This window comes from Spirosoma humi (genome assembly GCF_054776575.1).
This window is the reverse complement of the sequence record NZ_BAAHBR010000008.1, coordinates 632,310-689,980: the sequence shown is the minus strand read 5'-3', so window position 1 is coordinate 689,980 and position 57,671 is coordinate 632,310. Positions and strand designations below refer to the sequence as shown.

The window sequence follows — 57,671 nt, the reverse complement described above, 5'->3', positions numbered from 1 at the left end:
CGATACGGTTGATGACGAGGACGTAACCGACCGCTATTACAATCTGTACACGCAGTTAGCGGGTTAACACTCAAGGCCGTTGCCCAACATTGGCAAGGAATCTGTTTATTAAAATTTATTAAAATGGAGTCCTGCAAACGACTCAGTAAAAAGCCGGAGATTTCCGGCTTTTTACGTTTACTTTACCCGCGAAATAAAGTAGCTGCTGGCGTCTTTCATTTCTTCTCTAGTTCAATACATAAACGCACCGGCGTTCCGGCGATAACAAAAGTATGTGTGGTATTGTGGCTTATGTAGGATACCGCGAAGCGTGTCCATTGGTACTAAAAGGGCTGAAACGGCTCGAATATCGGGGTTACGACAGCGCGGGCATAGCATTGACAAATGCCCACGGCTTAACCGTATTTAAGAAAAAAGGGAAAGTGGCCGCTTTGGAGCAGGAATTAGCGGGCAAAGACGTTCATTCCACCATTGGCATGGGACACACCCGCTGGGCTACACACGGCGAACCTAACGATGTGAACGCCCACCCGCACTTTTCTTTCCATCGGAAACTGGCCATTATTCATAATGGCATTATCGAGAACTATGCCGCCATCAAGCAGGCGTTGCTCAAAAAAGGGCATACCTTCAGCAGTGAAACCGATACGGAAGTATTGGGGCAGTTTATTGAAGACATCTGGGAAAACAATGTCGGACCGTCGCACGGGGGCACACTCGAAGAAGCCGTCCGGCTGGCCTTGCAGGAGGTTGTGGGTGCTTACGCCATCGTAATCATGAACGAAGCCGACCCAACCCAGTTGATAGCGGCCCGCAAAGGCTCCCCGCTGGTTATTGGTGTTGGCGAGAACGAGTTTTTTCTGGCATCGGACGCCACGCCCATCGTTGAATACACCAAAGACGTTATTTACCTCAACGATTACGAAGTCGCCGTTATCCGAAATGGTGAATTGACCGTTGTCACGCTTGACAACACCACCACAACGCCGTATGTGCACAAAGTAGAGCTGGAGCTGGAAGCCATCGAAAAAGGCGGCTTCGACCATTTTATGCTCAAGGAAATTTTTGAGCAGCCCCGCTCCATTGCCGACTCCATGCGTGGCCGGGTCAAAGCCGAGGATGGTACACTCCAGCTAGGCGGTTTGCGTGATTATCTGGACAAACTGGCCAAGTCTAAGCGGATCGTCATTATTGGCTGTGGTACGTCCTGGCATGCCGGGTTAGTGGCCGAATACATTTTTGAGGAATTAGCCCGCATTCCGGTCGAGGTGGAATATGCCTCCGAGTTTCGGTACCGCAACCCGATCATTAAGGAAGGCGATATTGTCATTGCCATTTCACAATCGGGTGAAACCGCCGATACCCTGGCTGCCATTGAACTGGCCAAATCGAAGGGGGCCACGATTTTTGGGGTTTGTAATGTTGTGGGGTCGTCTATTGCGCGGGCAACTCATGCGGGAGCCTTTACCCACGCCGGACCCGAAATTGGCGTAGCCAGCACAAAGGCGTTTACGGCACAGGTAACCGTGCTTACCCTGATGGCCCTGGCTGCGGCAAAGCGCAAAGGCACAATTTCCGACTCGCTGTTCCGGCAGTTGCTGGCGGAGCTGGAAAGCATTCCGGCGAAGGTTGAGCGGGTGTTACAGGCCGCCGATAAGATTAAGGAAATTGCCTACATTTTCACCTACGCCCGGAACTTCATTTACCTGGGCCGGGGCCTGAACTTCCCCGTTGCGCTGGAGGGTGCGCTGAAGCTCAAAGAAATCAGTTACATACACGCCGAAGGCTACCCAGCCGCCGAAATGAAGCACGGCCCCATCGCGCTTATTGACGAAGATATGCCCGTGGTGGTCATTGCGACGAAAGACAGCTCCTACGAAAAAGTAGTGTCGAATATTCAGGAGGTGAAAGCCCGCAAAGGCCGCGTCATTGCCATCACGACCGAGGGCGATACGCACCTGCCCGGCATGGTCGATTTCACGATTGACATTCCGAAAGTCCACGAGATTCTGGTGCCGCTGGTATCGGTGGTTCCGTTGCAGTTGCTGGCCTACGACATTGCCGTGATGCGCGGGCGCAATGTTGACCAGCCCCGGAATCTGGCTAAATCTGTAACAGTCGAATAAGTCGTTCAAACCCACGAATCCGTTTAACCTACCATGAAGAAAACAGCCTTACTTTTCGGATTACTTTGCCTGACCATTGACGCTACGAACGCCCAAACCTTCAGAGGCCTCGACAAGACGCCGATGGATATGGCTTATTATCCGGACGACTATGCCCACGACCGGAAATTTGCCCCCGCCAAAATTGGGACCGACAAGGCTATGGTCCGGATCACGTACAACCGGCCGGCAAAAAATGGCCGGGAGATCTTTGGCAAATTGGTTCCTTACGACAAAGTGTGGCGGGCGGGTGCAAACGAAGCACCCGAGATCAAATTTTACCAGAACGTTACAATCGGCGGCAAAAAAATACCAGCTGGCAGCTACGCCCTGTTGACAATCCCAACCGAAAAAGACTGGACAATCATCATCAGCTCCGACGTTGATCAGTGGGGTGCTTACAGCTATAACCCGGCCCTGGATGTAGCGCGGGTAACGGTGCCGGTGCAGAAGGCCGAGACCCCACTTGAAAATTTCTCGATCCAATTTGCGAAGAAAGACGCCAAAACGACCACGATGTACATGGGCTGGGACACAACCGTTGTAGCGGTCCCTATTTCATGGTAGCAGATCAGCTGGCGAATGTGTAAAGTATGATTCTTGACCGTGGAGTCGGTTACTTATAACCGACTGGTGAGGTTTCTCAAAACTGAATGGTTCATATAGTTCGGTTTTGAGAAACCTCACCAGTCAGATTTAAGAATCTGACTTCACATTACTGATTAAAGTCAATTGGTAACCCGTTTGTATTTTTCGACAATTACCCGGTCGATGCCAAGTTTTTCAAGCTTTTCAACGCCTTTCTGGGTCAATGTGTCGTTGGCAATGTTGACCACAAAGTTGAACGTGTTGCCTTCCCACTGTTTATCCGTAAAGTAATCCAGATGTTCGGTGTAGAGGCTATCCGCTAACGTGTACTTCCCTCCCCCACCGCTGAATTCATTCGAGGAGGAATCTTTACCCGGCCTGAGTTTATGATTCAGGAATGAGAAATGATCTGCATTAATGATTTTGATCATTTTATGCGTCGGATCGAAGGTAGAAAACGACGTATCTTTTTCCGTAGTTGTGGCCGAAACCAGCTCCCAGGTTCCGACGATTGGGCTGGATGAATCTTTTGACTGGCACCCACATAACACAGTTAGTACGGCAATCAGAATGGGTAAAGATTTACAATTCATCGTTTATTTCCTGGTCAATTTGAGTTAAGTGAATGGCTTCGGTAGTATGTATTTTGTCATGGCGTTGTCATTATCCAGTTGGCTTAATTACACAAAGCTCAACCGCTGTTCTTCCCTGACTGCCAAACTGAACATATCATCCTGAAGAGAAAGAGTCTATCGCCAGAAAATTACCCCACCTCAGGCCAATTCCATCAACTACTTATACTAAATATTGCTTCGCGTAAAGGACAAACACAAAATAGCCACCCCCAATAATAAGCAGTGGTGCCGCAATAGCTAACAAAATGATGGCCCATTGGAAGGCCCCAAAATAGGTTAGGACGAGTGCATCTTCCGGATTGTTGGTCGGGTAAACAATCGTCGCTTTATCGCCCACTGCCCAATCAGGTGGAGAGCTGGCAATACTGTATTCGTAATGGATTTCTTTACCTGTAACGGTAGTGAATTTAAAAATGGGTCTGTACGTGGACCTTCCTTTTTTGCCTCTCTCCTTCTGCAGTTCATCAACGGTGGCTATGGTACGGTTTCCCGTCTTAATCAGATCCATGGATGTGGAAAAAAGATACAGGGAGCCCAGAAGACAGGCAACACCAAGTAGACATGTAATAAAGTACCCCATTTGATTCTTATTTAAGCCTTGTTTGAACATGGCTATCTGTGTGCTACGTACGCAAGCCAGTTTAAGCAGTCCGGATGACCAACTTTCTAACGCTGGCTGTTTGGTGAAACTACTTGTCAGCCCCTTCCCGGATACCCCTCAGACATCTGCGGGTAGAGCTGGTCAGGCCACCAGCCATTCGGCCTCTCCTGTTGGCTTACTTAGCTCTAAAATAGGGTTTTTGCCTGCTCAACTACATTTGCACTTATCAAACGGTCGACGTGATACGTCTGCAGCTAAGTGGAAATCCATCCTACTTTTCTGCGCCAGGCCTCATATTCCGCCCGCTCCAGTTGCCTTTCTTCTGCCGTTGGCTGTTTTTTCTGTTCAACGCTCAATTGAGCTGTCAATTCGCTTAACCGTTCCTCAATGGTGTTTAAGCCAAACGTCCGGCGACGTTGATTCACGTGGTCGATTGAATCGTCAAGCGAATAAGGTATAAGTTGGCCTGATCGTCATGGACAAACTGAGTACCGTAAGATTGGGGACGATTCTCATACATGGCAATTCGGTCTGACAGAAATGCCAAACTCACAGGGTCGATCGTCCTTGTCTTTTTCTGCTCGTTCATTAACGCAAGAGCGCTTTTCATGAGCGAAGGTAAACTGATGGCATGTTGAACAATTAACCAGGCTGCCTGACTGGCATCCTCGCCAACTTGTTCCTGAGCTGGCCAACCAATCTGAGCCATTATTTCCTGAAGTCGCCGGGCGTTATCGAGATGCACCGTTTCCATTTCCGGGTTATATCCACTAAACAGCTTTCCTTCTGTGATAAGTTGCTGCCTAATGCGAAGGTCATACGCTCGACGTTCGATCAACTCGTGTGCAATATCAGGATACAACATCTGAATCAGATTGAACGGATACGTTTATCCTATTTATCGTCATGGAAATCATGAACAGGGTAATGTCAATCAACAATGAAACAATGTACCCCATAAAATTCGATGGGCTTTGGTCTAATCGCTGCCTACCCTAAACTGCCCATTAGGGGGCGTACCCTTTGTCAAACGGAGTCGGCTCCAACTTGACTTACTCAGGCGTTCGGCGTGTAAGCCGAAGCTCCCCGACGGACTGACCGATGGCTCCGGGACGCGCCCCCATCTAGCTTAGAACACGCATAAATAGCTGAAACATGAAATACTTTTCATGTTTATTTCTGTTTCATGAGTTCTTCTATTTTTTGCTTACCCTCTGATAAAGATTTTTCAAGTAACGAGATGTCTTTGAGGAGAACCAAACCAGCTGCTTTATAAGGAGCGTTGATATTTCGGTCCGCAGTGATAAACCATTGGGCTTTGTTATCTTCGATGAAGTACCCCACTTTAAATTTGTCTTTTGTGGCAAAGTAATTTGCTTTATAAAAAGCTTTCTCATTCACTGCTTCTGCGAAACCTGGTTTTAGGACCGCAACAGCTTTAATCATTTCTAACAAATCAGTATACTCAATAAACCAATTCATGCTGGAAAGCTGCCGCTCCTTTTGAAGTGAATAATAAAACTTAGTATCAGTGGCAATGGTTGCTTTTCTAACTTTTGCCTCCATCACTCCACTAAGGCCCATATTTATTTCTGGTAATTTGTAGTCGGTAACTAATATCATTTCACCGGTTCTGGACAAGAATCTCTCCAAACTGGAAATATTATTATCATTAGTTACTGACTGATCCTGCGAAAAACCTGTTGTACATAAAAACAAGGTGAAATAAATTGCACAAAAAGCAGTTTTCATTCTTGCTATTTACTATTGTTAGAAACTACCAAATTCATTAAAAAAGTCAATCTGTTTAGGCGTTCACCCTGTCAACCGGAAGTGGGCAATGGAAGCCCAAAACCTGCCTGCTGAGACGTGCAATCTGTCGACCGAAACCGGAAATGAAAGCACATTTTGGACGCGCACCCAACGACCATGAGGATTGATGGATGAGAACGCTACGTTGCTGAACAACAAGAACTTGCAACCTTTACACCCTCATTTGGTTGGGCTGCAAACCCGCCTTCGGGACGTTCGTCCTGTCTCGCAAGACCTAACTAAATATTCGCTTCAAAGTAGTGAAGCAAGTCAGCTGTGTCTTTCGTGTTTGGGTTATGCAGTCGTAATGGCTCTATAACCATAGGGTATTCATCTATGAAATTTAAATTATTTATTTCTAGCAGTGAATACCCCTGCATAATATTCAAGAATACTTCCTTATCAACGCCCCAGAACTGGACATACTTTGCTTTTTTAATGAATACCTCCAGCAGAATCTCTTTACTGTGAAATATAATACCGAACTCTAAGTAGCCATCCTGAGTTAGCTCCGTTTCGAAACCATCAATCTTGTTAAGTATGACAAATTTATCTTGGTACTCACTATATGTCGGCTCGTTATCAATATGCCCAAAGATGAAACTAATTTCCTCTGGGAAAGTCAATAATAAGCTTTTGAACAACAGCCATAATCTAGAATTGTCAATGTTGATCTCACTATAAAAGGTATATGGCAATTCGTTAGTCGGGTTAAGTTGAATGGTGTACCCTTCTATGATTCTGGCTGTCTTTCTTAATTCTATTCTTTTTATGATATCTGCATTCTTTGGTATCTCGTCAAGTCGTGCAGTGCGAATAGTCACAGGAAGTTGTAATTCTGTCATAGTATTGTTTGACTTTTTCGGGCGTTTTCCTTGTCAAGCATAACCCGCCTAACGAGTCAGAGTCCGCTTTGTTGGGGCGTTCGTGCTGTCCTAAGCAACCCAGAAATGGAGACTCAAAGCATACCTATTTGAGACGCGCAGCTTGTCGACCGAAACCCGCAAACACGCTACTACTTCTTGCTCATCACCCAACGACTATAGGGGCTGATGGTGAACGAGTCAGCTCATTTCACTATGTTGCTCCGCCCTTCACACCCATGTTTGGTTGGGCTGTAAACTTTCCTTCGGGGCGAGCGGCCTGTCACCGGAGACTTGCCCTACTCGTACATAGTTGCCCCTTTCAAAATATCACCAAACAGACGCCAACTTGGCACATCCGCATTCAAGCCTAACTGTAAATTGTCGTAGTAACCTTGAATGTCTTCAGTATAGCGGCTCATTGCTTCTAAAAAATCTGCTAAGTTCACATTCTTCCAAGACTCAGGGTTTGCCTGTAAATCTTGGACTAAGAGTTGCAAAAACTCTGCGAAAGAATGTCTGTCTGTAATCTCGGAATTCAGCATACTTCTTCATTTGTCACCAATGTACGCCTGTCGCTAGGAAGGCGCCTTAACCACTTTTAGGCTATCCAAATGTGGCGTTCGCGTTGTCGCACGAAGCAACCACGTTGTAATTAACTCACTACTCCCCCGGATGGTACGTTCGCTCCACGTGCTGCTTCACGTCTTCGGGGTAAAACAGCACGTCTTTGAACTTGCCCACCGTGTAGAGCGGGGCCTGGTCGGTGAAGTGCTTCGTGCCGGGTTTGCTGCTCTGTCCACCCGTAACCACCGAACGGGCTTTTACGCGCTTGCCAAACTCAACGACAGCGACAAAGCTGTTTCCCACACTCCCGTATCGTTTTTTGGTGCCGGGATACGTCTTTGCGGCAAAAGCGGCCAGTGATCCCCAGGCCGAGGACGTGAAGGCCACCGGGAGGCTGGGCTTCTGATCGTCGTAGGTTTCCTGAATCTTGCCGGTCAGGCGCTGGTACCGATTGATGTCGCCCCAGGGCGTTTTCCAGGTGCCGAAGTCGCGGGTTAGCTCGGTCAGCACTTCCGACAAAGCCGTTACTTTTTCCTGCGGTGTGGTGCTGCTGAGGGTGAAGGCCGTTAGACTCAGGTTGTCGAATCGCTGGTCGCCAGCGGCACGGCTACGAGCCAGGCGCTGGATTCGTTCACCCCAGTAAATAGCCAGCGTCTGGCCAATCGACGTGGCTCCATAGGCTTTGTCCCACGCTTTCAGCACCTGAATGGCTTCGGTCAGGTCTTTAGTCTGGTTTCTGGTATCGCCGGAAACCGTCTGATAGGCGGTCAACAAAGCCGGAAGCAACTCATCGAAAGCGGCAAGATGTGGGTCGTTGGCGGCCGCGATCAGCGTGTCGAGCGTGAACATCCTCTTCTGGCTCAGTACCCGGGCGGCATTGATGCCCCGGTAGTTCTGCGCATCGGGAGCCATGTACGTCGGGTATTTGCCCTTATCGGGGCTGCTGCTCCCCGACACAGTGAAGGGCGTTGCATTGCAGTTCTGAATCCAGCCAGTAGCCGGGTTACGCACCTGCACAATCTCATCGACCGGGTGTAATCCTTTCCAGTCGGTTTCGGGGTTGCTCCCATCAACGGGTTGCTCCCAATCGAACTTCGGGTCGCGTTTGGGCATAAAGTTGCCATGCCAGTACGCAATGGTCCCGTTCTTATCGGCAAAAATGGTGTTGTTAGAGGCATTGCCGTTGAGCTTCATCACCTGTTTGAAGCTATCGTAGCCTGTTGCTTTGGTGCGTAGATACGATTGCGACAGCGCGTTCAACGGTGTATTCATCATGTCGATGGCAATCCATTTCCCATCTTTTTCCCCCGCTATGGGACCGTGCTGCGTAAAGTACATGGTGAATTCCTTGTACTGCATGCCCGACGCCGTCTTGTAGGGAATCCTGACGTTCTGGGTACGCACCGGCTTCAATTCACTACCGTGTTTGTAATACAGGGTATTCCCTTTTTTCTCGATCGTTTCCAGATACTCGTCCATCGAATCGGCGTAACTGGTTGTATGCATCCAGCCACAGTTTTCATTGAAGCCCTGATAGATGAAAAACTGCCCCCACGTAACGGCTCCGTAGGCATTCAACCCCGCCTGACTAACCATGTGCACCTCCGACCGGAAGTAAAACGATGTGTGCGGGTTGATCAGCAGCAGCGCATTCTTCGTGGCACTTTTGGCAGGCGCAATCGCAAACCCATTCGACCCGACAGATTCACGTTCGTAGTGATCGCTCTGATTGATCCAGGAAGTTGACTTTCGCTGTTCGTAAAACGCTTTCAGCCGTTCCGTCGAGACAACACTAATGTTGCCGCCAATACTGCCTTCGCTGAACATAAGCGGCATCCAGGGTTGAAAGCGTTTGAGCAATTTTGGTTTTACGTCCGGATGCGTGTAGAGGTAATAATTGGTGCCATCGGCAAAGGCGTCAAGCAGTTTCTTCATCCAGAGCGGACTTTTCCTGTAGATGGCAATGGCCTGCGTCGAGTCCAGAAACAGGCGCGCCCGTAAATCCTGGTACAACGCCGACTCGCCTTCCACTTCCGCCAATCGGCCAATTGACGTAATGTAGTTTTCTTCCACCCGCTCGAAATCATCTTCACATTGGGTGAACAGGAGCCCGAAAATAACATCAGCATCGGTTTTGCCGTAAATGTGGGGAACACCCCAGGTATCTCGTGTGATCGTTACCTGCCTGGCCTGCTGCTGCCACCTGGCGATGTCGGCTTTCGTGACCGATTGGGCTTGTAGTAGGGGACAAATCAACAGGACAAGTAAACTCAGCATAAAGCCAATTGGCTGTACTACAGAACGACGCATAAGTTGGTAATATAAGGTCTGAGATTGGGGGCGTACTTCTTTTTAAATTTGTGTTTTTGCCATGCTGACGCAGAGAGCATCTTAATGCTTAACCTTCAGGATGCCTCCTGCGTCAGCATGGCAAAAATGAAACCGGCACAATGTTCACGAATCAGTTCTACTGGCCAAGGGCAACGAACCGTTTGGGGGCTGCCCGATGGTGGGTTTCCTGCTCATAGCCGTACACTAACCGAATAAGTGTTGGTTCGTCGAATATCCGGCCCAGAAACTGAATCCCGGCGGGCAGATCGCCGGTGGTGTAGCCCATGGGAACCGTAAACGCAGGCTGGCCCGTACTGGGAGCAATCAATTGGCTGTTGTCACCTTTGTATCCTTTGGCATCGCCAACCAGCGCGGGCGGGTAGTTCCAGCTTGGGTAAACCAGCGCATCGACGTTGAGCCGGTTCATTTCGGCTTCAATGGCATTCCGGTAAGCAATTCGAAGCGGGTCGGTAAACGCATCACCACAGGAAATTTCCGGATGATTGGCCCGACCAGAATGCGTATTCTGATTCACCAGCCGATCCCGAACAAGGTCCGAATAGCCGCCAACGCGAATAATATCGTCCAGCGTTTTCAGCGTATCCCGCTTCACAAACGTACGAAGGTACGTTTCTACATCGGCTTTAAATTCCGAGCACCACTGGTTGGCGCGTAAAGAATCAAAATGGGAAATTGTCACGTCTACGATTTGAGCACCGGCACGCGTCATATCGGCCAGCGCCTTATCGAAGAGTTGTTTGATTTCCGGGTGAATATTCTTATCGACAAGCTGACGCATGACACCGATCCGTGCGCCTTTCAAGCCATCTTTTCGTAAAAACTGCATGTAGTTTTTGGGCACTTTCCCCTGACTATTTTTGGTAATCGGATCTTTGGGGTCATACCCCGCCGTCACCTCCAGCAGCCGCACCGCATCTTCTACCGTCCGGCACATCGGTCCACCCACGTCATTCCGGGTATAGAGCGGAATAATACCGTACCGGCTCACCAGCCCCAGCGACATCCGAAAGCCAACCAGCGCATTGTGCGACGACGGCCCCCGAATGGAATTGCCCGTATCCGATCCCAGACCCACCGCGCCTAAATTAGCGGCTACCGCAGCGGCCGTTCCCCCGCTCGATCCGGCGGGGACATACGCTAGGTTGTAAGGGTTAAGGGTTTCGCCTGCCATCGAACTCTGCGAATGCATAGGTGTGAACGCCCATTCGGCCATGTTTGCTTTAGCCAGCACGATTGCGCCCGCTTCCCGCAACTCCCGAACCTGATCGGCATCTTCGGTTGGCACAAACCCTTTCAACGCAATCGAGCCGCCCGTTGTTTGCAGGCCTTTTGTATTAAAATTGTCTTTCACAACAACCGGAATGCCGTGTAAGGGTCGCAGCTTACCGGTTTTCTTAAATTCAGCATCCAGAGCACGGGCCGTAGCGATGGCTTCCGGGTTTACCAGAATAATCGAGTTAAGTTTCGTTGGCTGGTCATAGGTTTGAATACGCTCCAAATATGCTTTCACCAGCTGCTCACTCGTCAGTGAACCATTTCGGAATGCCTTATGAATGTTGCTTATCGTCGTTTCAACTAACTCAAATTTTGACGCAGGCCCCGTTTTTGCTTTTGGCTGAGCCTGTACCGGGAATAACCAGCCCGACTGGAGTAACCATACAAAAATCGAGACAGACAAGCTCAACGTAAAACGAATACGTGATGGCATAGTAGTTATGAGGAAGTGTACTTATATGGCAAAATTAGTATTTCCTGATAGGAATAAGCATACACACAGACAAGTAAGCATTAATTATATTGGTAATACCACAACCAGCGGAATAATAGTGTATAGCCATCCAAGCTGTCGATTAATCTATTTTTTCACCCCCGGGCAACCCTTTTGCCAAACCCGGCATTTCTGTCACTGAAACAAATCGAAATTATGTCAAAGCAGCTCGTCGAACAATGCCAGCAAGGTAATGCCTTTGCCCAGAAACGGCTGTTCGATCAGTTTGCGAACCGGTTGTTTCGGGTCAGTCTGCGCTACGTGCGGCATGAGCCCGAAGCCGAAGAAGTGCTGATGAATGGATTTCTCAAGGCCTTCCGGGGTATCGGTGATTTCTCCTACCGCGACGACAGCGGGCTGGAGGCCTGGCTCCGGCGCATTGTCGTCAACGAAGCGCTGCAATTTCTGCGCGCCAACCGACGATTGCCACTTTTCCGGGCCGACGAAGAAACGGAACACCAGCCCGACCCCGACCCGTTGCCCGATGCGGGACTGGACGCCGAACGGATCTATGCCCTCATCCGGGAGCTACCAACGGGATACCGCACCGTGTTCAACCTCTATGCCATTGAAGGCTATACCCACCGCGAGATTGCCGACCAGTTGCGCATCTCCGAAAACACCTCGAAATCACAATTGAGCAAAGCCCGTGCGCTGTTACAGACCTGGTTAACCAAACATGGCTATGAAGCAGAAAACCGACGAATCTCCTGACCAGTGGGTGCGGCAGACCCTCAGCCAGTTGCCCGACGCTCCCCCGCCGGACTCGTCTTTTGATAAGGATGAGTTATGGGCAAAACTGCGCCCTGAACTTCAATCTGTTTCTGCGCCCCGCTCGCCAACCAGGTTAGTGTGGTGGATGGCGGCAGCTTGTATTGGAGCGCTGATGGTTGGCTGGGGCTGGTTATCCCATCAATCAGCCCCGGAATCCACCGTTGCCGTTGTCCACAGAAAGAAGCCTGAAACTCGCGTAGCGCGCCAACGACCTTTCGGCTCAACGCGTGCGAATGAAGCCGACACGTCGAAAGATGCGTTCTCAGCCGCAGCGCGTTCGCACATTGCTCTGCATACGCAGCACCCTCAGCCAGTAAGATCAGACGTTCGCGTAACACCGCCTGTATCGACTTCAGCAGCCTCACCCTCGTCGACGCCCGACGACGTATCAACCTTGACCGAAACGCCCGCCGTTGTTGACAAACTTCCGGCTTTACCCAAACAGAAACTAGCCGAAACCAGACCCAAACGACGGTTTCAGGTCGTTCACGAAAACGAGCTTCGGGCTGAAGAAGAAACCCGGCCAAAACTCTACTGCCCCGACCGTTTTGTTCGGTTGAGCAGCGGGCAGGACGAAGAACCCCGGCCAGAAGCAAGCCGTCCGGCCTTGATCATGTCTTTAACGAATAAACCAAACCAATAACCATGCGTCTATTTTGTCTGATTACTGTGCTCCTATTGAGCATAGTCGGGATCGCTATGTCTCAGTCATCCACTCCCCGCCTAACCGAGTTGAGCGCCAAACAGACGTTTGCGGGCTTTAGTCACATTGAAATTGATTTAGGTCAGCGCAACACATTGATCGTTGGGTTCAACAGGTATGTACAAGTGCAGGCCCACAAAAACATCGACTCGGCATTACGCCTTTTTGTGGCGAACTACCTGACGGTAGAAGACACGAGCCAAAATCCTACCCAAGCCACCCATGCGCTGTTTCGGCTCGGCGAAACAGATCGCGCCCTGGCGCTTCGCTATACGCCCCAGCAAACAATGAACTTCCGGTTTCGGGACGACGACAAGCCCGTTGAAGTAAAGACTCAACAGGATACGCTCCAGATCGTCTGGACGTCATCAGCGGCACAGACCACGCTCACTGATTTCAGTGTCTATCTATTGGTCAACAGCCTACATGATATTGAGCGCTTGCTTCGTGCGGGCGGTGTCAATCAAAAGCTGCAAAAAGCCCTCGAAGCCGTACAACAGTACAAAGGTCATAACCTGACCAGCCCCAGACTGGCTTACACCCTGATCCAGGGAGAAGACGGGAAAAGTAAACTAGTGCAGCCGGGGCTGATCGGCAGTCCGTTCCTCAACATACAGCCTAGCATAGGCGTGGGGCTGATTCGTAACCAATGGGTACCCTCGTTCAATTTATTCGTCAGCTTGATACCCAACCGATTTCAGCGACTGGGGTATGGCATCGGCTACACGTCTACTTTCTTTTTCACTCAATCAACTACCGATGGTAGTTTTCAAGCCGTTCGAAATGATTTCCTGAGCGCAGGTATCACCATACACAGCCGAAAAAAGAACAGTCAATCCACAACGTTCGGGCGGGAAGTGGCTTCGTTTTATGTGGGCATACCGGTCCGGCACAGGGGGCCTTACTTCGAGGCAAACACCATCCGTTTGGGCGGCACAGTGTATACAAATGGCCTGCTTAAAGTGCAGCCTGAGATTTACATGAGTGGCTTTTTCAAGAAAGTATATCCCGGCTTGCGGCTGGTTGCCGGGTTCTGATTTTGTTTGCGTTAGTCCTTTGTTGTCAGCGGGTTATTACGTACATTTACTTCCCCAATTTACAACAAACAACCATACTAATGAGCCGGGTTCTGGCGTAAAAATCATGGCCCGGCAACTCAATCTGCATGAAAAAAGGACGCTCAAATCCGAGTCAACTCCAAATTGATTTTCTGGCGGCTTTCCGTCAAATGCTGATCAGTCTTGGTAATTCAGAAAACTTACCCGTCAACGAAAGTCTGTTTATGCGGATGACGGACCAGTGGGAGAATACGCGCGCCATGCCCGCGGATCTGTTGTTTACCAAAAGCCCAATCGAAGCCATCGTTTTCCGGCTCCAGAAAGCTGACCTGGAGGGCGAAACCAGCCGCCTGCGCTTTCCATCAGAACTCATTGCGGGTGAGATTCGTGGGGAGAGAGGTCTGACCGGCTTCTCTGCCAAGTTTCGGGAGCAGGGTTGGATTATTTTACCGGCGGAGTTGTCGGCTATGTACAAAAATCTGTTTCTGAATATTCTGGCCGCTTCTATCGGGCTCGAATACCTTTATCCCGTTCGTAAAGACTTATTGGCCGAAGCCGAACGTGTTGCACTGGCCGCTATGTTGCCCGAGTCAGAAGTGCGTAAATTCTTCGGCCTTCGTTTGTCGCGTTTCCCCGACAGCTTCCGCAGCGAGGTGGCCAATTATTTCAACTTACCTTTCGATTACGTCCTGAAACGTGCCAACCATCTGGGCATGGTATCGGAGCAGGTTATTGAAGAGTCGCGCAACACGGCACAACCAATACGATCGTCGGTATTACGCCGTCCGCAAAGTAGCCGGGCTGCTTAACCGTTCGTTGTTACTGTCATCACTGAGGCCGTTTGGATACATATGTATCCAAACGGTTTTTTTATGACCGGCCTTCTAAACGTGTTTACTGAACAGCCAATAAGCAGGCAACAAAACACCAAACCTATTATCTATCAATGACTTACCTACCCTCTACCTGTAGTATATCACGCTACTCGAGTATGACTACTTACCACTCTTATAGATAACGCGTACCCCATTTTATCTTATTGCTACATAGTTTATCACTTAAGTAAGAATATCAACTGAAGTTGGCTTAATGGCAAATTAATATTTGGAAGTCCCGTTAATAACTCACTGTTTTGCATAACCTATTAATTCAATAGACTATAAGTACTAATAGTCTATCTACAACCGGGAGAATAGGGAGAATGTAAAACATAAATACGGTATTGCGACGCCACTCGAATAGACTAAGACAAAGCCTTACTTCGTGATGCGCTACCTAGCTACCATTAAACACAATGACCACGACTGTCCTTAGTATGAAACAATTTTTAACGTCAACTTTTTTTCTAGGCGTACTTCTTCTACCCCTGTTTGTATTAGCTCAAAATCCACCCGTCATCAATTCGACAGTATCCGGAAAAGTAGTCGACGCTAACACGAAAGAGTTCCTGATTGGTGCTACTGTAACCATTAAAGGCACGACAAATGGTAGCGTAACCGACATTAATGGCCAGTTCAATCTGCTCACTGGTCAGAAACTTCCGTTCGTTGTTGTCGTTTCGTTTGTGGGTTATCAGACCAAAGAAATTAGTATCAGCGACAACAACGTAGAGATTCAGCTTGACGAGGGAGCCAATCAACTAGCCGATGTAGTCATTACGTCCCGGCGTCGGCAAGAGTCAGCCCAGGACGTTCCCATCCCGATCTCCGTTGTCAGTGGTAACCGGGCCGAAGATGCGGGCGCTTTCAACGTGAACCGACTGAAAGAAATGGTACCTACCGTTCAGTTGTATGCGTCCAATGCCCGAAATACAACACTTAATATTCGTGGCTTAGGCTCCACATACGGATTAACGAATGATGGAATTGATCCGGGTGTCGGGTTTTATGTAGATGGCGTTTACTACGCCCGTCCGGCGGCTACAGCACTCGATTTCATCGACATTGAACAGGTGGAAGTGTTGAGAGGACCTCAGGGGACGTTGTATGGTAAAAACACAACCGCCGGAGCGTTTAATATTACAACGCGGCCGGCCGGCTTCACCCCAAGTGGAAGTTTCGAGCTTAGCTATGGCAATTACGGCTATATTCAGGCCAAGGGATCACTGACGGGTCCGCTGAGTAAAAAGCTTGCCGCACGGGTATCGTTTACCGGTACACAACGGAACGGGACCTTTTACAATGTACATACCCAGTTGCCAATCAACGACATTAATAACATCGGAGTACGGGCGCAACTGCTTTACACACCAAACGACAATGTAAGAATTACCCTGATTGGCGATGTTTCTGAGCAGAAACCGAATGGATACGGTTGGCCGGTAGCGGGCGTTGTTCCTACCAAACGAGCAGCCTATCGCCAATTCAATGCCATCATTGCCGATTTAAATTACAAACTACCTTATTCAAGCGCGTTTGAGCGGATCGTTGACCTCGATACGCCCTCAAAGGCAGATAATAACCTTGGTGGAGTGTCGTTGAATGCCGATATTAAACTAGGCAATGGTACACTAACCTCAACCACGGCCTGGCGTCACTGGCAGTGGACCCCGCTGAATGACCGTGACTACATTGGTCTGCCCGTTTTCACAATTTCGTCGGGTAACTCGGTTCATGATCAGTGGTCGCAGGAGCTTAGGTATTCAGGAAAAATTTCATCCCGATTAAGCGGTGTTGTTGGCTTATTTGGTCTGTGGCAGGATTTAAAATCTGACCCCGTCCAGACCGAAGAAGCAGGTTCGGCTCAATGGCGCTTTGCGCAAAGCTCTACCAGTCCTCTCTGGAAAACACCAGGCTTGTTCGATAACTTTGGCATTCGCACGACCAATAGAATCCAGAGTACGGGTTTAGCGGCCTTTGGGCAACTTGACTGGGCTGTAACCGATAGAATTCACGTTTTACCCGGCATCCGGTACAACTACGACAAGAAGGTAGCCAACTACAAACGAGAAACCTATGGTGGCCTGCAAACGACCGATCCGGCTCTGCTGGCGTTGAAGAACGCCGTTTATACAAATCAGGCATTCGATACAGACGTATCGGAGGGTAATTTTTCGGGGCAGGTTACGCTGCAATACCGAGCCGGAAAGGCCATCAATGCCTTTGGAACCTATGCAATCAGCTACAAACCCGTCGGGATTAATATTGGCGGATTGCCAACGGCCAATGGGCAGACATTACTTGACCTGGCCAGAGTAAAGCCCGAACACGTAAATCACCTCGAATTCGGCCTGAAAACAAAACCATCGCCTAGCTCTACGCTGAATTTGATCGTTTATAATACTGAGATCAAAGACTTCCAGACACAGGTACAAACACCCGAGCCAGGTGTGAACCGAGGTTATCTGGCTAATGCGGAGAAGGTGCGGGTAATGGGTGTTGAGGTAGACGGAAATGTGCGGGTCGCCAATCGGTTAACCCTGAATGCAGCCGTTGCCTATACAGACGGCAAGTATGTATCGTTTAAAAACGCGCCAGTGCCGCTCGAAGAAACCGGTGGCGAACAAGCCTTTAAAGATATCTCGGGGGGCATGTTACCCGGCATCTCGAAATGGTCTGGTTCCGTAGGTGGCGAAGTAACTGCAAGAGGCAGTCTCATCAGCTTGAAAGGAAACTACTTTTTCGGTCTGGATGCCTTCTATCGCTCGTCGTTCTCGTCGAGCCCATCGCCGTCTCAATATCTGAATATTGATGGTTACTCGCTGGTAAACAGCCGACTTGGCTTCAGGGCTTCTACGGGCATTTCTATTTTCGTCTGGGCCAGAAACCTTCTTAACACAAACTATTACGAGCAATTGCTGGCGGCTCCCGGAAGCGCAGGCCATTATGCCGGCATTGTAGGCGATCCCCGAACGTACGGTGTTACGCTACGCTACACGTTCTAATCGTATGACGAACGACTGACGTTCCCGCGGGGTCAAAGGCGGGTAACCTCCTATAGCATCAGGACCAGATTGTAAGTTATTGGCCGTATAAAAGCTGTTTACGCTAATTTCATTTAGCGTAAACAGCTTTTATACGTTTAGCCTGTTTATTATCCAACTTTCAAGCGCAACGGACCTATGAAACACTTCTTTTTACTTGTACTTTTCTCGATGACTAGTCTGATTCAAACATGGGCGCAAACGAATATCGCAGGAGTTGTCACCGATGAACGTAACCAACCCCTGGCAGGAGTGTCCATTAGTATCCAAGGCAACACGACAGGTACCGTCACCCAGGCCAATGGACAGTTTTTCTTACAAACCAATGAATCCTTTCCACTTACTATCATCGCATCATTTATTGGCTACAAGCGGGAAAATGTAGCCGTTCGGGGAAGTAACTTCCGTAGCCTAGTCGTAAAGCTCAGCAAAGAAGCAATCATGACCGATAACGTTATAGTATCGGCGAGTCGTGTGCCGGAGGCCATTCAAAAGGCAGCCGTAACGGCCGAAAAGCTGGGTACGCTTCAATTTCAGCATTCACCGGCAATAAGTCCGTTCGATGCCCTTCAGAACGTGACCGGAGTCGACCTCCTAACCCAGAGCCTGACGTTAAAATCGGTAAACCTGCGGGGTTTCGGGGCCAATAATAATACCCGATTTATACAACTAACCGATGGCATGGACAACCGATCGCCGGGCTTAGGGTTTGGATTTGGCAATGTGGCGGGTATCTCTGATTTAGATGTTGAACATATCGAATTGATTCCGGGTGCTTCTTCAGCCCTATACGGACCGGATGCTCTACAAGGCCTGATGCTTACCTCCAGCAAAAATCCCTTTACGTACCAGGGGCTCAGCGCTCAGTTGAAAGTAGGGGTCAATAACGTCGGAAAGGTCGATTTCGGGCCAAAAGGCTACCGTGATATTGCCATTCGGTACGCGAACCAGTTGGGTGCACGTTTTGCCTTCAAGGTAAATTTCCAGCGGATAAGCGGCACTGACTTTATCGCCGATGACTACAGCGATCGGTCAACAAGAGCGCGGACTAATTTCTTCACCACCGACCCCAGCCAGGGGGGTATCGCTACCGGCATAGGCTACGTGCCGAATAATGATCCAAATACGAACTTCGAGTATGACGGCGTAAACACCTATGGTGATGATATCAATGCGGGTGGCGCCTACACCTTCCCAAAAAATTACGCCAATGCCCTTTTGCAGGGCAAATTGGTAACCCGCACCGGCTACACAGAGCTTGATATGCTCGGTAACAACGGCAAGGTGTTTAATAACCGGGCCAACGTATCAATGCATTACAAGTTGCCAGGTAATACTGAAGCCTCAGTTGGCTGGTATTATGGCAACGGCAACTTTATAAGCACCGGCAGTTTCCGCGAATACTTTCCGGATTACAAACGCCATCAGTTTAAAGCCGAGCTACGGGGCGATAACTTTTTTCTACGAGCTTACACCACCCGGCAGCAGGCTGAAGGCTGGACTATTGGTCAAACGGCTACCGCGATTAACAATAGCTGGAAATCGTTGAATCAGTGGGCCGCGGAGTTTGGCCAGGTGTACATTGATAACAAGTTTGGCCTAGATGCTTCCCGCGCTACGGCCGACCGCGGCCGTTACCTGCCCGGCTCCGTCCAGTTCAATGCTGTCCGGGATGCTTACGCGAGCACCTACAATACTGATTTTATTCCCGGCTCAACGACTGCCAAGGGAACGCGTTTTCGGGATAATTCATCCTTGTGGCATTACGAAGGCATGTATAACTTCACAAAGCTGCTAAACAATACAATTGAATTGCTGGCAGGAAGTAGCTTTCGGCATTATGGAATCAATACGGGAGGCACCGTTGTCGCCTTAAAAGCTGATAGCACGGAGTACACCATCAACGAATATGGCGCTTATGTACAGGCCGCCAAAGAAATAAAAGTAGGTGCAGGATTAACGGTGAAACCTACTGTCGCCATTCGCTACGATAAGAACCAGTACCTGAAAGGGGTAATAACTCCCCGTGCCTCGGCGGTTGTTAGTGTTGGTCCACATAATTTTCGGGGATCGTGGCAAACAGCGTTTCGAAACCCATCACCGGGCCAACTGTTTGCGGTTCCGGCAACTGGTAGAGAGGACGGTATAGACGGCTCACAACTTGCCGTTGAATCAAGCAAACGAATTACCAGCCCAGCCTATGCAGAAAGTGACGTAAAGGATTTCACAGCCGGACGTATTACCGAAGCCCAGCTCCGTAGCCGCGCTTATAATCCGGCGAATTTCACAGTGGAGAAAGTAAAGACCTGGGAAGTAGGCTATAAAACACTCATTCAAAATAGGTATTATGTAGACGCCTTTTATTTCCACAGCCAATACACCGACGTTATTACCCCTCAGCGCTTTTATCAGCCCATGACTGGCCAAGTCACTGACTTTGCGACGAATGCCTATCGTACGCTGCAAATCGATTTCAATAATCACAATGAGATTTTCGTGAATGGCTGGGGCATTGGTTCGGAGTATAGTTTAGGACGAGGATTTACCATTGGTGGCAATTTCGCCCACCAGGTAGGCACCGTAACTCTACGGGATGCACAGGGCAATATTGTCAACGACAATGCTGGCGTGCCCATTGTGAAGCGGAAAATGAGCAATCCTGACGTATCACAAAAGGGGCGTAACTTCTTTGCCTCTCCCGAAAATCGCTACAATCTGACCCTTGGCAACGCAAGCCTGACGAACCGGCTCGGTGCCACAATAACGTACCGCTGGACCGATAGAATGTGGGTGGAGCAGGGCACAACGGCAGGCGATATCTGGCTACCCCCCTGGACAAGCCTGGATGCACAGGTGTCGTATAACGTGCCAACGTTTAAATCCATCATTAGACTAGGTGGCACGAATATCCTCAATCACTACTATGCACAAGGCTATGGCTTGGCCCGAATTGGTGGGCTGTATTATTTGAGTATTACGTTCGATGAATTAATGCGGTAGTCCTCGCAACTGGTTGACAATGACACGCCAAATTATAGCGTTGTTACTCCGTCGTAAGCGTGCAATTCGCTGTGAAGCGTATAGCTTTAAAACCCTGTATCTACGAAATCGTATATTCTTCCGAAGTATTGGTTTAAACGGAGTGAGTCATACTGCTAATAAACGGAATGACTGATGACAAAAAAGCCCCGACCATTTCTGATCGGGGCTTTTCATAATCATTATTTCTGAACGGTTAGACCGTAGCTTTCTTTTTGCTGCGAGCGTACTGTTCGCGCGATTCGGTGATGGTTTCCAGTTCCTCTTTCGAACCAACAATGGCTGTTTGGTAGCGACGGAGGCCTGTACCGGCCGGAATCAGGTGACCAACGATTACGTTTTCTTTCAGGCCATCCAGCACGTCACGTTTACCACGGATCGAGGCTTCGCTCAAGACTTTCGTCGTTTCCTGGAAGGAAGCGGCCGAGATAAAGCTATCCGTACCCAGCGACGACTGCGTGATGCCCATCAGCGTTGGCTGCGAAACAGCGGCCATCGCGTCACGAACGGTTACAAGAGCCATATCACGACGTTTCAGACCGGAGTTCTCATCCCGTAGCTGACGACTCGTTATGATCTGCCCTGGTTTAACGTTCGGCGAATCGCCGGCGTCCATAACCACTTTAGCGTCAAGAACTTTATCGTTTTCTTCGCGGAAAGACCACTTGTCGACAACCTGGCCTTCGAGGAAGTTGGTGTCGCCCGAATCGATGATTTCAACTTTCTGCATCATCTGCCGCACGATGGCTTCGATGTGCTTATCATTGATTTTCACCCCTTGCAGACGGTAAACTTCCTGAATTTCATTCACCAGATATTCCTGAACAGCCGTCGGTCCTTTGATGGCTAGAATGTCGCTTGGTGTAATCGCACCATCCGACAACGGAGCACCAGCCCGCACGAAGTCGTTATCCTGTACCAGGATAAACTTCGACAGAGGGACAAGATACTTCTTCTTAGTTCCGTCTCTCGACTCGATAAAGATTTCGCGGTTACCCCGTTTGATAGCACCGTAGGTAACAACGCCATCAATTTCGCTAACGACAGCTGGGTTCGACGGGTTACGGGCTTCGAACAATTCCGTTACCCGTGGCAGACCGCCCGTGATGTCACGAGTTTTACCAACGTTACGTGGAATTTTCGCCAGTGGCTGACCAGCTTTAATTTTCTGGCCTTCTTTCACAACCAGACGAGATCCAACCGGAAGGTTATAGCTCTTCTGAAGTGGTCCACCGTCATTATCGGGCAGGTGCAACGTTAGGGTCGTTGTGCCTTGTACGACAATAGCCGGGTTCTTGGCTTTATCGCGGCTTTCGATGATCACTTTCTCCTGGAAGCCAGTCTGTTCATCGAATTCCTCACGATACGTGATACCGTCTTCGATGGCATCGAAGCTCAGCGTACCGGTCAATTCAGACAGAATGACGGCGTTGTATGGATCCCAGGCGCAAATATCGTCGCCCTTCTTCACCATATCGCCATCTTTAACCCGCAGGAATGCACCATACGGTACGTTGTTGCTGATGAGCACGACGCTACGGTCACTTGGGTTGACAATCCGAACTTCACCCGAACGACCCATTACGATTGTTTGTGGGTTACCTTCGTTGTCTTCCGACTGAACCGTCCGCATTTCTTCGAATTCGATCAATCCATCGAATTTCGCTTTAATCGATGCATCAACGGCAATGTTCGAAGCCGTACCCCCTACGTGGAACGTACGGAGTGTTAACTGCGTACCTGGCTCACCGATTGACTGAGAGGCAATTACACCCACCGCTTCACCGATGTCTACCATGCGGCCCGAAGCCAGGTTGCGGCCATAACATTTGGCGCAAACACCCTGACGCGATTCGCAAGTCAGTACCGAACGAATTTCAACCGTTTCAATGCTCGTTTCATCGATATGGGCAGCAACTTCTTCCGTTACCAGCTCACCCGAAGCTACGATCAATTCTTTTGTGAGCGGATCATAAATGTCGTGAACCGTAGTACGGCCCAAAATACGTTCTGACAGTGGCTCAACGATATCTTCATTATCTTTCAGCGCCGACACTTGCAGACCACGGAGGGTTCCACAATCGTCTTCGCTGATGATAACATCCTGGGCTACGTCGTGCAGACGGCGAGTCAGGTAACCGGCATCGGCCGTTTTCAGAGCGGTATCGGCCAGACCTTTCCGCGCACCGTGGGTTGAGATAAAGTACTCCAATACGTCGAGTCCTTCTTTGAAGTTCGACAAAATCGGGTTTTCAATGATCTCGCCAACCGAGCCTTGCAGGTTTTTCTGAGGCTTAGCCATCAGACCACGCATACCACCCAACTGACGAATCTGCTCGCGAGAACCACGGGCTCCCGAGTGCATCATCATGTAAATTGAGTTAAAGCCGCCCTGATCCGCTTCGAGCTGCTTCATCAGCGTCTCGGTCAGACGGGAGTTTACGCGGGTCCAGATATCAATAACCTGGTTGTAGCGTTCGTTCTCCGTAATCAGACCCATCAGGTAGTTATCCCAAACGGCCTGTACTTCCGCTTTCGCTTCTTCAACAAGACCCTGTTTTGCTTCTGGAATCATGATGTCGCTCAAGCCGATGGAAAGACCACCTTTGAACGCCATCTGGAAACCAAGTTCTTTGATCTCGTCAAGGAACTGAGCTGTCCGGGCACCACCCGAAATCTTAAAGATAAGGGCAATGATCTGCTGAAGTTTCTTCTTCGTTAGCAGCTCATTGATGTAACCTACTTCTTCAGGAACGGCCTGGTTGAACAATAGCCGACCGGCAACGGTATCGATAACCTTATAAACCAGCTCACCATTTTCATCCCGGACTTTCACCCGGCACTTGATGTTGGCGTGCTTCGACACCCGACCTTCGTTGATACCAATGATGACTTCTTCGGTACCATAGAAGGTCATGCCTTCACCAGCAATTGGATATTCCGGAATGCTCTTGCGACCTTTCGTTACATAGTACAGACCCAACACCATGTCCTGCGATGGTACCGTAATAGGCGCACCATTGGCAGGGTTCAGGATGTTATGCGACGCCAGCATCAGCAACGACGCTTCGAGCACGGCTTCCTGACCCAGTGGCACGTGAACGGCCATTTGGTCACCGTCAAAGTCAGCGTTGAAGGCAGTACAGACGAGTGGGTGCAACTGGATAGCTTTACCTTCGATCAGTTTTGGCTGGAAAGCCTGGATACCCAAACGGTGAAGCGTTGGAGCCCGGTTCAGCAGAACAGGGTGGCCTTTCAACACGTTTTCCAGAATGTCCCAGATAACGGGATCTTTCCGGTCAACGATTTTCTTAGCCGACTTCACGGTTTTGACGATACCCCGCTCAATCAGTTTGCGAATAACAAACGGTTTGAACAACTCAGCGGCCATGTCTTTCGGCAGACCACATTCGTGGAGTTTCAATTCAGGACCAACGACGATAACCGAACGACCCGAGTAATCGACACGCTTACCAAGCAGGTTCTGCCGGAAACGGCCCTGCTTACCTTTCAGCATATCAGACAATGACTTCAGCGCACGGTTACCTTCCGAACGAACGGCGTTTACCTTACGTGAGTTGTCGAACAGTGAATCGACAGCTTCCTGCAACATCCGTTTTTCGTTACGGAGAATTACTTCGGGAGCCTTAATTTCGATAAGCCGCTTCAGACGGTTATTCCGGATGATAACCCGCCGATACAGGTCATTCAAATCGGATGTAGCAAAACGACCGCCGTCCAGTGGGACGAGTGGGCGCAGTTCGGGTGGAATAACCGGTACCATTTTGATCACCATCCATTCAGGACGGTTTTCAATACGACCGTTTGCTTCCCGGAATGCTTCAACGACTTTAAGCCGCTTCAAGGCTTCCGCTTTCCGTTGTTGCGACGTATCCGTAGCAGCCGCGTGACGTAGTGAGTAGGATAATTCGTCTAACTCTACCCGCGATAGCAACATCTCCAACGCTTCAGCCCCCATCTTGGCGATGAACTTATTAGGGTCTTTATCGTCCAAATGCTGGTTATTACCAGGCAGTTTATCAATAATATCCAGGTACTCGTCTTCGGTCAGGAAGTCAAGCTGGTTGATACCATCTTCAGCTTTTACACCGGGTTGTACGACGACATAACGTTCGTAGTAAATAACCTGATCAAGTTTTTTGGTTGAAAGGCCCAGCAGATACCCAATTTTGTTGGGCAAGCTCCGGAAGTACCAGATGTGCGCAACAGGCACCACCAGTTCGATGTGGCCCATACGCTCCCGGCGTACTTTCTTTTCGGTTACTTCAACGCCACAACGGTCGCAGATGATGCCTTTATAGCGAATCCGCTTGTATTTACCACAGTGACATTCCCAGTCCTTCACTGGTCCGAAAATGCGCTCGCAAAACAAGCCGCCCATTTCGGGTTTGTAGGTCCGGTAGTTGATTGTCTCCGGCTGTGTTACCTCGCCGTAGGAACTCTCCAAAATAGACTCCGGCGATGCCAGACTGATCGTCACGCTGGCAAAGTCGCTGTTGAGCTTTTTGTTCTTTTTGAACGACATTGGTTGGAGATTATAGGTTAAAACGAGAAGTGAGAAGTTAGGAGTGAGAAGCGAGGAGTTGTTGCTGATGCATTACTCCTAACTCCTCACTCCTCGCTCCTAACTCCTATTATTCAAGTGTAATTTCAAGTGCCAGACCACGTAACTCGTGTACGAGTACGTTGAACGATTCAGGAATATTTGGCTTCGGCAGGTTTTCACCTTTCACGATTGCCTCATACGCCTTCGCACGGCCAACTACGTCATCGGATTTTACCGTCAGGATTTCCTGCAGGATATGCGATGCACCGAAAGCTTCCAGTGCCCACACTTCCATCTCACCGAAACGCTGACCACCGAACTGCGCTTTACCACCCAGCGGTTGCTGGGTAATGAGCGAGTAGGGTCCGATTGAACGGGCGTGCATCTTGTCGTCCACTAAGTGCCCTAGTTTGAGCATATAGATGATACCAACCGTTACCTTTTGGTCAAAGCGCTCACCCGTCAAACCGTTGTATAGATACGTACGACCAAAAGAAGGTAAACCGGCTTCGTCCAACTCGTCAGCAACCTGCTGTTCAGTAGCGCCGTCGAAAATTGGCGTTGCATACTTACGGTCCAGTTTCTGACCAGCCCAGGCCAAGACAGTTTCGTAAATCTGCCCGATGTTCATACGAGATGGTACACCCAGCGGGTTCAGAACGATGTCGACCTTGGTTCCATCTTCCAGGAACGGCATATCTTCATCGCGTACGATCCGGGCAACAACCCCTTTGTTACCGTGACGACCAGCCATCTTATCCCCTACTTTCAGCTTACGCTTCTTGGCAATATAGACTTTCGCTAATTTCACGATACCAGCAGGTAGTTCGTCACCAACCTCGAGTGTAAAGCGCTCGCGCTTGAACCGGCCTGTAATTTCACTGCGACGGTTGTTGTAGCTCTTGATGAGCGTAACAAGCATCTGGTTCAGTTTATCATCTTCCGTCCAGCCCTCAAGGTTCATATCGGCCAACAAATTGGCTTCTTCAGGTACGGCATAGCTACTCTCATCGCGATAGGCATTGCGATCAGGGAAGAGGTTCTCCGTGATATTTTTCCGGTTGAACTTCACGCCTTTGCTCACAATCTCATCACCAAACTTGTGTTTGGCACCCGCGCTGGTTTTACCATCCAGCAACAACACCAATTTCTCAATCATACGAGCCCGGAAGTCATTCAACTCACGACCGTATTTCTTCATCAGTGCTTTTACCTCATCTTTATGCTTACCACGGTCTTCCTTGGCCGGACGAGCAAACAACTTGGTATCAATAACAACACCTTTCAGGGATGGTGGCGCTTTTTTGGAAGCATCCTTCACATCTCCAGCTTTATCTCCGAAAATAGCCCGAAGTAGTTTCTCTTCTGGCGTTGGATCGCTTTCCCCCTTGGGCGTGATTTTACCAATCAGGATATCACCTTCTTTCACTTCCGTACCCACCCGAACGATACCGTTCTCATCGAGGTTACGAACCGTTTCTTCGCTTACGTTCGGAATTTCAGAGGTTAACTCCTCTTCGCCCCGCTTCGTATCACGAACCTCCAGTTCGAACTCTTCAATGTGGATTGAGGTAAAGATGTCTTCGCGTACGACACGCTCCGAAATCACGATAGCATCCTCGAAGTTGTATCCCTGCCAGGGCATGAACGCAACTTTCATATTCCGACCCAGGGCCAGTTCACCCGCCTGCGTAGCATAACCCTCGCAAAGCACATCACCTTTTTTCACTTTCTGTCCTTTCAGAACAGTTGGCCGAATGTTGATGCAGGTATCCTGGTTGGTACGACGGAACTTGATGAGGTTGTACGTCTTCCGGTCTTCATCGAATGTTACAGCCAGTTGATCTTCATCAAGGTTGTACCGAACAACGATTTTCGTAGCGTCAACGAATTCAATTACCCCATCGGCTTCAGCTATAACCAGCGTCCGCGAATCAACAGCGACACGACCTTCCAGACCCGTGCCAACAATTGGCGCTTCGGGACGGAGAAGCGGTACTGCCTGACGCTGCATGTTCGAACCCATCAGGGCACGGTTAGCATCGTCGTGTTCTAAGAACGGAATCATGGAAGCGGCCACCGATACAATCTGGTTCGGAGCAATATCCATGAAGGTTACATTCTGTGGCTCGGCAATTGGGAAGTCACCTTCAAAACGGGCCTTCAGGCGATCAACCATGAAATTCCCTTTTTTGTCAATGTCAGCATTCGCCTGAGCGATGTAGTGCGTATCTTCTTCTTCAGCTGTCAGATACATCACAGGTTTTTCCATCGATACTTTACCGTTTTCAATGATCCGGTAAGGCGTTTCGATGAAGCCCATGCTATTGATTTTAGCATAGACACACAGTGATGAAATCAATCCGATGTTTGGACCTTCCGGGGTTTCGATGGTACACAGACGACCGTAGTGCGTGTAGTGTACGTCACGAACCTCGAAACCAGCCCGTTCACGCGATAGACCACCGGGTCCCAGTGCTGACATCCGACGCTTATGCGTTACTTCAGCCAATGGGTTGGTCTGGTCCATAAACTGCGACAGCTGGTTGGTCCCGAAGAACGAGTTGATAACTGACGACAGTGTCCGGGCATTGATGAGGTCAACAGGTTTGAAGTCCTCATTATCCCGCACGTTCATCCGTTCTTTAATCGTCCGGGCCATACGCGCCAGACCAACACCAAACTGTGCATATAACTGCTCACCTACTGTCCGAACACGTCGGTTGCTCAGGTGGTCAATGTCATCGACAACGGCTTTCGAGTTAATCAGACCAATCAGGTACTTCACGATCGACACAATGTCTTCTGTGGTCAGTACTTTCATGTCCGACGAAATGTCAAGACCAAGCTTTTTATTGATCCGGTAACGGCCTACATCACCAAGGTCATACCGCTTATCCGAGAAAAACAAGCTCTGGATGATCTCCCGAGCGGTTTGCTCGTCAGGTGCATCAGCGTTCCGGAGCTGCCGATAGATTTGCTCAACAGCCTCTTTCTCCGAGTTTGAGCTGTCTTTCTGCAGCGTATTATAAATAATATTGTAATCGGCCATGTTCATGTCCTCCTTATGCAGGATGACTGATTTCTGACCCGATTCCGTAATGACATCAATATCATCTGCCGAGATGGCTGAGTCGCGCTCCAAGAGCACCTCGTTCCGGCTGATTGACACTACTTCGCCCGTATCCTCGTCCACGAAATCTTCCGTCCACGTGCGCAGTACCCGAGCAGCTAACCGACGACCAATGGCCTTCTTCAGGTTGGCTGGCGTTGCCGGTACTTCTTCCGATAAACCGAACAAGTCCAGAATATCTTTATCTGAGCCAAAGCCAATAGCCCGTAACAGCGTCGTAACCGGGAATTTCTTCTTGCGATCAATGTACGCATACATGACATTATTGACATCGGTCGAAAACTCGATCCAGGATCCTTTGAACGGAATAATCCGAGCTGAATAAAGTTTTGTACCGTTTGTGTGCTTGCTCATCGAGAAAAACACACCCGGTGAACGGTGCAATTGAGAAACAATCACCCGCTCGGCTCCGTTTATGACAAACGAGCCTTTCTCGGTCATGTACGGAATGTTCCCCAAGAAAACCTCCTGCTCAATCGTCTCAAAATCCTCGTTGTCGGGATCGTTGTTCGTTAAGCGGAGTTTGGCTTTCAAAGGCACCGAATATGTCAGACCCCGATCAATAGACTCGTCGACCGAGTATTTAGGGGGGTCGACCAAGTAGTCGATGAACTCCAGCTTAAAATTCTCGCGGGAGTCTGAAATAGGGAAATTTTCCTGAAAAACTTTGAACAACCCTTCTTCCGACCGTTGGTTGGAGGGCGTATCAAGCTGGAAAAAATCTTTGAAAGATTTTACTTGAATATCCAAAAAGTCTGGATACCCAATCACTGGCTGAATCGTCGCAAAATTTTTGCGCGTACTGATTTTCGCGTTTGTCGCCAAGATTGTGCTTCGTTTAGTTGCGTAACCGATTCTCAATGAGTGCGTTGCGAAGATTTGCGACGGCACTCGAACTAAGCGGCTATTCAGGCTCCGGGCGTCACCCGACCCAAGGAGCGTAAATAGACAACATAAGGCAATATAAATTAGTTTGTCTTTTGCAATAGCTTAGACAAAAAGTCTCCAAACAGGAAAAGACCAGACGTTGGTCTGGCCTCCCCTGCCTGGAGCGATATGCGAAAGAGCTATCTGCTTACTTAACTTCTACTTCAGCACCAGCTTCTTCAAGTTGCTTACGGAGGGCTTCAGCTTCATCTTTGCTTACACCTTCTTTTACTGGCTTAGGCGCTGTGTCAACCAATTCTTTGGCTTCTTTCAGACCCAGACCTGTCAGGTCTTTAACCAGTTTCACGACAGCTAGTTTAGCAGCACCAGCTGACTTCAAAACAACGTCGAACGAAGTTTTCTCAGCAACAGCTGGAGCGGCATCACCACCACCTGCACCACCGGCTACCATTACTGGAGCAGCAGCAGCGGGTTCGATACCATACTCATCCTTCAGGATAGTAGCTAACTCGTTAACTTCTTTAACTGTCAGGCTTACAAGCTGCTCCGCGAACGCTTTCAAATCTGCCATTGTAGTATTTTTTTTATTTGGTTGTGATACGATTTTGTAACGCGGACATCTTGTCCACGATTTAATTAATTATCGGATTGGCGAATCGAAGTCCGCCCTACAGCTAAGCTGCTTCCTCGCGCTCCGACAACGTTTTGAGGATACCGGCCAGTTTGTTGCCACCGCTTTGCAACGCCGAGATGACGTTTTTCGCAGGCGACTGCAATAGACCGATGATTTCGCCGATCAACTCTTCTTTGCTCTTCAGGGCGATGAGCGTATCGAGTTGTTCAGCACCAATGAACAAGCTATAATCAATCGATGCCGCTTTCAGTTGCAGCTTGTCGTTCGTTTTACGGAACTCTTTGATAAGCTTAGCCGGTGCTTTGCCATTCTCGGGATGAAACATCACCGCCGACTGACCATGCAATACCGTATCGTTGAACGGAGTATAATCCGTATCGAGGGCTTCGAGTGCTTTTTTGATGAATGTATTTTTCACCACTTTATACTCTATACCCTGCTCAAAACACATCCGACGGAGGTTGTTTGTTTCAGCAACCGTCATGCCATTGGCTTCCGTGATGTAGAAGAAGGGAATCGACTGGAACTTTCCAGTTAATTCCTCAATAATTGCTCCTTTGTCCTCGCGCTTCATGGCTTAAATTCCGGCTACTGTGCCTTTATCAATCGTTACTCCCGGACTCATTGTGCTCGACAGGTTGATTGTTTTCACGTACGTGCCTTTAGCCGATGAAGGCTTCAGACGCAGTAGTGTAGCAATGATTTCCTGCGCGTTCTCGGCCAGTTTTTCTGGCGTAAACGATACTTTACCAATACTGGTGTGAATAGCGCCCTGCTTGTCAACTTTGAAGTCGATTTTACCGGCTTTCACCTCACGAACGGCTTTGGCTACATCGGGAGTTACCGTACCCGATTTCGGGTTTGGCATCAGTCCACGTGGACCAAGTACTTTACCCAGACGACCAACCTTAGCCATGACACTTGGCATCGTGATGATTACATCGATGTCTGTCCAGCCCTGTTCGATCTTCTGAATGTACTCGTCCAGACCAACGTAATCTGCACCAGCCTCTTTCGCTTCGTTCTCTTTGTCCGGGGTGCAAAGCACCAGAACGCGAACCGTTTTACCCGTACCATGAGGCAACGTGGCAACACCACGAACCATCTGGTCAGCTTTACGCGGGTCAACGCCCAACCGAACGTCAATATCCACAGAAGCGTCAAACTTCGTATACGAGATGTCTTTCAGAATCTCAGCCGCCTGGTGGAGGGAGTATTCTTTAGCAGCATCGTATTTCGATTGAGCTTCCTTTTGTTTTTTCGTTAACTTAGCCATGTCTGTGTTTGCTTCGGCAAGTCTATTAGTTCTCGAAGGGCGCTGTGCCCGTCACCGTGATTCCCATGCTGCGGGCCGTACCGGCCACCTGCTTCATTGCTGACTCGACCGTAAAGGCGTTCAAATCGGGCATCTTCGTTTCCGCGATGGTCCGAATTTGCTCCCAGGAGACAGAGCCCACTTTGTTGCGGTTTGGTTGAGCAGAGCCGCCTTTCAGCTTAGCTGCTTCCAACAGCAGAATCGGTGCGGGCGGAGTTTTGATTACGAAATCAAAGGATTTATCCTTGTAATACGTAATCAGAACAGGAAGCACCGTACCCATCTTGTCCTGCGTCCGGCCGTTAAACTGCTTGCAGAATTCCATGATATTCAAACCCTTGGAACCCAGAGCCGGACCGATCGGAGGTGAGGGGTTGGCTTGCCCGCCTTTGACTTGCAGCTTTACGTAGCCACCTACTTCTTTTGCCATTGTGATAATTGAGTTACGATCTACAATTTACGTCTTCCGGGAGCTAGTCACATAACCGACCCGATTTCCTTCACTGTAAACCAACTTGTTTTGACCGTTTATCCTCTGAGGGAAGCATAGGACGTCCGGTCATGGAATCTGATTTCAGTCAGAGTTCCTTTTCTACTTGCGCGTAACTGAGTTCTACCGGTGTATTCCGGCCAAATATTTTTACAACGACGTTCACTTTCTTCCGGTCGTCAAATACTTCTTCTACTGTACCGATGAATCCTCCAAATGGGCCATCGACAACCTTCACTGATTCACCCTTGATGTAGGCCACAGTTGGCACAGCGACTTCCTGCGCTTCTTCGTGTACTTTACCCAAGATGCGGTTCACTTCAGCCTGACGAAGGGGAACAGGCACTTTAGATGTCGTTCCAACCTGCGCGTTGCCTAAGAAACCAAGAACGCCGGGCATGTTCAGAATCATATCGAGCGCGCGGTTATTACCCAGATCAGCCGAGATTAAAATGTACCCCGGAAAGAATGACTTTTCCCGAACGCGCTTCTTACCGTTGCGCATTTCGTACACTTTTTCCGCGGGGATAAGTACCTGCGGAATTACTTCGTCTAATTTTTGCCGGATAATTTCGTTATCGAGGTAAGATTTGATTTTCTTCTCCTGCCCCGACACGGCCCGTATGACGTACCATTGTATGCCGTTTACGCTCATGTTATGATTTGGAACCGCATGGGCGGCCTCGTTACGATCTCCAAACAGTAATTTGTTGAAGCGATAGAAACATATCGCACAAATTCCTCTTCGGAGATCAGTTTAGAATGACTGATAAAACGCGTTCAGTCCGTTCTCAAATACTAAATCGATTAGACCGACTAATAGCGCAAAAATCAGCGATGCTACCAGTACCAGCGTTGAACTGGATTGCAGATCGCTGAATTTGGGCCAAGTCACGTTATGCTGAACTTCCTCCCAGGAGGCTTTCAGAAACGAGATAAACTTGTCCATGGTAAAGTAAGGGATTTGCACGGGTGGAGAGATTCGAACTCCCATCAACGGTTTTGGAGACCGCTATTCTACCCTTGAACTACACCCGTTTATAGTTTTTTGCTAAACTAGCCGAATCAGCGTGCTCCGAAACGGACTGCAAAAGTACGAACTATTATCAAAAAAACAAGTGCATCTCCGCTAAGAAATGCACTTGTTTTCAGATATTTACCTTAGTCGAGGATTTCCGTTACCTGACCAGCTCCTACGGTACGGCCACCTTCACGAATAGCGAAGCGAAGACCTTTCTCCATAGCGATTTTGTTGATCAGACTTACTTCAATCGTGATGTTATCACCAGGCATTACCATTTCAACGTTGGCAGGCAGTGTAATTTCGCCCGTAACGTCTGTGGTACGGAAGTAAAACTGTGGACGATACTTGTTAAAGAAAGGAGTGTGGCGACCACCTTCTTCTTTCGACAACACATAAACCTCAGCTTTGAACTTCAGGTGGGGAGTTACTGAACCTGGCTTACAAATAACCATACCGCGACGGATATCGGTTTTTTCAATACCACGGAGCAGAAGACCTACGTTGTCACCGGCTTCGCCACGGTCCAGAATTTTCCGGAACATTTCAACACCCGTTACAACTGATTTCAGGTTTTCAGCACCCATACCCAGGATTTCAACTTGCTCACCCGAGTTGATGATACCCCGTTCGATACGACCGGTAGCAACTGTACCACGACCAGTGATCGAGAATACGTCCTCTACGGGCATAAGGAATGGAAGGTCCGTCATACGAGGAGGCAGGGGGATGAAATCATCCACACTCTGCATCAGTTCTTCGATGGTACCAACCCATTTAGCATCGCCGTTCAGACCACCAAGAGCCGAACCTTGAATAACAGGGATATTGTCACCGTCGAAGTTATAGAAACTCAACAACTCGCGAATTTCCATTTCAACGAGTTCAAGAAGTTCTGGATCGTCAACCATGTCCACTTTGTTCATGAACACAACAAGTTGAGGAACACCCACCTGACGAGCAAGCAGGATGTGCTCACGTGTTTGTGGCATTGGTCCATCCGTTGCCGCTACCACGAGGATAGCGCCGTCCATTTGAGCAGCACCCGTAACCATGTTTTTCACATAGTCAGCGTGGCCTGGGCAATCGACGTGGGCGTAGTGACGGTTCGCTGTTGAATACTCAACGTGCGATGTATTGATGGTGATACCACGCTCTTTTTCTTCCGGAGCGTTGTCGATCGAGGAAAAGTCCCGTACCGCTGCTAGACCCTTTTCGGCCAGCACTTTCGTAATGGCAGCCGTCAGCGTCGTTTTACCGTGGTCAACGTGACCAATCGTACCGATGTTTACGTGCGGTTTCGAGCGGTCAAAATTCTCTTTTGCCATGTTTTTAAAACGCTATTGTGAACTGTTTTTGTTATTGGATGAACTCGCTGAAATAAATTAAACCTAGCGAAATCATCCTCGTTTGAGGTCTGACGCCGTTTAGGCTTAATACCGCACGGGCGGTCCCGTCAAAAAGGCTTCAAAAAGAAGCCTTGAGCCGTTACGGGGACTTGAACCCCGGACCTCTTCCTTACCAAGGAAGTGCTCTACCGCTGAGCTATAACGGCGGTACTCAATGGTATGCACTTAACAAGCTACTACTCGATGCTTTGCCTGTTCGACTTCGCAACCGTACTAACTTGTTTGCTAAGCAGAAGTCGTGCGCGACTGCGATCACAACCTATAACTTAGAAGGCTGTTACTCTATTACTGGAGCGGAAGACGGGTCTCGAACCCGCAACCTATAGCTTGGAAGGCTATCGCTCTACCAATTGAGCTACTTCCGCCTGAAACAAGGATAAAGTCAAGTTTAAGAGTTATGCTGCTTTTCAAACTATGCTACTTTATTCTTTTTCTGTGGGGAGTGGAGGATTCGAACCTCCGAAGGCGTACGCCAGCAGATTTACAGTCTGATCCATTTGGCCACTCTGGAAACTCCCCAAAAAACACGTGCGAAGAACATTTTCCGCCCCGTTTCCGGTTTGGAGTTGCAAAATTACACGTTTTTATGGTGTTGTCAACACATGCTTTAAAAATAATTCCGTAAACCTAAATTTTAATTTAATACCTGGGTTAATGACTTTCCGGTAGGGTACTGGATATCAGCGATTCGCCACCGCGAAGCGACCTGTTGCATAGCAACTTTGATCTCCTCCGGCTTGCCCTTATTTTCAAAAGTTATATAGACAATTGCCTTTGCCCCACCGATGATTGCCGGTAAGACCCAGGTCTTTTTGATAGAGGCATCGGGTTCATTGTAGAGTAAATTTATTTTCGACCGATTTACTTTACCCGGTGTAGTTTTGGCATCGTTCCAGATAAGATCAGCGGTGGATTTAATGAAAAACTGGTCGATTAACGCCCGATCTTTTGTCTCCCGCATGGGGTTCTCTGTTTTATTATGCTCAAAGTAAAGCGCTCTTACTAAACGATCAGCCGCCGACCGGGGCGTATCTGGTCCGGGGCGCTTGGCCAAGCTTGCCGTACTATCTTCTGTTTCGGTAGCAGAAGCCGTTTGCGTTTCCTGCTTGGGTTTAGTCTGGCATGACAAGGTAAGGAGCAGTAAAAAGGGAATGAGTTTTGATGTGATCATAATAAATAGACCTGTAGATTTAGGTTTGATAAGGCTAATTTCTGGCTGAACGCCCACACAAATTATAATCTTTGCCGGAAGTAATGACAAAGTTCTGCTCGCTGAAAAACTAATGATCTACCCTGTTTAGCGCTTTCGTATTACCAAAAAAGCCATGCCCAGTATGACAGGCATGGCTTCGGTCAGTAAGCAAACGTCTTTTTACCAGACTTTAATCCGGTCTTCGGGTTTTTTATACATTTTATCGCCGGGCTGAACATTGAACGCTTGGTACCAGGCATTGATGTTGGATAATGGCCCGTTGCAACGGTACAGCCCCGGCGCATGTGGATCGGTCATGATGAGCTGGGCTTCTGTTTCGGGCAATACATTAATACGCCATACCTGCGCCCATGATAAGAAGAACCGCTGGTCGGGAGAGAAACCATCAATCAGGCTTTTTTTGCCACTCGCTTTCCCCTGGGGCGTCTTTTTGAACGCATCATAGGCGATGGCGAGTCCACCCAGGTCGGCTAGGTTTTCGCCAAGCGTTAGTTGACCATTCACTTTAATGGAATCCAGCACTTTGAAGCCGAAGAACTGCTCTTTCACCTGATCGGCGCGTTTTTTAAAATTTTCAGCATCGGCCTTTGTCCACCAGTCGCGAAGGGTTCCGTCGGCATCGTACTGGCGACCGGAATCGTCGAAGCCGTGCGTCATTTCGTGACCAATAACGGCACCAATACCACCATAGTTAATGGCATCGTCGGCGTCGAAATCAAAGAACGGAAATTGCAGAATGGCCGCCGGAAAGGCAATTTCGTTGTTGACTGGATTGTAGTAAGCATTCACCGTTGGAGGTGTCATGCCCCACTCTGTTTTGTCGACAGGTTTGCCCAGCCGGTTGATCATGTAGTTGTACGACCATTTACCGGCCGATTTTACATTGCCATAGTAGTCGTTGCGGTTGATGACCACCCCTTCATAGTTTTTCCACTTATCAGGATAGCCAATTTTCCGTCTGAAAGACAGGAGTTTTGTCAGGGCCTTTTTCTTGGTGTCCTCACTCATCCAGTCCAAGTTTTTGATATGTTCTTTGTAGGAAGCTTCCAGGTTATCGACCAGTGTCAGCATCCGCTGTTTGGCTTCGGGCTTGAAGTATTTCTGTACATAAAGCTGACCCAATAAATCACCCAACGAACCATCAATGAGGCTGCTTACGCGCTGCCAGCGTGGCGTTTGCTCCTTTTGACCGGTCAACACACGTGAGAAAGCGAAGTTTTGTTTTACGAAGGCATCGCTCAGATAGGGGGCCGCCCCCTTGAGAATGTTCCACCGCATGTAAGTCCGCAGTTCTTCAATGGGCGTTGCGGCAATGAGGCTATCGAGGGACCGGAAGAACGTTGGGCTTTGTACCAGAACCGTATCCTGCCCTTTAGCACCATATTTTGTCAATTGATCAGCCCAGTTAATACTCGGCGTCAATTTCGAAAAACCACCAACGGTCAGTTTGTTGTACGTTTTATATGGATCACGCAGATCAACACGTGGCATCTGCGCTTTCGCAAGAGCCGTTTCAACGCGCATGATCATATCGGCGTCCTGAGCAGCCTGCGTTGGTTCTTCGCCAATCAGGGCAAACATTTTGGTCAGGTTATCGTGATACGCATCGCGAATCTTCGTGCTGCGGGCGTCGTTTTTCAGGTAATAGTCCCGATCGGGAAGTGTCGTACCACCCTGACTGAACTGAGGCAAATATTTAGTGACGTTCTTACGGTCCTGTCCAACAAAAAAGCCAAACAGCATACCGTTACTTTGGGTCCGCTGGTAGGCCAGTTCATCCAGAAAGGCTGCTTTGTTATTAACTTTTTCGATACGGGCAAGATCGGGTTTGATGGGATCGAAACCACGCTGCTCAATGGTAGCACTGTCCATCCCACTGACATAGTAATCCCCCACCATCTGATACAACCGGCCTTTGGTCGACGTTTTCGACGCTTCTTCGAGCAACGACTTCATGGCATCGAGGCTCTTTTCACGCAACTCGTTGAAGCTTCCCCACGATGTTTTGGAGGCAGGAATAGCATTTTTTTTCAGCCAGTTACCATTGGCATATTGGTAGAAGTTATCACCCGGCTTCACCGATAAATCCATATTCTGGGAATCAATGAACTTCGGGGGAACTGCCGCTACAATGCCGACAGCGATAGCTCCTGTGAGAAGAAAAGTTACTCGTTTAGTCATGATGACAGTTAATATTAATAAAAGCCTACAAAAATAGGCAAAAAACAAGAACGCAGCCTAAGCGGGTGGACGGGAGAAAACAGACAAATCCATTTACAACCGCTTGAGCCGCTTAGGCTGCGTTCTTACTTTTCGTGTACTTATCTACCCGCCGTTAGGGCTGACTGAAACTCTTTATAAGTACCGGTTTTATACTGGTCAAACGGCTCTTTCTGGTGGTAGTTCTTCCCGAAATACGTTATGATTTGATGAAATGTACGGGGTTCCAGATAGCCGGGAATGGGCTGAATCAAATTAAATTTCTCATCTAAGAATACCGTCGTCGGGTAACTCATTTGATTTTTCAACAACGCTGCGGCCAGTTCGTGAACGCCCCGACTTCCCCCGCTAATGTACTTGAATGTCTGGTTGCCCAGTGTTACATCGCCCGTTTGTTCGGCATTGAACCGAACGGCGTAATAATTCTGATTGACGTAATCGACAATGGCGGGTTTCGAGAACGTTTCGCGGTCCATCACTTTGCACCAGCCACACCAGTCTGTGTATACATCGACAACAAATTTTTTCGGCTTCTTTTGCGTCAGGGCGTATGCCTCCTGAATCGTCAGCCATTTTATGTGTTTAGGTTCGTCACTGACCTTGCGCACGGCGGGTTCAATGGGAAGCGTAGTTCGAAATGCAGTGATCGTGACTAAAACGAAAGCCGCACAAATGAGAAGCAGACGGTTCATGTAGGTTGTTGTTTTAACAGATAACGTTCGGTGGTTAATAAAATTAGTAAAATATGCCGCTGTTGATCAAAAAGCATGCAGGAATTAATCAACAACACACTTACTCCGCTGGCTTAACGGCGCGTAGTACATCGCGTTTGTGCAACGGGCCATTGTGCTTTTCTACCGTCAGACCAGCAGCCCGCATATTGCGCTGAACATAACTTTTTGAACAGTAGGTAGTCAACATACCACCTGGCAGCAATAAGTGAGCCAGTTGACTAAATATTTCCGGCTCCCAAAGTTCAGGCTGGGCCGATGGAGCAAACGCATCAAAATAGATGACGTGAAAGCGGTCGGCGGTTTGTAGATTCTGCAACTTCTCTTCGTATTTGGTTAACGTAAAATACGGATTCAGGGCAATTGGCTCATGCCACGAAGACTCATGGAGTACCGGTAGATAAGCTGTATTGAAAAACCTGTCGTAATTAAGCTGGCGGGCCTGCTCTATGGGCATAGGATAGGCTTCGATGGCAGTGTAGACCACGTGGTGCTGATTGGCCTGCGCTTCCCGAGCGGTTAGCAAGGCATTTAACCCAGTGCCAAAGCCCATTTCGAAGATATGCAGTTGAGAATCAGGAAAGTTCTCAAATGCGGGTAGTAAGCCCAACTCAATGTATACGCGCTGCGACTCCTGATAGGCACCATGAATGGAGTGATAAGTCTTGTCAAGCGCTTCATTTATGGCGGTGTGTGAACCATCGGCGGTTAGCATCAGGTGAATGTCTGCTTTCATTATCTGTCGTTTTTGGCCTATTTTTGCTCATTCATGTACGGTATACCGGACTATTTCTTATACAGTACTTACTACTCATTTATCTGTTAGCTCTAATGATTCAACGCGTTCAAACGATATTTTTGTTTCTCATTACCGTGGCCATGGGTATTGCCCTGACAAATCCTTTGTGGGAAAAGGCAGGCACAAAATCGCCGGAAATGGCCCGTCTTACAGCCTTACAATACACAACACAACAAGCTGTAGCTACGCAACCGGGGTTGCCCGCTCAATCATTGCCAACAACTTATGTCGACTCGATCTGGTATTTGGCGCTACTAATCGCTCTGGTCGGGCTGTCAGCCTTTTACGCTATTTTCCAGTTCAAAAACAGGCTGACCCAAACGGTTCTTTGTGCGGTAAACGCACTCATGCTGACCGCCATTATGGGCATCATTCTTTACCGGACGCTTTATGCGGCTAAAGCATACGGAAATCCAGCCGATCAGGGCACTTTCCTGACTGGCTTTTATGCCATAGTTGCCGCCTTAGTGTTTAACGCCCTTGCCAATCGGTTCATTCGCCGGGACGAAAAATTAGTACGAGGGTCAGACCGGCTACGGTAGACGATACGCTTCAGGAAAACTTACAGAATAGCCCGGCCCTACTAGAAAGTTTGGCCGGGCTATCCTTTTATAATCGTATTTACTCGTCTATACCTGCTTTTGCCGTATCTTGAGCCTGAATTACAACCTCATTTGACAATGCAAAAACAGGTACTCTTTTTCTTCTATTTACTACTCACAATTCCTCGTCTGGTTTCTGCCCAGCCTACCAGCGGAACCGGAACAGCAGGCAGCATTTCCAGCTTCACAACGGGCATGGAGCGCAACCCCGGTTTTATGACCTATTACTGGGATGCGAAAAAAGGAAAAATATGGCTTGAAATAGCCGCTTTCGATACAGAATTCCTGTATTATCCAACCCTCGCGCAGGGTGTTGGCTCCAACGACATTGGCCTGGATCGGGGCCGATTAGGGCAGGAACATATCGTGAAGTTCCAGCGTAGCGGCCCAAAGGTGTTGCTGATTGAGCCAAACTACGCCTATCGGGCCATCACTAACGACCCGCTCGAACGAAGGGCCGTTGAAGAGTCATTCGCCAAATCGGTGCATGCTGGCTTCGACATTGTCGCCGAAGAGAGTGGCAAGGTACTCGTTGATCTGACACCGTTTCTGATGCAGGATGCGGTCGGCGCGGTGCAGGCTATCAGTCGCACAAGGCAGGGCACTTTTAAGTTCGACCCCGCCCGGAGTGCAATGTACCTGGCTCGTACCAAAGCGTTTCCGCAGAACACAGAATTCGAAACAGTTATTACACTCACAGGCGACAATCCGGGTGCTTATCTGCGGGAGGTGGTGCCGACGCCTTCGGCCGTTACCATGCACCAGCACCACTCGTTTGTGCAGTTACCGGATAAAAACTACAAGCCAAGGGTGTTCGACCCGCGCATCGGTTATGGCGGCATCGAATATTTCGATTATGCCACGCCCGTGAGTCAGCCGATTATGAAGCGGTATATTTCCCGGCATCGGCTCGAGAAAAAAGATCCGTCAGCAGCGGTCAGCGAAGCGGTTAAACCCATTGTCTATTACATTGATCCCGGCACGCCGGAACCCATCCGCTCGGCGTTGATGGAAGGCACGGCCTGGTGGAATCAGGCGTTTGAAGCCGCTGGCTATAAAGATGCGTTTCAGGTGAAGCTGCTTCCTGCCGATGCGGACCCCATGGATGTACGCTATAATCTCGTTCAATGGGTGCACCGCTCCACGCGGGGCTGGTCGTACGGCGGTAGCATCAGCGATCCGCGTACGGGTGAGATTATTAAAGGAAAGGTTACGCTTGGCTCGCTGCGGGTTCGGCAGGATTATCTGATTGCCCAGGGTTTAATTGGCAACTTTGCCACAGCCGGACAGGATTCTTCGAAAGCCGATCCCATGATGACGATGTCGCTCGATCGGTTGCGGCAACTGGCCGCTCACGAGGTTGGCCATACCCTTGGTTTGCCGCACAACTACATAGCCAGTACGGAGGGTAATGCGCCTGATGCTACGGAACGATTCGGCCGGGCATCGGTGATGGACTACCCTACCATGGTTGCCAAAATAAAGGGGGCCAGTATTGACCTGTCCGACGCCTATGCCAAAGGCATTGGTGCTTATGACAAATGGAGCATTCGCTACGGGTACGAACAGTTTCCCAGCGGCACCAATGAAAAACAGGCGCTGGATAAACTGGTCAACGACATGCACAAGGCTGGCCTCACGTTCCTGACCGATCAGGATGCCCGGCCCGAAGGCTCATCGCACCCTGGCACACACTTGTGGGATAATGGTTCGAATGCTGTTGATGAACTGAAGCGGGTAATGGACGTGCGCAAAATAGCCCTGGCGAATTTTACGGAGAAGAAGATTCCCGTTGGTGCCCCCATGGCAACCCTGGAGGAAGTGTTTGTACCCATGTATATGTTCCATCGGTATCAGGTTGAGGCAGCCGCCAAAGTCCTGGGTGGTCAAACCTATACGAATGCCCTGCGGGGAGATGGCCAGGCAGTTCTGTCGGCGGTTCCGGCAGAGGAACAGAACCGGGCTTTGAGCGTGCTGTTGTCAACGCTGAATCCGGGTTTTCTGGCCGTTCCTCAAGCCATGCTTACCCTGATTCCACCCCGCCCCTTTCGGTATGATCCCAATCCACGGGAGGTTTTCAAACGGCATACCGGTATCACCTTCGATCCCCTGGGTCCACCCGAAGCAGCGGCTGGGATGACACTGCGGCTGATGCTCAACCCCGAGCGCTGTGCCCGGCTGGCGAGCCAGCGCTGGATCGTGAACGGTCAACTACCAAGTCTGGACCAGGTCATCGATCAATTAATTACATCGACATACGGCTCTCCCAAAGACTATCGTCAAACTAAAAAAGACATCACCTACGACGGAGCGATTCGGCGTATGCTGCACCGCAAAGTATTGGAAAGCCTAATGCAACTTGCCGTCGATAAAGAGTTGGATGGCGCTGTTCGGGCAGCCGCTCACGAAGGCATTATGCGGATCAAGAGCCAATACTCAGTGGAGCCAACGACTCGTTTACCAACAAGCGGAGCGCTTACCAAGGAAACGTCTTCGGGTACAACACCCGATTATCTGTACTGGCTGATCGGGCAATACGAAACGAACCCTGGTTCAATCCCGGTAGCCGCGGCCCTCGCCCCACCCGATGGTGCTCCCATTGATCCGGGCCAGGAATGGCTATCGTCCGATTGCGACTGGAAATAACCGTTAACCAAAAAAGCCATCTGCCCACAAACAGGTGGCTTTTTTAATGCTACAGGCAAAGAAAATGATTTCGATCTACATTCGGCACATTGGTCTACAGCTTGGCGTCATAGCTTTGTCATAAAAACGAATCAGTAGTAGTATGAGCACAGCGTTTCGATTTGTCTGGATAGGTATCCTGTTAATGATCGGTCAACTCACTTTTGCCCAGCAGTCCATTTCGGCCGATACAGCAAAAGCCGTTGTGCCCGCTACCCTTATACCCGGACCAGCAGTTACTTCCGAACCTGTTGTCAACGCTGCTCCGGGAAAACCACAGCCGGAGAAAAACGAACTCAAATACAACCTGAACGAGTCGGGTACGCACTTTTTTAAAGCCACATTTCTGAATCAGGCCTGGTTGCAATTCAACCAAAGCAATCCGGGGTCAACCGTTATTGGCGTTCCCAAAGACAATACATTCTCCATTGGTCTGCGCCGGACACGCATGCAGCTATTCGGGCAGATCAGCGATCACGTCTTTCTGTATTTTCAGTTTGGGATGAACAATTTCAATTACCTCGCTGGGGGATTTAATCAAAACGCATCCTCGCAGCGAAAAGTACAAGCTTTCTTTCACGACGCCGTGGGCGAATATCTGGTCTTCAAAAACAAAAACTACCTTAACATTGGGGGCGGTTTAACCATTGTCAACGGCCTTTCGCGCTTCAGCGCCCCCAGCGTGGCTACCATCATGACGATGGACGTACCCGTATTTGCCCAGGCAACCGTTGATCAGACGGATTTATTCTCCCGCAAATTGAGCCTATACGCACGGGGGCAGATCGGCCATCTCGATTACCGGGTCGCTCTTAGTGACCCGTTTCCCATCCAGACGAACGGCTCCGCGCTTCCATCCTACGGCCCCACGTCTATCTTCGCGTTAAAAGGTCATAACAAACAGTTTCAGGGCCTGTTCATGTGGCAGTTTTTCGACAAAGAAGCGCATCAGGCACCGGGCTACAACACGGGTACGTATCTGGGAGCAAAGAAGATCGTCAATCTTGAAGCTGGCTTTATTACCCAGAAAAATGCCATGGTCCGCGTTTCAGCACCCGGCGATACCATTTACGAGAACATGACGCTCTGGTCAATTGCGTCCTTCCTGGACATGCCCCTGAACAAAGACAAAGGCACAGCCATAAATGCTTATCTTGGCTATTTCCACACCGATTATGGCACTAATTACCTACGTTTTAATAGCGCACTCAACCCCGCCAGTGATATCGCGGCTGCCCAACGGCCGGGTGCGTTGGGCGGTACCCAGGGGAATGCATTTCCTATGTTTGGTACGGGTAGCGTTGTGTATGGCCAGTTGGGTTATTTGATGAAACGAGATTTATTTGGCGCTGGCAATGGTACGCTTATGCCCTATGTACAGGCTCAGATTGCCACTTACCAGCGGGTTTCGAATACGCTTGGCGTTTACAACCTGGGGGTTAATTACCTTATTAAAGGTCATAACGGCAAACTGACGCTCGATTATCAGAACCGGCCTTTTTATGAACCATCGTCGGGCGCATCACCCATTTCGACGGGGGGTAGACGGGGCCAGTTAATTTTTCAATACCAGGTGTTTATTTAGAAATCGGCCTGCTTTAAATCAAAAATCCCGCTAATACAGTAGCGGGATTTTTGATTCATAACCCATTCTTATTTCTTGGTTGCCTCCTGACAGGCATCTACTGTCATGTCCTTCATATCCCGGTTGGCCGTGTTCTCCGTTACTTCCGAAAGCTCCAGACGAGTACGGGTTATGCTCGACTTCTGGTCACTTTTAACGTAGTATTTCTTGCCAGCCTCAACGTTGAGATCAAGCCCCGTTTCTTTCTTGAATAGTTCGACGCCCCCACGGTGCGCCGTCAATGACAATTTACCCGGCTTAGCTTTGTATTCGATGTACCGATTGTTGCTGAGCTTGCAAATCATCACTTCGTTCGCGAAAATGGCATAGTTCAGCGCTGACCCAAAGAATTGGCCACCCCGGTAGATGTATACCGTGGCAAAATCGTCCGTACTGGCGGTATTGCCCGGCATTGAGTCAGTCCGAAAAGCCGAGCTCAGCATACATAAACAGAATAGTAGTAGGATAGATGGTCTCTTCACGGTTGTCTACGGTTTGATTTATGTGTTTGGTCAAAAATTTAGACAAAAAAAGAGACTCACCTGTAGAGAGCCTCTTTTTTACTAAACTATCCCATTGCTACACGCCGATGTTCAGCGTACTTAGTACGCCGTTCATATTCCGAACGGCATCGGCAGATTTGTTGAATGCAGCCTGCTCGTCGTCGGTTAGTTTATAGTCAATGATTTCTTCCCAGCCATTGCGGCCCAGAACAACCGGTACGCCCAGGCAAATATCCGACTGACCGTATTCGCCTTCCAGCAACACACAGGATGGGATAATACGTTTCTGATCGCGCACAATGGCTTCGACCATGTAAGCACCAGCCGCGCCCGGTGCATACCAGGCCGACGTACCGATCAGGCCCGTTAGGGTAGCGCCCCCTACCATGGTATCGGCCGCTACTTTCTTCAGCGTTTCCTCATCCAGAAACTGGCTTACGGGCACACCGGCTTTGGTCGCCAAACGTGTCAGTGGAATCATTGTCGTGTCGCCATGACCACCAATAACAGACGCCTGTAAGTCATTGGGCGAACACTCCAGCGCTAATGACAAATAGGTTTTGAAACGCGCAGAATCCAATGCACCACCCAGGCCGATGACCCGATTCTTGGGCAATCCCGACGATTTAAGCGCCAGGTAGGTCATGGTGTCCATTGGGTTAGAGATAATAATGAAGATGGCGTCGGGCGAGTATTTCAGAATATTTTCCGTTACGCCTTTGACAATACCCGCGTTGATACCGATGAGATCTTCGCGCGTCATACCGGGTTTACGCGGTAAACCCGAGGTGATCACAACCACATCCGAACCGGCAGTTTTTTCATAATCATTGGTTGAGCCAGTCAGCTTTATGTCGCAGTCGAGCAGCGTCGACGCCTGGAGCATATCGAGCGATTTTCCTTCGCTGATGCCTTCTTTAATGTCTAAAAGAACAACTTCATGGGCGAGTTCCCGACGGGCGATGTTGTCGGCACAAGTAGCTCCAACGGCCCCTGCTCCTACTACGGTAACTTTCATACTCTATTCGAAATTAAAAGGTTAACAAGTGATCGCAAAAGTACGGTTCCGTACCAAGACAAACCAAAGTGTATGGATTAAAACTTATGGAGGGTTACAACGTTTATAGGTTATTCATGTTTTTTGTAAAACATTCACACATAATTGCTTTTCTGTTTAGCGACCCGTAACAGTAAACCCAATGGCAAACAGTAGTCTTATTTCGCGTATTCTGACATCTATTTTTTTTAAGCGAGCCAACGTGGGTGCTGTGCGCTATGCCCGGAACTCGCGGAGTCTGTTCCAGTTGGTGAAAGACGCTCTGGCAAAAAGTGGTGGTTTATCGGGCAACAATATTGCGGCCTTCCGAGAACAATTGGGTATTGTTGCGCGCCTGGTTAGAGCCTACGCATCGGGTGAGTATCGCCAGTTACCTTGGAAAACCCTGATAAGCATTGTGGCGGTGTTACTCTATTTCGTTAACCCGTTGGACATTATCCCGGATATTCTGCCGATTGTCGGTTTCGCCGATGACATTGCGCTGGTCGGCTGGCTGTTTAGTTCAATAGGAAGCGACATCGAGAAGTTCCGCCAGTGGGAACAGACAACGGCTACCGCTGGAGACCATAACACGCAATCGCCTAAAACGATCAAGATCGGGTAAGTATAAAAGGGCTGGTTTGTTGTTTTAGCTTATACCTGTCCTTCGAAGGAGGAAATAACCGGCGGGCCGGATGAAACTTAAAATAGTAACGCCAGGGTTGAAACCAAATAGCCTCTTGGTGCGTAAGTTTCACCGACTTTTAATAGATTGTACGAGAGAGTTTTGTTAATTTTGCATACATTCAAATCCCAGGAAATATGATTTCGGCAAGCATTTTGGCATTTATGGGTTTGGGCGGTCAGGAAATGATTTTTATTTTCCTGGCATTGCTCCTATTGTTCGGCGCTAAAAAGATTCCCGAACTAGCCCGGGGACTTGGTAAAGGCATCAAAGAATTCAAAGACGCAACCAAAGACGTTCGCGAAAATATCGAAGAAGGTCTCAAGGAGTCCGAGAAATAGTCGGGTCTTTTTATAGGCAGACAATTAAGCAGCCCCAAACTGGAGCCGCTTGATTGTCTGTTTCTGCTTTATAGGGTTTCCATGTTACGTTCTCTGTTTTGACACTCTACCGTAGCTTTTCCTCCGTTCAGGCCGATATCAAATCCGGCTCCCTTACCTGCCATCAACTGGTCGAGCAATACCTCGCCCGCATTGATGCAAACCAGCACCTCAACGTTTTTACAGAGGTTTACGACACGGATGCTTTACAGCAAGCCGCCACAATCGACCAAAAAATTGCTGCGGGTACCGCTGGCCGGTTAGCCGGCATGGTTATCGGCATTAAAGATGTGCTCAGTTATGCCGGACATGGCGTCCGGGCCGGAAGCTGTATACTAGCTGATTTCACCGCCCAATTTACGGCAACAGCCGTTCAACGCCTGCTCGACGAAGATGTCATTATCATTGGTCGACAAAACTGCGATGAGTTTGCCATGGGCTCTTCGAACGAGAATTCATCCTTTGGCCCGGTTCTCAACGCGGTCGACACCAACCGAGTCCCCGGCGGATCGAGCGGTGGCTCGGCGGTGGCCGTGCAGGCCGGCCTTTGCCTGGCCAGTATTGGCTCCGACACAGGCGGCTCCGTTCGTCAGCCAGCGGCCTTTTGTGGTGTTGTGGGCTTAAAACCAACGTACGGACGCGTTAGTCGCTGGGGCTTAATTGCTTATGCTTCTTCCTTCGATTGCGTTGGAACCATTGCCAACAATGTCGATGATGCAGCTTTGCTCCTCGAAATTATGGCGGGTGCCGATGACTTTGACAGCACGGTTTCCAGTCAACCCGTTTCGGCCTACACCCAGGCTACTCTACCCGATCGACCGCTGCGCATCGCCTACCTGCGCGATGGTGTAGAAAGTTCGGGGGTTGATCCATCTATTCAGGAAGCGACTCAAGCCAAAATAGATTCCTTAAAGCAGGCAGGTCACATGGTAGAAGCTGTCGATATATCGCTTCTTAAATACCTGCTTCCCACCTACTACATTCTGACGACGGCCGAAGCTTCCTCCAACCTCTCGCGCTTCGACGGAGTGCGATACGGCTACAGAAGTGTATCGGCCGATGCATCACCTCTGGATCTTTTATCGTTGTACAAGAAAAGCCGTACAGAAGGATTCGGTGCCGAAGTTCGCAAGCGGATTTTGCTGGGCACATTTGTGTTGAGCGCCAGTTATTACGATGCCTATTACACCAAAGCGCAGCAGGTTCGGCGATTGATCCGTCGGGAAACCGAACAATTGTTTGAGCAGTACGACTTTCTGCTATCGCCCACAACGCCAACACCCGCCTTCTTATTGGGGGAGAAAACGGGACAGCGCCCGGACGATGATCCGTTACAAATGTACCTTGCCGATATTTTCACGGTGCAGGCCAATGTAGTTGGTTATCCGGCGATATCCATTCCCAACGGCACCGACAACAGCCTTGGTGATGGACACGGATTGCCAATAGGTCTACAGCTAATGGCTCCGCCTTTTGCAGAGGGCGCATTGATTGCCATGGCAAAAAAGCTGGCTAGTTAATATAGGGTGTATACTAGTTCCGATGTATATCCTACACGCTATACCATACATTATTAACGTAACGAACCTAACTGAACGAAATCTATATGAACTACATGAACCGTAGCCTGTTAAGATTAGGACTATTGAGTGCGGTGATGGGGCTATTGACCGTGGCCCAAGCCAGTCCGGCCAATCTGGTTCGGACCAATACTACGATTCAATCAGATAGTACAATCGTTAAAAAAGATACGATTGCCGTTGTCCCTACGGTGCCCGATAGTCTGTTACGGGAGCGATTAACGAAGTTACAAAAAAGCATTCCGCTGAATTACCATAAGTCTGTTCAGGCTTATGTAGACTATTTTACCTTTCGTAAGGCCAGCACCACCAAAACGATGCTGGAACGAATGCCGCTCTTCTTTCCGCTTTACGAACGAATGCTGGCCCAGTATGGTCTTCCCGATGAACTCAAGTACCTGTCCATTGTCGAATCTGCACTGAATCCACGGGCTATTTCCCATGCAGGAGCTGGCGGACTTTGGCAGATTATGCCGGGTACGGGTCGTGATCTGCGTTTGTATCAGGACGATTATGTAGATGAGCGGATGGACCCCGTCAAAGCCACCGAAGCCGCCTGCAAATACCTTCGCGATTTGTATACTATCTTCGGCGACTGGGAACTGGCAATGGCAGCGTATAACTGCGGGCCGGGGGCCGTTAAACGCGCCATGCGCCGATCGGGGGGGGATTCTTTTTACACAATCTTCGACGCTTTGCCGAAAGAAACCCGGGGTTATGTCCCTCAGTTCGTCGCGTTTACGTACCTGATGAACCATGCCAATGATCATGGCATCGTTGCCGAAACGTACGAGTACCCCATTCCGCACGATACGATTCAGGTAAGTGGTTATTTCAATCTTGAAACGTTTGCCAAGCACAGCACCATGCCCCTGGCCGATCTTCAGAAAATGAATCCGGCCATTACGACCACCATTCTACCCGAATACACGAACCGGTATCCGTTGCGGGTACCCCGTCAACAATACGGCTATTTCGCCAGCCGTCGCCGGGCTATTCTGGACTCAGCAAGTCAGCGACCGGGCGTTATGGAGCATATTCTGTTGGCGAATGCCGAAGAGGTTCGTTATGGTATGGACTCTATGGGGGCCTGGAATGCCCTGAGTCGAAATCCGCTGGCGGGCATCACGAATGAAGAAACGTTGACCGAAGAGGGGGCTGCTCTGGCAAAGAACAGCGGTAAACCAGCGAAATTAACCGCCCAACTCGCGGTAGCAGAATCGGCCGATGAACCTGAAGAGGACATTGAAACAGTCGTGCTGCGCAAGCCGAAGAAACAAACGTATGTTGTCAGGAAGGGTGATAACCTGGGCGACATTGCCGATCGGTACAACGTTGAACTCTATGACATAAAGCGCTGGAACCATCTGCGTTCCACTAAAATTCAGCGTGGCCAGAAATTGGTCATTCTAAAAGAAGTAGCTGAAACCCGGGCTGAGCGATTGGCCGATCAGGGCACCGTGAAAGGGCGAAAGAAAGCCGAGGAGATTGCTAAAACCAAGCGGTATAAGCCACGTTACCATCGCGTTCAGGATGGCGATACGCTGTGGAATATTGCCCAGCGCTATGACGGCCTGACGATTGACCGACTCAAGAAATTGAATCATATCCGAAGCAATTCCCTTCGCCCCGGCCAGAAGCTGATTGTAGGGTAGGTTCTGCCAAACTGACTCATGAAACCCATGACTTGACACCAAAAAGTCATGGGTTTTTCGTATCTTTAACTCATATAACACGCTAGAAAACAAGCTTTTCAACCAACAAATGATTGCTTATTTAGACGGAACACTGTCCTATAAAGAACCCACTCTTGTCATTATCGACGTGCATGGAGTTGGCTACTCGGTTCATATATCACTTCAAACGTATGCCGTTCTACCCGGTGGTGGCGATCGGATCAAATTATTCATTCACCACCTTTTCCGCGAAGATTTGCAGGCACTTTATGGCTTTGCCAATGCCGATGAAAAAAGCTTATTTCTGGATCTGGTTGGCGTGTCAGGCGTTGGTCCGAACACGGCATTAGGTATGCTGTCTGCCATGCAGCCCGGCGATCTACGATTGGCGATTCTGGGCGAAAACGTGCGGGCCGTACAGGCAATCAAGGGAATTGGTGCCAAAACAGCGCAGCGTATCATTCTCGAACTACGTGACAAAATGAAAAAGTCGGGCGTTGTTCCCGATGGGCCTACGTACCGGCAGCAACCGGCCGCCAATCCGGTTCGGGAAGAGTCTCTGGCTGCACTCATAGCGCTGGGATTACCTAAACCAACAGCGGAAAAAAGTGTGGATGACGCTCTTAAAGCAGACCCAGATCTGAGCGTCGAAGACGTTATTCGGCGAGCATTACGCTAGGTTTTACTGGAAACTAAAAAGCGTAAGTAAAGAGCTTTGCAGCTTTACTTACGCTTTTTTATTACATGCGTTAATTCACACCGGCCGCCTGCTTGCTTTTCTCTTTAGCAACTGCTTTCAATTCTTTTGCTTCACCTTTCAGTACTTTCTTTTCAGCCTTTTCCATTTTCCGATCGGCCTTAGCCATACGGGTTTTTGGATCCGAAATACCTTTTACTTCCAAACCCTTGTGAGTTTTAGCTTCCATTTGGTACTCCTGGGCTTTAGCTACTTTCTTCTCGGCTTTCATTTCTTTTTTAGCCGCTTTTCCTTCCTGAACAGCCTGTGAAAATCCGGGTTGAGCTACCGCTAGCAGCGCACATGCAGACGCAGCCATGATCAATTTTTTCATAACAGTTAACGTTTTGTGTAGTACAATCAAAAAATGTAAGGTATTGAGTGGTTCCTAACAGACACAAAACAATTTTGTTTGATAAGCGCTTGTTTGATCAACTTATCCTACATTATCTATAGATAATACATGTATTCATTTAAATAATTCAAATTCAATTAGTTGAAATAAGGTATTGTTTGAAATAGCTAATAACGATACTTAATCATTTTAAGTAATTTAGTATGTATCTAAAATAGGCAACCCATTATGTAATCAATAACGGTGCCTGATTCGTACGCCTAAACGCCACTTATTTATACGCTAAACTTGCTTGTAACTTAAAAGAGGTTGCTCCTGCAGGAGCAACCTCTTTTAAGTTACAAGCAAAAAAATATTAGTTATCCGTAGCTAAATTATTTAAGGCTAATTCAGACGATGAAATTGGCCAGATATAACCCGCTTCCGTAGCCGCTTTGGCAGGTACCGTTCCCTTAGCCGGAATTGTTTGCAACAAGCGCACCAGATCATTATTCCTTAGACCTTCACCCAGGAACTCGATTCGTCTTTCCAGTAGAATGGCACTAGCCAGATCGGCCGAGGTGGCAAAGTTAGCTGCCGTAAATGTTGTTGAAGCATCCGAACGGTTCCGAACGGCATTCAAAAGGGCAACCGCCTGCGCATCGACCGTGTTTGTACTACGAACCTTCGCTTCAGCCAAGTTCAGTAACACTTCGGCATATCGGATAACAGGCACATAATCGGTAAACGGGCTAGGTGCTTTGTACTTGATGAGCCAGTTTTTCACAGCAGCACCTGTACCCGACTGCTTGACAAACGCGCGTCTTTTATCCGTAGCTGTCCAGGTGGGCTCTGCAATAATTCCCTTTGGATTCAGCGAATATTCACCGTTCCCTACCCCTCCGTTAGCGGCATTTGGCGAAAAGTAATAAGCCAATTGATTCTGCGTACCCGGAAAATCACCCGTTGTGGTTGTCATCGGCATCGAAAGAATTGACTCCGTCGTCGTGTAATTCGTAAAGATGGTAGCAATATCAGCCTGCAACGCATTGGCGACACCCGTCGACGCCTTGAACGGAGCCGTTGCGCTGACAATTTTGTTGGCTTCTGTAATAACACTGGCGTAGTTCTGCATGCTCAAGTACACCCGTGTTTTCAAGGCGATGGCCGTATTCTTGTGCGCACGAGTTGTGTTATCAGCAGCCGTCGCGTAGGTGGATGGCAGCCCGGCTTCAGCTTCGTTCAGGTCTTTCAACACTTGTGCGTATACTTCAGACACACTGCTGCGGGCCAGATTTGACTGGCCTACCCCCCGGATTCCGTTTAACCGAAGGGGCACACCCGGCTTACTACCGTTCCCATCGGCATAGGGACGGGCGTAGTACTGCAGCAGACTGTAATAGGTTAATCCTCGGATCAGCTTGGCTTCTGCAATGTACTTGGCCGCGGCTTCAGCGCCTACCACTGTAGACCCGCCCGCTTCCATACCATCCAGAAATATGTTACACTTGTTGATGGTCAGGTAGGCGTAGTACCACAGGTTTACAACCGCCGTAGCACTGTTGGTAGCGTTGAGGCTCCACACATCCGAACCGGTAACAAGGTTAGAGGTCTCGTTAATAAAATCCTCCCCCCGAATATCACCATAAACAACATACCGGCCACCGTAAAAATTACCGTCTTTCAGGGCCCCGTAAAGTGACAGAAGCTGGGTTTGTACGCGGGTTGTGGTACTAAACGCCGATGCATCCGATACCGACGTTTGCGGGATAGGGTTAAGCAAATCTCTGTTGCAGGAACTGACTCCTATCAAGAGTAGACAGATGACTGCTGAATAATTTAGTCTCTTTTTCATGATATCGTTTCTTGTCAGAATTAGAAGCCAGCTTTAAGACCAACCGTTATGGTACGGGCATTACCAATCGTATTTCGGTCAACACCCTGACCACTGGCACTGCCGGAACCGTTGGAAGATACTTCTGGGTCTGGACCGGGGTATTTCGTCAGTACGGCCAGATTCTGTCCGCTCACGTAAACCCGAAGGTTACTCATCCCGATTCTTGTTACCAGTGTTGTTGGCAGATTATAGCCCAGCATGACACTTCTAACTTTCAGGAAGTCGCCTTTGAATACATTGATATCCATAGGAATGGATGACCCATTGGAAACGTTGTCGTTGAAGACAGGTTTGGCGTATTTTTTACCCGCATCACCTTCTTTTTGCCACGCATCGGTCAGTACATCGCGGGCATTGTTCCAGAAACGCTGATCGTGCAAACCAGAGTTGGTGCCATAATAAACGCTGAAGCCCAGTTGATACGTTAGCAGCACACCCAAATCGAAATTTTTGTACCTGAAATTGTTATCCCAGCCACCGTACTGTTTTGGGTTTACATTGGCATACATCACAGCGTCGGCTGCCTGCGTGATGGATGTTCCACCCGAAGCATTCACGTAGCGGGTCCGTCCATCGGGCGTAGTCGAATAGTTGTACTCGCCAGTTGGCGCATAGTATTGATAATAAACATTTTGCCCGGCGGAGTTGATAAAGATCCGTTTGCCCGTTGCCGGATCAACGCCACCCGTACGAACGACCCACAGTTGGCCGAGCGAATAGCCGGGAGCTGTCTGGTTCACGGTTTCCAGAGACGATGTAGACGTTTGGAGTACATTCAGGCCAGGTGCTAAGGCCGTCACTTCGTTTTTATTGAAGGTGATGTTGAAGTTAGAGCTCCACTGGAAATTTTTGGAATTAATGACGCGGGCGTTGAAGGATAACTCAAGCCCTTTGTTATACATCTTCCCAACGTTTTGAGGAGGATAGGTAACCGTCGTGACAGGACCGGTTGGACCAGGTATGCCGGTAGAAGGAGCCTGCGCTACGTTAAGAATTAAGTTGTCAATATCGTTTTTGTAGTAGGCAACTTCGCCAGTGATACGGTTATTCAGCAACCCAAAGGTGAAGCCAACGTCTGTTTTCGTACTGGTTTCCCACTTCAGGCTGGGGTTCCCCACACTTTGGAAATAGAGTGTGGAACCTCCACCGTATAAACCAGATCCGTATAATGAGTAAGGTGTGTAGTCATTGATACCACCAATGTTTCCGACCTTACCGTAGCTGCCCCGGATTTTAAAACTGCTGAACACATTGTCGAGGTGAGCATTTTTCCAGAAGCCTTCCTGAGCGATTTCCCAACCCGCCGATGCACCATAGAAAGTACCTTTTTTTACACCCAAAGCGGAGTACTCATCCTGCCGCAAGTTACCGCTCAGGAAGTACTTCTCTTTGTAATTGTAGTTCAGACGCCCGAAAGCCGACAGCAAATAGTTTTCGGTAAAGAGCAGACTGGAGGCATTACTGGTAACCCAGCCCGCCTGAATAACGGTGTAGTTCGGATCAGACAACGTTTGACGGTTCAACCCGTATCCGGTTTGCGTAGTACGTTGTTGCTCCTGACCAAGTAACAAACTCACGTTATGGGCTCCGCCGAACGAACGATCGAATTGGGCCGTATTGGTCCATAACCACGTTTTCAATTTACGGAAGTTGCTCGTGGCATTACCCGACGAAGCGTACCCATCACTGCTGACCGGCGACTGGAATAAGTCGTTATCCACCAGCAAATAATCGATTCCGTAAGAACTCCTCAAGGTGATCCAGTTCAGCGGTTTGAACTGAATGTAAGCGTTGGATTGAACGTGGTTGTTTTCCGTATTCGACCGGTTTTGATCCAGCATCGGGAGTGGGTTAGGATACGAAATAGATGTACCCACGATATTATTGGCATAACCAATAGCCGACCCATTCAGGTTGTATGTACCATCATTGTTATACGGCGAAAGGATTGGAGGCAGAACCAGCCCAACACGGCCTAAACCGCTGGTATTGTAGGCTTCTCCGTTCAGAGAACCCGACGTTCCGGAAGAAAGGTTTTTCTCATTCGAAAAAGCTATTTTACCACCTATAGTCACCAGTTTACCCAGCTTACTATCGACGTTGAACAGCACGTTCATCCGATTAAAATCATTCCTGCGAAGAATACCCTGCTGCCCCGTATAGCCGACTGCAAAGTAATAATTCGTGTTCTCGCTACCCCCCGAAACATTCAGGTTATGGCTCTGCGAGACGCCCTGACGATAGATGTAGTCGTACCAACGGGTATCAATCGGGTTACCGTTTGCATCGTTGGTTTGCGTAAACTTCACGGCAGAAGCCGTCGGGTTGTTGGCAACAGCCTGCGATTTGAATTTGATGTATTCACTCGCATTCAGCATCTCAGGAAGGCGGTAGGTATTCGAGAAACCGACCCAGCCATCGTAGTTCACTTTTACTTTGCCTGATTTTCCGCGTTTGGTCGTGATGAAAACAACGCCGTTGGCAGCCCGGCTTCCGTAGATGGCTGTGGCTGCTGCATCTTTGGCAATGTCCATGCTCTCGATGTCGTTGGGGTTGATACTGGCCAGTGGGTTACTAGGCGCGTTGGTAGAACCCTGATCACCCGTAAACGTCGGTACGCCATCCACAACGATCAAGGGATAGGAGCTAAGCGAGATGGAATTTGTACCACGAATCCGGAAAACGGGAGGATTGTTCAGGACACCGTTGGGGACGGTAATCTGCACACCCGGCGTGCGGCCGGCCAGGCCCGACTCAAAGCTCTGAATGGGCATCTGGGCAATAGCCGATCCTTTCACAGAACCGATACTACCCGTTGCATCCTGCCGGGTTTGTGTTCCATACCCAATAACAACCACTTCACTCAATTGCTGCGAATCTCCAGCGAGGGAGATATTGACTGTTGTCTGATTACCTACAACAACTTCCTGATTTACATAACCAATGAAGCTGAACACTAACCGACTGCTGGGCGAAGCAGTTATCTTATAATAACCCTGCGCATCTGTATTTGTACCTTTTGTGGTTCCTTTTACCTGAACAGTTACCCCAGGTAACGGAGACCCGTCGTCTGATGAAGTTACGCGGCCGCTGACTGCCACATCCTGTGCCAGAGCGGGCAGACAGAAAAGTAGCAAAAGAAGCCAGCCTCCCAATAAAATTTTGCTCATAAGATGATGAAAATTAAAATATGTGGTGAAACCCTATTACAGGAATACAAAGTTAATCTATGAAATACGAGTTATCATACTTTTCCGCCAAGGAATTTTGCAATATTCCAATAAATCAAATTTCGACGAGGCTAGGAAAGAATAAAATTTTACGAAATATGATCTAATTGGAATATATAATAATTACAGTTAACCATTCGGTTGAAACATAACGCTCACCGACTAGTTTATTCCAATGGAATATATCGTATCTTATTCGACGAATAGATTCTAAAAGGAGATAAAATACATAAATTGAGGTACGAGTAACTATACGTAACTACCTAATTATCAAGCCAAAAAGTACTTAAGTATAAAATAGAGTCTATGAAAATAATTTTCCCAAGTAGTTGTTTATACCTAACTTATTGAAAAAACATTGAACCTATATAATAATTTAAATTTTATGATTTTATCAAAACAAAAAATCCTCTTTAGATAATTTATTAATATTTTAGTTCTCTTTTTGCGTATTTTTTGAAATTTTTCACCGATTATATTATTGGATTATTTCCTGTAACTACTTAGTTACTTATTCATTTAGGATATTGCCTAATGTAAGCAACGCCAGTTGCTGGTGAGATGGTGGCTCGAACCGACTGGCAGAACAACGAGGTGGCGTCTTAACAAAAACGCCCAACTAGCGTCGGGCTGGCTGGGCGTTTTCTACCTTAGTTTGACTGGCTGCCTTTTAAGTTCGTTTCCAGGTAGGTTGTGTATTGCTGAAATAGTAAAAGCTGCGTGCCAGCGCTATACGCAATACCATGTGCGCCGGGTGGATAGATTCTGAGGTCAGCATCTTTGCCGGCGTCTTCAAGTGCATTCATCAATTGGAAGGTATTCCGGACGTGGACGTTTTCATCCATCGTTGAGTGGGCGACAAACATTTTACCGGCAAGATTCTTAGCGTAAGTAGACACGGCGCTGACCTTATACTGTTCTTCATTTTCGGGAAGCAGGCCCATGTAGCGTTCGGTGTAAATCGAATCGTAAAGCCGCCAGTCCGTCACAGGAGCGCCTACCAGAGAGACTTTAAATACGCCAGGATGCGTCAGCATCGTGTAGCTACTCATGTAGCCGCCGTAGCTGTGCCCCCGAATGGCCATCCGATTGGCATCGGCCCAGGGTTGTTTGGCCAGATAAGCCGCTGTTTCGGCGAAGTCCAGACTCTCATATTTGCCCAGCTTTTCGTAGACTATTTTCTCGAATTCACGGCCGTAGCCTCCGCTACCCCGGTTGTTTACGCCCACAACGATATAACCTGTTTGTGCAAGCCACTGATGCCATCCTATTGTAGCAAACTCATTATACACCGATTGCGCGCCTGGCCCGCCATAAATATCCAGCATAACCGGATACTTCTTCGTAGGGTCGAAATCAAGCGGCTTGATAATCGAAATGTCGATCTGTTGCCCGTCGGACGTTTTGAAGCTGCTCAGTTCCTTAGGCGAATAGTC

45 protein-coding genes and 4 tRNA genes (2 of these 49 cut by a window edge) are annotated in these 57,671 nt (G+C 48.9%); 17 read left to right on the top strand and 32 right to left on the bottom strand.

The genetic code is table 11. The features are described from left to right. The 3 genes from ACYU8Y_RS11575 to ACYU8Y_RS11565 all read left to right on the top strand — a co-directional run. On the top strand, positions 1 to 67 hold the end of the coding sequence (locus ACYU8Y_RS11575; protein WP_046577411.1) for a glycogen/starch synthase. Its footprint begins 740 nt before the window's first position; only the last 67 of its 807 coding nucleotides appear in the window; its start codon lies off the left edge, out of view; the stop codon is at positions 65 to 67. Positions 68 to 272: 205 nt separating this feature from the next. Next, positions 273 to 2,126, top strand: coding sequence for a glutamine--fructose-6-phosphate transaminase (isomerizing) (glmS, locus tag ACYU8Y_RS11570; protein ID WP_460937264.1), 1,854 nt, complete (start codon positions 273 to 275; stop codon positions 2,124 to 2,126). A gap of 33 nt (positions 2,127 to 2,159) precedes the next feature. Continuing rightward, on the top strand, positions 2,160 to 2,732 hold the full coding sequence (locus tag ACYU8Y_RS11565) for a DUF2911 domain-containing protein (RefSeq protein ID WP_460937262.1): 573 nt from the start codon (positions 2,160 to 2,162) through the stop codon (positions 2,730 to 2,732). A gap of 161 nt (positions 2,733 to 2,893) precedes the next feature. Here ACYU8Y_RS11565 and ACYU8Y_RS11560 read toward each other — a convergent pair whose 3' ends face one another. The 9 genes from ACYU8Y_RS11560 to ACYU8Y_RS11520 all read right to left on the bottom strand — a co-directional run bounded on the left by ACYU8Y_RS11560 (position 2,894) and on the right by ACYU8Y_RS11520 (position 11,291). Next, entirely contained in the window at positions 2,894 to 3,346 is a 453-nt protein-coding gene (locus tag ACYU8Y_RS11560) for a hypothetical protein (RefSeq protein ID WP_460937260.1), read from the bottom strand. A 202-nt stretch (positions 3,347 to 3,548) separates the two neighbouring features. Then, the gene (locus tag ACYU8Y_RS11555) at positions 3,549 to 3,896 is read right to left on the bottom strand and encodes a DUF3592 domain-containing protein (RefSeq protein ID WP_460937258.1); all 348 of its coding nucleotides are present in this window, start codon (positions 3,894 to 3,896) and stop codon (positions 3,549 to 3,551) included. A 347-nt stretch (positions 3,897 to 4,243) separates the two neighbouring features. Next, on the bottom strand, positions 4,244 to 4,414 hold the full coding sequence (locus ACYU8Y_RS11550) for a hypothetical protein (protein ID WP_460937256.1): 171 nt from the start codon (positions 4,412 to 4,414) through the stop codon (positions 4,244 to 4,246). Beyond that, complete coding sequence (locus tag ACYU8Y_RS11545; RefSeq protein WP_460937254.1) at positions 4,411 to 4,854, bottom strand: DUF6624 domain-containing protein; 444 nt, start codon at positions 4,852 to 4,854, stop codon at positions 4,411 to 4,413. Before ACYU8Y_RS11545 ends, ACYU8Y_RS11550 begins: the two co-directional genes overlap by 4 nt. 308 nt (positions 4,855 to 5,162) lie before the next feature. Beyond that, a complete protein-coding gene (locus ACYU8Y_RS11540; RefSeq protein WP_460937253.1) occupies positions 5,163 to 5,741 on the bottom strand; it encodes a hypothetical protein in 579 nt (192 codons plus the stop codon). A 299-nt stretch (positions 5,742 to 6,040) separates the two neighbouring features. Then, positions 6,041 to 6,646: a hypothetical protein gene (locus tag ACYU8Y_RS11535; protein WP_460937251.1), complete on the bottom strand. Its 606-nt coding sequence runs from the start codon at positions 6,644 to 6,646 to the stop codon at positions 6,041 to 6,043. A gap of 317 nt (positions 6,647 to 6,963) precedes the next feature. Then, positions 6,964 to 7,209: a DUF7660 family protein gene (locus ACYU8Y_RS11530; protein WP_460937249.1), complete on the bottom strand. Its 246-nt coding sequence runs from the start codon at positions 7,207 to 7,209 to the stop codon at positions 6,964 to 6,966. A gap of 118 nt (positions 7,210 to 7,327) precedes the next feature. Then, positions 7,328 to 9,541 (bottom strand): penicillin acylase family protein, encoded by a 2,214-nt coding sequence (locus tag ACYU8Y_RS11525; RefSeq protein ID WP_460937247.1) that lies wholly within the window; start codon positions 9,539 to 9,541, stop codon positions 7,328 to 7,330. Between the two features lie 157 nt (positions 9,542 to 9,698). Next, complete coding sequence (locus ACYU8Y_RS11520) at positions 9,699 to 11,291, bottom strand: amidase (protein WP_460937245.1); 1,593 nt, start codon at positions 11,289 to 11,291, stop codon at positions 9,699 to 9,701. A 216-nt stretch (positions 11,292 to 11,507) separates the two neighbouring features. On the opposite strand from ACYU8Y_RS11520, the gene ACYU8Y_RS11515 reads away from it, so the two are divergent. The 6 genes from ACYU8Y_RS11515 to ACYU8Y_RS11490 all read left to right on the top strand — a co-directional run bounded on the left by ACYU8Y_RS11515 (position 11,508) and on the right by ACYU8Y_RS11490 (position 20,808). Then, positions 11,508 to 12,065 carry an RNA polymerase sigma factor gene (locus tag ACYU8Y_RS11515; protein ID WP_460937242.1) on the top strand — a complete coding sequence of 186 codons (558 nt, stop codon included), beginning with the start codon at positions 11,508 to 11,510 and terminating at the stop codon, positions 12,063 to 12,065. Next, a complete protein-coding gene (locus ACYU8Y_RS11510; RefSeq protein ID WP_460937240.1) occupies positions 12,037 to 12,768 on the top strand; it encodes a hypothetical protein in 732 nt (243 codons plus the stop codon). Before ACYU8Y_RS11515 ends, ACYU8Y_RS11510 begins: the two co-directional genes overlap by 29 nt. A gap of 2 nt (positions 12,769 to 12,770) precedes the next feature. Beyond that, positions 12,771 to 13,865 (top strand): hypothetical protein, encoded by a 1,095-nt coding sequence (locus tag ACYU8Y_RS11505; RefSeq protein ID WP_460937238.1) that lies wholly within the window; start codon positions 12,771 to 12,773, stop codon positions 13,863 to 13,865. Positions 13,866 to 13,993: 128 nt separating this feature from the next. Then, positions 13,994 to 14,695 carry a hypothetical protein gene (locus ACYU8Y_RS11500; protein WP_460937236.1) on the top strand — a complete coding sequence of 234 codons (702 nt, stop codon included), beginning with the start codon at positions 13,994 to 13,996 and terminating at the stop codon, positions 14,693 to 14,695. 506 nt (positions 14,696 to 15,201) lie between these two features. Further along, entirely contained in the window at positions 15,202 to 17,769 is a 2,568-nt protein-coding gene (locus ACYU8Y_RS11495) for a TonB-dependent receptor (RefSeq protein ID WP_460937235.1), read from the top strand. 210 nt (positions 17,770 to 17,979) lie between these two features. Next, positions 17,980 to 20,808, top strand: coding sequence for a TonB-dependent receptor domain-containing protein (locus tag ACYU8Y_RS11490; RefSeq protein ID WP_460937234.1), 2,829 nt, complete (start codon positions 17,980 to 17,982; stop codon positions 20,806 to 20,808). 235 nt (positions 20,809 to 21,043) lie between these two features. Here the strand turns inward: ACYU8Y_RS11490 and rpoC are convergent, their stop codons facing one another. From rpoC to mnmC2, 17 genes are all read right to left on the bottom strand, one after another. Beyond that, positions 21,044 to 25,393, bottom strand: a complete 4,350-nt coding sequence (rpoC, locus tag ACYU8Y_RS11485) for a DNA-directed RNA polymerase subunit beta' (protein WP_460937232.1) — start codon at positions 25,391 to 25,393, stop codon at positions 21,044 to 21,046. 109 nt (positions 25,394 to 25,502) lie between these two features. Beyond that, complete coding sequence (gene rpoB / locus ACYU8Y_RS11480; RefSeq protein ID WP_460937230.1) at positions 25,503 to 29,372, bottom strand: DNA-directed RNA polymerase subunit beta; 3,870 nt, start codon at positions 29,370 to 29,372, stop codon at positions 25,503 to 25,505. Between the two features lie 250 nt (positions 29,373 to 29,622). Then, a complete protein-coding gene (rplL, locus tag ACYU8Y_RS11475; RefSeq protein ID WP_460937228.1) occupies positions 29,623 to 30,006 on the bottom strand; it encodes a 50S ribosomal protein L7/L12 in 384 nt (127 codons plus the stop codon). A 103-nt stretch (positions 30,007 to 30,109) separates the two neighbouring features. After that, the gene (gene rplJ / locus ACYU8Y_RS11470; RefSeq protein ID WP_460937226.1) at positions 30,110 to 30,643 is read right to left on the bottom strand and encodes a 50S ribosomal protein L10; all 534 of its coding nucleotides are present in this window, start codon (positions 30,641 to 30,643) and stop codon (positions 30,110 to 30,112) included. 3 nt (positions 30,644 to 30,646) lie between these two features. Then, the gene (gene rplA / locus ACYU8Y_RS11465) at positions 30,647 to 31,345 is read right to left on the bottom strand and encodes a 50S ribosomal protein L1 (protein WP_460937224.1); all 699 of its coding nucleotides are present in this window, start codon (positions 31,343 to 31,345) and stop codon (positions 30,647 to 30,649) included. 25 nt (positions 31,346 to 31,370) lie between these two features. Next, positions 31,371 to 31,814 (bottom strand): 50S ribosomal protein L11, encoded by a 444-nt coding sequence (gene rplK, locus ACYU8Y_RS11460; protein WP_046577462.1) that lies wholly within the window; start codon positions 31,812 to 31,814, stop codon positions 31,371 to 31,373. Between the two features lie 148 nt (positions 31,815 to 31,962). After that, positions 31,963 to 32,529, bottom strand: coding sequence for a transcription termination/antitermination protein NusG (gene nusG, locus ACYU8Y_RS11455; RefSeq protein ID WP_460937222.1), 567 nt, complete (start codon positions 32,527 to 32,529; stop codon positions 31,963 to 31,965). Between the two features lie 102 nt (positions 32,530 to 32,631). Further along, the gene (secE, locus tag ACYU8Y_RS11450) at positions 32,632 to 32,823 is read right to left on the bottom strand and encodes a preprotein translocase subunit SecE (protein ID WP_012928967.1); all 192 of its coding nucleotides are present in this window, start codon (positions 32,821 to 32,823) and stop codon (positions 32,632 to 32,634) included. Between the two features lie 18 nt (positions 32,824 to 32,841). Then, positions 32,842 to 32,912, bottom strand: a tRNA-Trp gene (locus tag ACYU8Y_RS11445). 123 nt (positions 32,913 to 33,035) lie between these two features. Beyond that, on the bottom strand, positions 33,036 to 34,223 hold the full coding sequence (gene tuf, locus ACYU8Y_RS11440) for an elongation factor Tu (protein WP_046577464.1): 1,188 nt from the start codon (positions 34,221 to 34,223) through the stop codon (positions 33,036 to 33,038). Between the two features lie 155 nt (positions 34,224 to 34,378). Beyond that, positions 34,379 to 34,450: transfer RNA gene (locus tag ACYU8Y_RS11435), tRNA-Thr, on the bottom strand. A gap of 143 nt (positions 34,451 to 34,593) precedes the next feature. Beyond that, positions 34,594 to 34,669 (bottom strand) — tRNA-Gly (locus ACYU8Y_RS11430). Positions 34,670 to 34,740: 71 nt separating this feature from the next. After that, positions 34,741 to 34,823 (bottom strand) — tRNA-Tyr (locus tag ACYU8Y_RS11425). A gap of 115 nt (positions 34,824 to 34,938) precedes the next feature. Beyond that, on the bottom strand, positions 34,939 to 35,475 hold the full coding sequence (locus tag ACYU8Y_RS11420; RefSeq protein ID WP_460937219.1) for a hypothetical protein: 537 nt from the start codon (positions 35,473 to 35,475) through the stop codon (positions 34,939 to 34,941). Positions 35,476 to 35,676: 201 nt separating this feature from the next. Then, a complete protein-coding gene (locus tag ACYU8Y_RS11415; protein WP_460937217.1) occupies positions 35,677 to 37,698 on the bottom strand; it encodes a M13 family metallopeptidase in 2,022 nt (673 codons plus the stop codon). A gap of 140 nt (positions 37,699 to 37,838) precedes the next feature. Further along, positions 37,839 to 38,429 carry a thioredoxin family protein gene (locus ACYU8Y_RS11410; RefSeq protein WP_460937215.1) on the bottom strand — a complete coding sequence of 197 codons (591 nt, stop codon included), beginning with the start codon at positions 38,427 to 38,429 and terminating at the stop codon, positions 37,839 to 37,841. 100 nt (positions 38,430 to 38,529) lie between these two features. After that, positions 38,530 to 39,204 (bottom strand): tRNA (5-methylaminomethyl-2-thiouridine)(34)-methyltransferase MnmC2, encoded by a 675-nt coding sequence (gene mnmC2 / locus ACYU8Y_RS11405; RefSeq protein ID WP_460937213.1) that lies wholly within the window; start codon positions 39,202 to 39,204, stop codon positions 38,530 to 38,532. A 95-nt stretch (positions 39,205 to 39,299) separates the two neighbouring features. On the opposite strand from mnmC2, the gene ACYU8Y_RS11400 reads away from it, so the two are divergent. From ACYU8Y_RS11400 to ACYU8Y_RS11390, 3 genes are all read left to right on the top strand, one after another. Further along, positions 39,300 to 39,809 carry a DUF4293 domain-containing protein gene (locus ACYU8Y_RS11400; RefSeq protein WP_460937211.1) on the top strand — a complete coding sequence of 170 codons (510 nt, stop codon included), beginning with the start codon at positions 39,300 to 39,302 and terminating at the stop codon, positions 39,807 to 39,809. A 138-nt stretch (positions 39,810 to 39,947) separates the two neighbouring features. Then, positions 39,948 to 42,515: a zinc-dependent metalloprotease gene (locus ACYU8Y_RS11395; RefSeq protein ID WP_460937209.1), complete on the top strand. Its 2,568-nt coding sequence runs from the start codon at positions 39,948 to 39,950 to the stop codon at positions 42,513 to 42,515. A gap of 142 nt (positions 42,516 to 42,657) precedes the next feature. Continuing rightward, positions 42,658 to 44,139: a hypothetical protein gene (locus ACYU8Y_RS11390; RefSeq protein ID WP_460937207.1), complete on the top strand. Its 1,482-nt coding sequence runs from the start codon at positions 42,658 to 42,660 to the stop codon at positions 44,137 to 44,139. Between the two features lie 68 nt (positions 44,140 to 44,207). On the opposite strand, the gene ACYU8Y_RS11385 is transcribed toward ACYU8Y_RS11390, so the two are convergent. Continuing rightward, entirely contained in the window at positions 44,208 to 44,621 is a 414-nt protein-coding gene (locus tag ACYU8Y_RS11385) for a DUF2846 domain-containing protein (RefSeq protein ID WP_460937205.1), read from the bottom strand. Positions 44,622 to 44,757: 136 nt separating this feature from the next. Continuing rightward, on the bottom strand, positions 44,758 to 45,699 hold the full coding sequence (gene mdh, locus ACYU8Y_RS11380) for a malate dehydrogenase (protein ID WP_460937203.1): 942 nt from the start codon (positions 45,697 to 45,699) through the stop codon (positions 44,758 to 44,760). Between the two features lie 181 nt (positions 45,700 to 45,880). Here mdh and ACYU8Y_RS11375 point away from each other — a divergent pair, with 181 nt between their 5' ends. The 5 genes from ACYU8Y_RS11375 to ruvA all read left to right on the top strand — a co-directional run bounded on the left by ACYU8Y_RS11375 (position 45,881) and on the right by ruvA (position 50,717). Beyond that, positions 45,881 to 46,342, top strand: coding sequence for a YkvA family protein (locus ACYU8Y_RS11375; RefSeq protein ID WP_460937201.1), 462 nt, complete (start codon positions 45,881 to 45,883; stop codon positions 46,340 to 46,342). A 197-nt stretch (positions 46,343 to 46,539) separates the two neighbouring features. Continuing rightward, a complete protein-coding gene (locus ACYU8Y_RS11370; protein WP_460937199.1) occupies positions 46,540 to 46,743 on the top strand; it encodes a Sec-independent protein translocase subunit TatA/TatB in 204 nt (67 codons plus the stop codon). Between the two features lie 98 nt (positions 46,744 to 46,841). After that, entirely contained in the window at positions 46,842 to 48,302 is a 1,461-nt protein-coding gene (gene gatA / locus ACYU8Y_RS11365; RefSeq protein ID WP_460937197.1) for an Asp-tRNA(Asn)/Glu-tRNA(Gln) amidotransferase subunit GatA, read from the top strand. Between the two features lie 86 nt (positions 48,303 to 48,388). Further along, the gene (locus ACYU8Y_RS11360; RefSeq protein ID WP_460937195.1) at positions 48,389 to 50,017 is read left to right on the top strand and encodes a lytic transglycosylase domain-containing protein; all 1,629 of its coding nucleotides are present in this window, start codon (positions 48,389 to 48,391) and stop codon (positions 50,015 to 50,017) included. A 109-nt stretch (positions 50,018 to 50,126) separates the two neighbouring features. Then, positions 50,127 to 50,717 (top strand): Holliday junction branch migration protein RuvA, encoded by a 591-nt coding sequence (ruvA, locus tag ACYU8Y_RS11355; RefSeq protein WP_460937194.1) that lies wholly within the window; start codon positions 50,127 to 50,129, stop codon positions 50,715 to 50,717. 70 nt (positions 50,718 to 50,787) lie between these two features. Here ruvA and ACYU8Y_RS11350 read toward each other — a convergent pair whose 3' ends face one another. The 4 genes from ACYU8Y_RS11350 to ACYU8Y_RS11335 all read right to left on the bottom strand — a co-directional run. Next, the gene (locus tag ACYU8Y_RS11350) at positions 50,788 to 51,108 is read right to left on the bottom strand and encodes a hypothetical protein (protein ID WP_460937192.1); all 321 of its coding nucleotides are present in this window, start codon (positions 51,106 to 51,108) and stop codon (positions 50,788 to 50,790) included. A gap of 376 nt (positions 51,109 to 51,484) precedes the next feature. Then, on the bottom strand, positions 51,485 to 52,963 hold the full coding sequence (locus ACYU8Y_RS11345; protein WP_460937190.1) for a RagB/SusD family nutrient uptake outer membrane protein: 1,479 nt from the start codon (positions 52,961 to 52,963) through the stop codon (positions 51,485 to 51,487). A 20-nt stretch (positions 52,964 to 52,983) separates the two neighbouring features. Continuing rightward, positions 52,984 to 56,175 (bottom strand): SusC/RagA family TonB-linked outer membrane protein, encoded by a 3,192-nt coding sequence (locus tag ACYU8Y_RS11340; RefSeq protein WP_460937188.1) that lies wholly within the window; start codon positions 56,173 to 56,175, stop codon positions 52,984 to 52,986. Positions 56,176 to 56,885: 710 nt separating this feature from the next. Then, a protein-coding gene (locus ACYU8Y_RS11335) for a S9 family peptidase (RefSeq protein WP_460937186.1) crosses the window boundary here: on the bottom strand, positions 56,886 to 57,671 show its 3' end. It continues 1,452 nt past the right edge of the window; only the last 786 of its 2,238 coding nucleotides appear in the window; the start codon falls outside the window, past its right edge; its stop codon occupies positions 56,886 to 56,888.

Excerpts from the sequence above, each read along its gene's own strand:
- glmS (WP_460937264.1), top strand. The coding sequence starts at position 273 with ATGTGTGGTATTGTGGCTTATGTAGGATACCGCGAAGCGTGTCCATTG.
- ACYU8Y_RS11565 (WP_460937262.1), top strand. The coding sequence starts at position 2,160 with ATGAAGAAAACAGCCTTACTTTTCGGATTACTTTGCCTGACCATTGAC.
- ACYU8Y_RS11560 (WP_460937260.1), bottom strand. The coding sequence starts at position 3,346 with ATGAATTGTAAATCTTTACCCATTCTGATTGCCGTACTAACTGTGTTA.
- ACYU8Y_RS11555 (WP_460937258.1), bottom strand. The coding sequence starts at position 3,896 with ATGGATCTGATTAAGACGGGAAACCGTACCATAGCCACCGTTGATGAA.
- ACYU8Y_RS11545 (WP_460937254.1), bottom strand. The coding sequence starts at position 4,854 with ATGTTGTATCCTGATATTGCACACGAGTTGATCGAACGTCGAGCGTAT.
- ACYU8Y_RS11540 (WP_460937253.1), bottom strand. The coding sequence starts at position 5,741 with ATGAAAACTGCTTTTTGTGCAATTTATTTCACCTTGTTTTTATGTACA.
- ACYU8Y_RS11535 (WP_460937251.1), bottom strand. The coding sequence starts at position 6,646 with ATGACAGAATTACAACTTCCTGTGACTATTCGCACTGCACGACTTGAC.
- ACYU8Y_RS11530 (WP_460937249.1), bottom strand. The coding sequence starts at position 7,209 with ATGCTGAATTCCGAGATTACAGACAGACATTCTTTCGCAGAGTTTTTG.
- ACYU8Y_RS11525 (WP_460937247.1), bottom strand. The coding sequence starts at position 9,541 with ATGCGTCGTTCTGTAGTACAGCCAATTGGCTTTATGCTGAGTTTACTT.
- ACYU8Y_RS11520 (WP_460937245.1), bottom strand. The coding sequence starts at position 11,291 with ATGCCATCACGTATTCGTTTTACGTTGAGCTTGTCTGTCTCGATTTTT.
- ACYU8Y_RS11515 (WP_460937242.1), top strand. The coding sequence starts at position 11,508 with ATGTCAAAGCAGCTCGTCGAACAATGCCAGCAAGGTAATGCCTTTGCC.
- ACYU8Y_RS11510 (WP_460937240.1), top strand. The coding sequence starts at position 12,037 with ATGAAGCAGAAAACCGACGAATCTCCTGACCAGTGGGTGCGGCAGACC.
- ACYU8Y_RS11505 (WP_460937238.1), top strand. The coding sequence starts at position 12,771 with ATGCGTCTATTTTGTCTGATTACTGTGCTCCTATTGAGCATAGTCGGG.
- ACYU8Y_RS11500 (WP_460937236.1), top strand. The coding sequence starts at position 13,994 with ATGAAAAAAGGACGCTCAAATCCGAGTCAACTCCAAATTGATTTTCTG.
- ACYU8Y_RS11495 (WP_460937235.1), top strand. The coding sequence starts at position 15,202 with ATGAAACAATTTTTAACGTCAACTTTTTTTCTAGGCGTACTTCTTCTA.
- ACYU8Y_RS11490 (WP_460937234.1), top strand. The coding sequence starts at position 17,980 with ATGACTAGTCTGATTCAAACATGGGCGCAAACGAATATCGCAGGAGTT.
- rpoC (WP_460937232.1), bottom strand. The coding sequence starts at position 25,393 with ATGTCGTTCAAAAAGAACAAAAAGCTCAACAGCGACTTTGCCAGCGTG.
- rplL (WP_460937228.1), bottom strand. The coding sequence starts at position 30,006 with ATGGCAGATTTGAAAGCGTTCGCGGAGCAGCTTGTAAGCCTGACAGTT.
- rplJ (WP_460937226.1), bottom strand. The coding sequence starts at position 30,643 with ATGAAGCGCGAGGACAAAGGAGCAATTATTGAGGAATTAACTGGAAAG.
- rplA (WP_460937224.1), bottom strand. The coding sequence starts at position 31,345 with ATGGCTAAGTTAACGAAAAAACAAAAGGAAGCTCAATCGAAATACGAT.
- rplK (WP_046577462.1), bottom strand. The coding sequence starts at position 31,814 with ATGGCAAAAGAAGTAGGTGGCTACGTAAAGCTGCAAGTCAAAGGCGGG.
- nusG (WP_460937222.1), bottom strand. The coding sequence starts at position 32,529 with ATGAGCGTAAACGGCATACAATGGTACGTCATACGGGCCGTGTCGGGG.
- secE (WP_012928967.1), bottom strand. The coding sequence starts at position 32,823 with ATGGACAAGTTTATCTCGTTTCTGAAAGCCTCCTGGGAGGAAGTTCAG.
- tuf (WP_046577464.1), bottom strand. The coding sequence starts at position 34,223 with ATGGCAAAAGAGAATTTTGACCGCTCGAAACCGCACGTAAACATCGGT.
- ACYU8Y_RS11420 (WP_460937219.1), bottom strand. The coding sequence starts at position 35,475 with ATGATCACATCAAAACTCATTCCCTTTTTACTGCTCCTTACCTTGTCA.
- ACYU8Y_RS11415 (WP_460937217.1), bottom strand. The coding sequence starts at position 37,698 with ATGACTAAACGAGTAACTTTTCTTCTCACAGGAGCTATCGCTGTCGGC.
- ACYU8Y_RS11410 (WP_460937215.1), bottom strand. The coding sequence starts at position 38,429 with ATGAACCGTCTGCTTCTCATTTGTGCGGCTTTCGTTTTAGTCACGATC.
- mnmC2 (WP_460937213.1), bottom strand. The coding sequence starts at position 39,204 with ATGAAAGCAGACATTCACCTGATGCTAACCGCCGATGGTTCACACACC.
- ACYU8Y_RS11400 (WP_460937211.1), top strand. The coding sequence starts at position 39,300 with ATGATTCAACGCGTTCAAACGATATTTTTGTTTCTCATTACCGTGGCC.
- ACYU8Y_RS11395 (WP_460937209.1), top strand. The coding sequence starts at position 39,948 with ATGCAAAAACAGGTACTCTTTTTCTTCTATTTACTACTCACAATTCCT.
- ACYU8Y_RS11390 (WP_460937207.1), top strand. The coding sequence starts at position 42,658 with ATGAGCACAGCGTTTCGATTTGTCTGGATAGGTATCCTGTTAATGATC.
- ACYU8Y_RS11385 (WP_460937205.1), bottom strand. The coding sequence starts at position 44,621 with ATGCTGAGCTCGGCTTTTCGGACTGACTCAATGCCGGGCAATACCGCC.
- mdh (WP_460937203.1), bottom strand. The coding sequence starts at position 45,699 with ATGAAAGTTACCGTAGTAGGAGCAGGGGCCGTTGGAGCTACTTGTGCC.
- ACYU8Y_RS11375 (WP_460937201.1), top strand. The coding sequence starts at position 45,881 with ATGGCAAACAGTAGTCTTATTTCGCGTATTCTGACATCTATTTTTTTT.
- ACYU8Y_RS11370 (WP_460937199.1), top strand. The coding sequence starts at position 46,540 with ATGATTTCGGCAAGCATTTTGGCATTTATGGGTTTGGGCGGTCAGGAA.
- ACYU8Y_RS11360 (WP_460937195.1), top strand. The coding sequence starts at position 48,389 with ATGAACTACATGAACCGTAGCCTGTTAAGATTAGGACTATTGAGTGCG.
- ruvA (WP_460937194.1), top strand. The coding sequence starts at position 50,127 with ATGATTGCTTATTTAGACGGAACACTGTCCTATAAAGAACCCACTCTT.
- ACYU8Y_RS11350 (WP_460937192.1), bottom strand. The coding sequence starts at position 51,108 with ATGAAAAAATTGATCATGGCTGCGTCTGCATGTGCGCTGCTAGCGGTA.
- ACYU8Y_RS11345 (WP_460937190.1), bottom strand. The coding sequence starts at position 52,963 with ATGAAAAAGAGACTAAATTATTCAGCAGTCATCTGTCTACTCTTGATA.
- ACYU8Y_RS11340 (WP_460937188.1), bottom strand. The coding sequence starts at position 56,175 with ATGAGCAAAATTTTATTGGGAGGCTGGCTTCTTTTGCTACTTTTCTGT.